We start from the raw sequence: 54,700 nt of genomic DNA, 5'->3' as shown, positions 1-54,700 counted from the left end.
TCCCGAACTCAGCAGTGAAACGATGCATCGCCGATGGTAGTGTGGGGTTTCCCCATGTGAGAGTAGGTCATCGTCAAGATTAAATTCCGAAACCCCTATCTGCGTATGCAGGTAGGGGTTTTGTTTTGCCCGCAGGAAAGTGCGAGCGGACATTACCGGTACTTGATCACAATCCCTTTGAGTTTCCGACCTTCGATGGTTTTTACGTCGCGAGCCCACAGTGGACCGTTGACATAGGCGCCCACCGGTTGGATATGGTCGTAGACCACCACCACGGCATCGCCGCCGAGCTTGGCGGACTCTTCGCGTAGTTTTTCTTCTACTTGAGTGATGGGAGGAGCAGGCTCGACGCTCGCGTCGATGACCACCTCACCCAATCGGACGTGAGGGCGAAGAGGCTCGGTGCGCAGCACTACGACCTCGCTGGCGAGCGTCGGTGCGGGATGCTCCACGCCCACATAGGCGGTGGTCTGGGCGTCGACGGTGGCGCACCCACTCAGCGCGAGCAGAGTGGCGGTGAGTCCTCCGGCCAGCAGTGACAGTTTGAAACGAGTAGACCAAGGCACATCATGGACAGGCATAGTTAGGTTCCTCCGAACAATCCGCCGCTGTACGAGGTAGCGTGTTGACGGTAGCAGACGGCCCGGCAGTTGCCAGAAGCCCAACCTTTCCAGGTTGGGCTTTTTTCATGCCTTGAGAAAGTGAGTTTCACTGATCCTTTTCGCAGTTCACCATCCACGACACACCAAACCGATCAGCCAACATGCCGAAGCGTGCTGCCCAGAACGTCGCTTCCAGTGGCATTTGAACGCTGCCGTCTTCCGACAATGCAGCGAAGACCCGTTCAGCCTCCGCAATGCTGTCGACATTCAGCGAAACCGAACAGCCACTCATTTCGTCAGTAGGGCGATCAGGTGTTGTGTCCGAGCCCATGATCGCCTGATCGCCCACCAGCAGGCGGGTGTGGATGATCAGGTTGTGGTAGTCCGCCGGAAAGTGCTCGCGCGCAGGGCTTTCGCCGAAGGTCATCATGACTTCGATCTGGCCTGGCAGGCTTTGGGCATAGAAGGTGAAGGCGGCTTTGCAGTCGCCGTTGAAGATCAGGTAGGGATTGATTTTCATGCTTTGCTCCCGGTAACGAAGAAGCGGAGGGAGGCTGAATTCACCTCCGGCTCCGCAGTGATTGGGCTCCCTTTAGCAAAGCGTTAGATGTCGTGATTGGCAGGAATCGTTTAGATGTTTTTTCTATTGAAGCGGCGTGGCTTATGGCTTCTAGCGCCTCAGTAGTGATCCCGGTTCCTCAAGCTACTGCCCGTGGAGCCGCGGGGCGTAGCAAACGTTCGATGGCTCCACTCACCAGACTCTCCAACAGCTCAACGCGCTCTCGCTCATCCAGCGAATGTTGCGCCAACCAGCCGGGTGCGCTGTTGAGTAAGTTTGCGATTGCATGTCCGGCGGCCAGCAAACCCTGTTCACTGAAGCGGGATCGGGCTCCGAGCATCAGCAGCAATTTGCGCTCGTATTGCTCGCGCAGCTGCCGAACCCGTTCCTGTTGCTCTTCATTCAGGCAGCCGCTGTCACGCTCTGCCAGGCGAAAATGCCAGGGCATCTCCTGATGCAGGTTCAAATGCGCTCGGATAAGGGCATGGAGTTTGTCTCGTTTTGCCGGCGCCTTTTGCTCGATCCGCCCCAAGGTTGCCAGCAGCTCTTCGTAGAACTCTTCGATCAGGTCGAGCAGCAAGTGCTGTTTGCTGGGGTAATGGTGATACAACGAGCCGGGAGCGAGCCCCAGGCAGGTCGCGAGCTCACGCATGCCGACCTGTCCGAAACCTTTGCAGGCGAACAGCTCCAGCACCTTGTCCCGGTACTCGGCAAAGCGCGAGCAACGCTCAGCCATAGGCATGGAAGCCACGCCCCGTTTTGCGCCCCAGGTAACCGGCGGCGACCATTTCCTTGAGCAGTGGAGCAGGGCGGTACTTGCTATCGTTGAAGCCGTCGTAGAAGGCTTCGAGGATCGCCAACACGGTGTCCAGGCCGATCAGGTCCGCCAACGCCAATGGCCCGATCGGCTGATTGCAGCCCAGGCGCATGCCGGCGTCGATGTCTTCGGCGCTGGCCAGGCCTTCCTGAAACACCAGGATCGCTTCGTTGATCATCGGTACCAGAATCCGGTTGACCACGAAACCCGGACGGTTGCCCGCGGTGATCGCGGTTTTGCCGAGAGTGGTCGCCATGTCCAGCGCCAGGGCGTGGGTGGCGTCGCTGGTTTGCAAACCGCGAATCACCTCGATCAGGCCCATCACCGGCACCGGGTTGAAGAAGTGCAGACCGATGAAGCGCTCAGGCTGGCTCACGCTGGCAGCGAGTTGGGTGATGGACAGCGAAGACGTGTTGGAGGCAATCACGCAATCGTCGCTGACCTGCGCGGCGATCTGTTGCAGCACGCGCAGTTTCAGCTCGAGGTTTTCGGTCGCCGCTTCGATCACCAGTTGCACGTTCTGCAGGTTGCTGTAGTCGGTGCTGGTGCGGATCTTGTCGAGAGCGGCAAGCTTTTGCTCTTGCGTCAGCGTTTCCTTGGCAACCTGTCGATCGAGGTTTTTACTGACTGTTGCGAGGGCCTTTTGCAGAGCGCTCTCGGAGATGTCGAGCAAGGTCACGTTAAAACCGGCCAAGGCGCAGACTTGCGCAATGCCATTGCCCATGGTGCCTGCGCCGATCACGCCAATGTTTTGCAGATTCATGTTCTGTCCTTCCGATCAAATCCCGCGATACCTTGGCCGCCGTAGTGGCCGAAGGCGTACTATTGGCCGCGAGTCTAGAGCCGGCAGGGCGGTTGTCCTATGCCGAAACTGTTCAACGGCACTGGTGTTTTTTGCCATTCGGGTGATGGGGAGAGAAGCGTTCACATGCGGGAAAAGGACTCGGTTTCTGCCTACTTCGTGCAGGCAATGATCCATGGGCTGGGCAACAATCCGCAACGTCAGAGGGCTGCGCTTGAACAGGCGGGCATCGATCCTGCGTTGTTGGAGCAGCCCACCGCACGTGTACCGGCGAGTGCGTTTGCCGCGTTGTGGTTGATTCAGATCCGCGAGCTCAACGATGAGTTCTTCGGGCTCGACTCTCATGGCATGCCGCCGGGCGGTTTCGCCCTGATCTGCCGGGCATTGATTCAGGAACCTGACCTGCACAAAGCCATGCGCCAGTGCCTGGCCAATTTCGCGCTATTCCTCCACGACTTTCGCGGCACGCTGACGGTGCGCGGAAAACGTGCGGTGATCAGCCTGCAGAACCACTCGCCAAACAGCGACGTCAGTCGTTTAGGCGAGGAGACGTTTCTGGTGTTGATGATCAGTCTGCTCTGCTGGCTCGGCGGCCGACGCATTCCTATCGATCGCGCAGACTTTCGCCATGAGCGTGTGTCGCTCAGCGACGACCGTTTGCTCTGGGGACCGAATCTGACCTTTGGCGCGGAGCGCACCGAAATCGAATTCGCCAGCCACTATCTGCGTCTGCCGGTGGTTCAGGATCTGGCATCGCTGAAAGTGTTTTTGCGCACTGCGCCTCAATGGCTGGTGATCCGTTTTCGTAATCAGCATGGCCTGGCGTCGCAGGTCCATCAGCGCCTGCGCAACAGCCATTACAGCCAATGGCCGACCTTGCAGGCCTTCGCCCTGGAACAGCACCTGAGCCCCAGCACCTTCCGCCGAAAGCTGGAGCGTGAAGGGTGTTCGTATCAGGAGATCAAGGACGAGGTGCGGCGTGGCGTTGCCTTCGAACAGCTGCGCCAGAGCCGAGCGAGCATCAGTGACATTGCCGAGCAGCTTGGCTTTCAGGAGCCGAGTGCGTTCCATCGGGCGTTCAAGAAGTGGACGGGAGAAAGTCCGGGACGGTATCGGGCGAGGTATCAGGGAGAACTCACGGAGTGACCCCTGTTCTTGATCGTTTCACCTCGTTACTCGACCAGGCGAGACGCGCCTTGCTGCTGGTCTGGGCAACGTCACGCGGACTGTTTCTGGGATTGGTGCTGGCGACGCTGATCGCCGGTGTGCTTCCAGCGCTGGCGGCCTGGTTAGGCCAGCGTATCGTCGATGCGGTCGTCACCGCCATGCAGTTGCAAGCACAACAGGGCAGTGCGCCGTTGTGGCCGGTCGTGCGTTACGTGCTGTTTGAAGCGGGCGTACTCGCGTTGCTGTCCGGGACTCAGCGGGCGCTGTCGGTCCAGCAATCGCTATTGCGGGTGCAGTTGGGGCAGAAGGTCAACACGATGATTCTGGAGAAGGCCCAGACGTTATCGCTTGTGCAGTTCGAGAATTCCGAGTTCTACGACAAGCTGGTTCGTGTGCGCCGCGAGGCTTCGACCCGGCCGTTGGCGCTGGTGATGAAGTCGTTGGGGCTGATTCAGAACCTGATCGTGTTGATCAGCTTCGGCGTGTTGCTGGTGCATTTTTCGCCTTGGGCGCTGGTGCTGCTGGTGGTCGGCGCGTTGCCGGTGTTCTTCGCCGAAGCGCATTTCTCCGGCGATGCTTTTCGGTTGTTCACCCGCCGCGCGCCGGAGAGTCGACAACAGAATTATATCGAAACGCTGCTCTCCCACGAGGGCTACATCAAAGAGGTCAAACTGTTCGGCTTCGCGCCGCTGTTGTTGAAGCGTTATCGCGAGACATTCGCGCGTCTCTATGCCGAAGACCGGCGCCTGACACTACGTCGGGATGGCTGGGGATTTGTCCTCGGTCTACTGGGCACCGGCGCGTTTTATCTGGCCTATGCCTGGGTCGTGGTCGATACCGTTCATGGCAATATCAGCCTCGGGCAGATGACCATGTACCTGGTGTTGTTCAAGCAGGGGCAGACGGCGGTGAGCAGCAGCTTGAGTGCTATCAGCGGTCTCTACGAAGATGGCCTTTACCTCTCCAGTCTCTATGAATACCTGGCCGAGCCTGTTGTGGCGGATACCGGCAACCTCACCGTGGGCGCGGTACCCGGCGATGGCCTGCGTTTCGAGAACGTCGGTTTCCGTTATCCGGGTGCCAGTCGCGCCACGCTGGAAGGCATCGATTTTCACCTTGTGCCTGGGCACAGTGTGGCGCTGGTGGGGGAGAACGGTTCGGGCAAGACCACGCTGATCAAATTACTGACGCGGCTGTACCGTCCTGATCAGGGCCGTATCCTGCTGGACGGCAGCGATCTGCAAGCGTGGGAAGAAGACACGCTACGACGGCGCATCGGGGTGATTTTTCAGGATTACATCCGCTACCAATTCTCCGTCGGCGAGAACATCGGCGTCGGTGACACGCTGGCGTTCAACGATGAAAAGCGCTGGCAGGAGGCTGCCGCCGAGGGCATGGCCGCACCCTTTATCGAAGGGCTGGATCGAGGGTATGCCACGCAATTGGGACGGTGGTTCGCCGGGGGGCAGGAGCTGTCCGGCGGGCAATGGCAGAAGATCGCGTTGTCGCGTGCCTACATGCGGCGCAACGCCGATATCCTGATTCTGGATGAGCCGACCTCGGCACTTGACCCGGCAGCGGAAGCAGCGGTGTTCGAGCACTTCAGTGAGCACACTGAAGGCCGGATGACGTTGCTGATCTCTCACCGGTTTTCCAGCGTGCGCAATGCCGACCACATCATCGTGCTGGACCAGGGAGCGATCCTTGAGCGGGGCGATCACGACAGTCTGGTGGCCGCGGGCGGGCGCTATGCGCAGTTGTTTGATTTGCAGGCCCGCGGTTACCGATAGCGCTCAAGACTCCCGAGAAACTCGATCCACTGCCGGCCCGGCCATCTGGGATGGTTTTGTCTTCATCAAACCGTCGAGTGCCTGGCGATACTGGGTGCCGCCCCGGCTCATGCTGTTGTTGTGCGTACCACCGGGCACCAATAACAGGTGCTTGGGTTCGTTGGCGGCATTGAACAACTGCTGGCTGAATCGCGATGGCATGAACGGGTCGGCCAAGCCATGAACCACCAGCAACGGCATGTTGATGTCGACGATCTTGTCGATGGAATCGAATTTCTGCGACAGCAACCAGCGCACCGGCAACCATTTCACTGGCAGGTTGCTGTCGGCCACTTGCGCCACGGCATCGCCCAGCGAGGTGAAGGTGGACTCGATCACCAGACCGCGCACCGGCACCGCGCCATGGTCCTTTTTCGCCTGTGCGGCCAAGTCTGCCGCCAGGTCGATAGCCACCGCGCCATCGAGGGAGTGGCCGTAGATCAGGCGCTTGTTGGCGTCCGGTTGCATCTGGGTGAAGCGCTCCCAGGCGGCTCGCGCGTCCTCGTAAACACTGGCTTCCGACGGCAGATCACCCTTGCTCTGGCCAAACCCGCGGTAGTCGATGGCCAGCACCGAATAGCCCATGGCGCGCAATTGCTCGATGCGGAACGCGTGGCCCGTCAGGTTCCAGCGCACGCCGTGCAGATAGAGGATCGACGGCGCATCGCGACGCGCGGCCGGCCACCACCAGGCATGCAAGCTTTGCCCGGCCTTGAAGCTGGCGGGCTTGATGTCGAATTCCTGAACGTCCTGCGGCAGACCGCGATACCAGCCAGCGTTGCCCGGTTCAATACGAAACAGCAGCTCGCGCTCTGTGTACTTGAGTACGCCGCAGCTCACCGGCAAGCCGACGATTAGCACGGCCATGCACAGCATCGGCAGCCAGCGTCGGCTTAAGCGGCTCATCACATTCGAAAACATTCGGCGGCGGTCCGGAAGATCAGCGGGAAAGCACGGTTTTTAACAGATGCGTGCCGGGGGCGGGAACAATTTCGACAGCCGTATGAAAACGGGCTGATCAGGTTGTGGCCGGAGCGCGCGCGATCCGTGCCGTATGACGTGTGGCTGGTGACCCACGCAGACCTGCGGCATACCGCCAGAGTCCGGGTAGTGATTGATGAGATTGTTGCGGTGTTTTCTGGCACTCGGGACTAAAGCTAAAGATCGCAGCCTCGTTTCACTCGACAGCTCCTACAGGGATTTGCGTACACCTGTAGGAGCTGTCGAGTGAAACGAGGCTGCGATCTCTTGATCTTTATGGCATTTCCGGCAGCTCTTGGGGCCGCAGGTCAAACACCAGCACTTCGGCATCCACGCCGTTGCTCAGGGCCAGTACCTGTTCATCGCGAACCCTCACACCATCACCTTCCTGCAAAGGCACGCCGTTGAGTTCAACACTGCCGCGGGCCACATGCACATAAGCATAGCGATTGGCGGCCAGCTCCAGCGTTGCGCTTTCCTTGCCGTCGATCAACGCGGCATACACCCGTGCATCCTGACGCACCTTCAGCGAACCCTTCTCCCCGTCGGGGGAGATGATCAGTTGCAGACGTCCGCGTTTCTTCTGCGTGCTGAAGTGCTCTTGCTGATAACGCGGTTTGGCACCGCTGACTTGCGGCACGATCCAGATTTGCAGGAAGTGCACCGGCCGGGTGGTCGAGTGGTTGTACTCACTGTGCGCCACACCGCTGCCGGCGCTCATCAACTGCACGTCACCGGGGCGGATCACCGAGCCGGTGCCCAGGGTGTCTTTGTGTTCCAAAGCACCTTCGAGCACATAAGAGAAAATCTCCATGTCGCGGTGCGGGTGCTGACCGAAACCTTTACCAGCGGCAACCCGGTCATCGTTGATCACCAGCAGGTCGGAAAAACCCTGCTCTTTCGGGTTGCGATAGTTGGCGAAGGAAAAGGTATGGAACGACTTCAACCAACCGTGATTGGCCGCGCCGCGATCGGAAGCTTTGCGAAGGGTCAGCATGATGAAATCTCCTGTGGGGACGTTGATTCGTCCGAGTGAGGAGAAGGTTAATGGTTAACGACTGATGCAATAAGTAGATGGAAATTGAAATACTGTCCCTTTGAGGTTGACAGTAATCGACTGGCGATCAGGTATTCTTCTCCGACGCTGATGCCACATTTGGCCATAATGCACAGCACTCTTCGGATGCCGGTGTTTGGCAGACGGACCTTCTTATGACTTCAGTGATTTGAACCCATGAAAACCGTGGCTATGGTGTTGTTCCCGGACTTTCTGCTGCTCGATATGGCCGGTCCCATGGAAGTGTTTTCCATCGCCAATCGCTATCTGGCAGCGGATGAGCATTATGTGTTGTCGACCATTGGCACCGAGCATGGCGCACTGCGTGCCTCCAACGGCGTCAGCGTCCAGGCCGATTTGCACATCGATCAGGCGGATCGGGCGTTTGACCTGTTGCTGGTGCCGGGCGGTCCGGGTGCCTACAACGAAAAACATCCACTGTTGTTGTGTTGGCTCAAAGCCGCGGTCAGTCGCGCCGAGCGTTATGGCTCGATCTGCACCGGTGCGTTTGTGCTGGGACATGCCGGTTTACTGGATGGTTATCGCGTCACCACCCACTGGCACTACACCGAACGCCTGATCAAGGGCTTTCCCAAGGCCACTGTCGAGACTGATCAGATTTACGTGCAGGACCGCAATCTCATTACGTCCGGCGGTGTCACCGCGGGTATTGACCTGGCGTTGTCGGTGGTGGCCGAAGACCATGGCAAGAAAGTCGCCCAGGACGTGGCCAAAGTGCTGCTGGTGGTGATGAAACGTCAGGGTGGCCAGGCGCAGTTCAGTCCGTTGATGGCTGCCGTCGCGCCCCATGAAACGCCGATGACCCGAGTACAAATCTATGTGCTTGAGCATCTTGACGAAGCCTTCAGCATTGAACGCATGGCCAGTCTCGCGAACATGAGTACACGGCACTTCGCCCGGATGTTTGCCCGGGAAGTGAACATGACACCCATGGAGTTTCTGCAAAGCGCGCGAATTGATTGCGCCAGGAATTTGCTGGAAACCAGCGACTTGCCGCTCAAGACCGTGGCTTTCAAAAGTGGCTTTGGCAGCGTGCGGCACATGCGTTTTCTGTTCAGTGAAAAGCTCGGTTTGACGCCGACCCAATACCGCGAACAGTTCAGCTAGAGCCTTCTTGTCCGTTATGCGCACCGTGATGGCTGTGACGCTCCCACCGTAGCAGTTGTACCGTCACTGATGCCTGCCAAGATACCCTGAACTCTTTGCAATGGAGGTGCGGGAGCCTGGAAGGCGGGTGCAAGGGATGTTGCTGCACTGTGAGCCGGGCCGGGTTTCAGCACGTGAATGTGCATGAACAGCCTCAGAGATTTGAACAGCGATGCGGTGCTGCGATTCGGCCCCTATGCATTCCACCTGCGGCAACGGCTGATCCTTGACGGTGATCGACCGCTGCGCATGGGCGGTCGGGCACTGGATATCCTCCAGGTGCTGGTCGAGCGCGCCGGCAACGTGGTCAGCAAGGACGAACTGATTGCTCATGTCTGGCCGACGTCCGTGGTCGAGGAAATCAACCTGCGCGTGCACATTGCGGCCCTGCGTCGGGCGCTTGGCGACGGGCAGAATGGCCAGCGCTACATCGTCAACATTCCCCAACGCGGTTATAGCTTTATCGCCTCGGTGCAGCCTGCGTCCGCGGGCACGCAGGTCTTGATCGAGACCGTTCAAAAACATCAGCACAACCTGCCTGCACGACTCACGCCGGTGACCGGCCGAGATTCGATGGTCGGCAGTCTCGTCCGGCAGTTGCCGGTTCGGCGTCTCATGACGCTGGTTGGCCCCGGCGGCATCGGCAAGACCACGGTGGCGTTGCGTGTCGCCGAACTGCTGTTGCAGCACTATGAAGATGGCGTGTGGTTGGTTGATTTCGCGGCGATCGATGATCCCACTCGAGTGATCGATCATCTGACCCAGACCCTTGAACGGGAGATCGGCACGACGCTGGACGGACTGGCAAACCGACACACGTTGCTGGTGCTCGACAACTGCGATCACCTGCTGGAACACTGCCGAACCCTGGTCGAGGATTTGCTGATGTCGGCGCCTCGGTTGTCCATTCTGGTGACCAGCCGCGAGCCTTTGCAGGCGGCAGAAGAAACGGTCCAGCGTCTGCCGTCTCTGACGGTGCCGCCCGTGTCGGCGTTGCACAGTGTCGCCGAAGCCATGGGGTATTCGGCGGTGCAGCTGTTCGTCAGTCGTGCCCGAACCCGTCAACAAGGGTTTGCCTTGCGCGAACAAGACCTCCAGGCGGTCCGTGAAATTTGTCGGCGGCTCGATGGGTTGCCACTGGCCATTGAACTGGCAGCGGCGCAGATCCACGCGCTGGCGTTGGTCGGTTTGCAAGCTCAGCTGGATAACTGTCTTCAGCTGCTGACCCACGGCCGGCGCACGGCGGTGCCCCGACATCAGACGCTCAAAGCTGCGCTGGACTGGAGCTATGAGCGGCTGAGCCTGCAGGAACAAACCGTGTTGCAGCGCCTGTCGGTGTTGAAAATGTCCTTCACCCTCGATGCCGCGATTGGCGTGTGCAGTTGCGTGGAGCTGAAGCCCAATCAACTGGCGGAACTGGTGAAGCGATTGGTCGCCAAATCGTTGCTCTCGATGGATCAGGTCAACGGCACCGCTCGTTATCGTTTACTCAACACCACGCGCACGTATGCCCTTGAGAAGCTCGAACACAGTGGCCATCTGCGGACGTTTGAGCGGCGCTATTCGCACTACATCAGCCGGGCGCGCTGGGTCTCAGGCGTGCAGTTGCCCATGGAGCTCATCGAGTAATCGACGGACTTTGCTCAGGTCCGGCGTAGAAAATCCCTCGGTGAACCGATGGTAGATCGGTGCCAGCAGCTCATGTGCTTGCTGATACAAGCCCTGACGCTGCCAAAGTTGCGCCAGCGAGGTGGCGCTTCGCAGTTCCCACGCCAGGGCGCCCTGATGTTTCGCCACGTTCAATGCCCTGATCAGCACGGCCTCCGCCGCTTCGGTTTTCAGTGGGCAATTCTCGGCCAGCAGCGCATCAGCCCGGGCCCGCAGAACTTCCGCCGTGCTCCAGCCGGCCGTACCGGTGTCGGCCCGTTGCAACAGGGCGTCATCGACGAAACCGCTATCCAGCGTGACCATGATGTCCTTGATCAGCCCCACGCCTGGCTGAAGAGGCAAGTGCGCCTCGGTGCGGTCGATCACCTGCGCATAGTGCCGGGCCCAGGTGTAGAACAGCAGCACCGAGTGTTTCTGTGCTTGTTCCAGCAGCAGGCGCAAGAGTTCACGAGCGGTACGGGTATCGCCGTTGTAGTGAGCGATCAGGCAACCGGCCAGCGCCAGGGTGTAGCAGATGGACGTGCCGTGGTTGATCTGGATCGCAATGTCCAGCGCTTGCCGGGCGGTGCGCCAGGCTTGTTCCGGTTGCCCCTGCAACCAGAGGATGCGCGCCAGAATCGTCAGGGCGGCGACGCTCTGATCGTAGTGCACGCCAAAACCGTAGGTGAAGCGGTTGAGGTGGCCGCTCTGGGCCATGCGCTGAAGGACCTGTTCGGCATTCACCCGCGCCTGCTGCTGGTCCCCGGCAAAGTGCAACGCCAGCACCCGCAAGCGATGCGTGCTGAGGGACAACACCGCATCGCCGTGCAGCCCCAGCCGATCGAATTGTCGGCTCTGTTCCAGGGCCATTTGATAGTTGGCGCTACAGAGGTTGACCGCCATATGCCCGGACACCGCCCGCAACTGACCGGCCAAATCGTTGCAATGTTTGGCCAGGGTTCTGGCGCTGACGAACGCCTCGACGGTTTCCGTCGTGCCGACCTGAGTGTGATAGCAGGCGCTGCCAAGGGCGAGATGCAGGGCTATTTTCAGCTGCGGGCAAGGATCGGCCGTTGCATCGAGCAGTGATAGCGCCTTGCGCACGTACAGGCCGTGCTCCTTGAGCAGCGACAGTTCCTGCCACAGCGGCGCGGAAGTTGCCGTCAGGCGGATCGCCAATGCCTGCGGTCCTTGTGCGTTCAAGCCCCAGTCGAGGGCCGAACGAATGTCTTCCAGATTGCGGGCATAACGCTCGATCCACGTGCTTGTCGGGATCAGCTCCCAGTCGTGCCGGGCTTGATTCATCAACGCCAGGCAGCGTTCGGAGTGACGTTTGCGGGTATCGGGCAGGTCGGCGGCCTGGTCGAGTTTTTCCAGGGCATAGCTGCGGGTGGTGTCGAGCAATCGGTAGAACACCTCTTCGTCACCCACTTCCACGTTCAGCAGCGATTTGGCCACCAGTTGCGTAATCGAGCCAAACACGGCCTGCGGTTCGATGTGTTCGCCGACGATCACCGCCGCCGCCGATTCCAGGGTGAATCCGCCTCTGAACACACCCAGTCGGCGCAGACAGGTTTGTTCGCAGGCACTCAGCAGCTCGAAGCTCCAGTCCAGCGTGGCACGCAGGGTTTGGTGTCGGCCCAGCGTGGTCTGACAACCCTGGGTGAGCAGGCGAAAACTGCCTTGGAGTTGGGTCAGCAATCCGCTTAATCCGAGGCCGCTGACTTGCGCGGCCGCCAATTCGATCGCCAGTGGAATACCGTCCAGACGCCGGCAGATTTCAATCGCCAGCGGCAGCTCGTCATCGGTCAGTTCGAAGCTGTCGTGGCTGGCCATCGCGCGTTCGACGAACAACTGCAGGGCGGAAAATGTAAGGGCCTGAGCGCGGTCTGGTACGGCGATGGGGGGAGGGCAGTCCAGCGACTCCAGGCGCTGAACACATTCACCTTCGGCCCGCAGGCTCTCACGGCTGGTGGCCAGGATGTGCACCTCTGGCGCGGCGCGCAGGATGCTCTCGCTCAGCAATGCGATGGCGTCGACCAGGTGTTCGCAGTTGTCGATCACCAGCAGCATCTGCCGGTCGCGCAAGAACGCGGCGAGGCCGCTCATCGGCTCTGCGTCGTGCAAGGACAGTTCGAGCAATGTCGCCAGGTGAACGGTGATCATCGACGGATCGTTGATCGGCGCCAGGTCCAGCAGACGAATGCCATCCCGGTAGCGCCCGATCAGTTGTTCGGCGACACGCAGGGCCACGGTGGTCTTGCCGATCCCGCCGGGGCCGACCAGGGTAATGAAACGCTGGCGTGACAGCTGGACCATCAGGTTGTCGACGAGGGACTGGCGACCGATCATGCGGGTTCGACGAACGGGCAGGTTGTGACCGCTCGGCGCGGGCGCTTCGCTCCCTGGAGGGTGCTCGATGTGCTCCAGCGAATAGGGCGCCACAAAGCTGTACCCGCGCTGCGCCACAGTGACGATGTAACGCTGGCCGGCCTGGCCGTCACCGAGGGCCTTGCGCAATGCGGCCATGTGCACCCGCAGGTTGATGTCTTCCACCACGCTTTTGGGCCAGACCCCGGCGATCAGGGTTTGTTTGCTGACCACCTTCCCGGCGTGTTCCAAAAGGATCAACAGAATGTCCATGGCACGCCGACCCAGGCGCAGGGGCTGGTCGGCCTCCATGACCAGACGTTGTCCGGGATAGATCCGGTAGGGGCCGAAATGGATGGCTTGTTCGGGGGGAAGGGTCAACGTGTCACTCCTGCTTGCCGCCGTCTGGTACGCGGTTTCCGAGCATATTCGTCAGGTTTTTACGGTAGCGCAATGCGCTGGCCGGATGACTCTGCAATGTCCGCCTGGACCGCTGGTTTGCGGCCCCTGTTCATGAGTTCCGTATTTATTGGGCGCGACGCTCTTGAAGGTATCGCTGAGCCTTTTGGCGCACCAGGGAAAATTAACAACGTTTAACTCGTCCTGCGTCTGGTCTACGCTCAAAACTCTCCCCTGTAGGAGCTGTCGAGTGAAACGAGGCTGCGATCTTTTGACTTTGATTCTTAAAAACAAGATCGAAAGATCGCAGCCTCGTTTCACTCGACAGCTCCTACAGGGATTAAACATGTCATGAGAACGTCGGAATGAGCAACGTGGTGGTGGTCTTTCACAGTGGCTATGCAAATGAATCGCCTGGGTAGCTCGCTCGGCGCCATGGCGCAGTCGAATGTCGAACAGTCCCCCGAATGCGCACCGCCCCCCGAAGACCGCTGCACCGCCGCGCATCTGGGCGAGCGAGTGGCGCGGCTGGCTGAACGCATGAGCCACTCACCGGTTTGATTCACCCCACCCCTCGCTAAGGAGATAACGCATGAGTACGTTCACGACCCGAGACGGCACCGAGATTTATTACAAGGACTGGGGCACCGGTCAGCCAATTGTCTTCAGCCATGGCTGGCCGTTGAACGCCGACAGCTGGGAATCGCAAATGATCTTCCTGGCCTCCAAAGGCTACCGGGTGATCGCCCATGATCGCCGCGGTCATGGCCGCTCCAGCCAGCCATGGACCGGCAACGACATGGACACCTACGCCGATGACCTGGCGCAGCTGATCGAGTTATTGGATCTGCAAAACGTCGTGCTGTTCGGCTTCTCCACCGGCGGCGGCGAAGTGGCGCGTTACATTGGTCGTCACGGCACCGGGCGCGTGGCCAAGGCCGGGCTGATTTCTTCGGTGCCGCCGCTGATGCTCAAGACTGAAGCCAACCCCGGAGGCCTGCCGATCGAAGTGTTTGACGGCATTCGCGAGGCATCCCTGGCCGACCGTTCTCAGCTTTACATCGACCTCGCTAGCGGTCCGTTCTTCGGTTTCAACAAACCGGACGCCAAGTCATCTCAGGGCATGATCGACTGGTTCTGGATGCAAGGCATGACCTCCGGCCATAAAAACGCTTATGACTGCATCAAGGCGTTCTCCGAAACCGACTTCACCGAAGACCTGAAGAAGTTCGACATACCGACGCTGGTGGTGCATGGCGATGCTGACCAGGTGGTGCCGATCGAAGCGGCGGGCATTGCGTCTGCAAAACTGGTGAAAGGATCTACGTTGAAGATCTACCCCGGCGCTCCTCATGGCTTGACGGATACCCACAAGGATCAGCTCAACACTGATCTGCTGGCGTTTTTGAAGGACTAAGCGTTAATCCCTGGCCCCACGATCCTATGCCATGGAAGCTCTGTAGCAGCTGTCGAGCCCCGGCGAGGCTGCGTTCGGCTGCGAAGCAGTCGTGAATTCAGCACCCTGGTGTTCCAGGTAGGCCGCGTTCTCGGATTTTGCGACTGCTTCGCAGCCGAACGCAGCCTCGCCCGGGCTCGACAGCTGCTACAGGAAATGTGTTAGCGGGTCTACGGCGCGTTAAGTTGAGCCGTGTAGGCGGGGCGTTGGGGCTGGGCGCGCACAGCGCGGCAACGCCACGCAAACGGAGTGATGCCTTCATTGCGAGTGAAGATGTGGCAGAAATGAGCCTGATCGCAGAAGCCGCATTCGAGACTGATTTGCGTCAGCGTCAGGTCGGTGCTCTGGATCAATTGCTTGGCGCGGGCGATGCGCTGGTTGCGAATCCAGTCTTGAGGTGAGAGCCCGGTGCTGCACTTGAACGCGCGGGAGAAATGACTGCGCGAAAGGGCACAGGCGCGGGCCAGTTCGGTCACTTCAACGGTTTCACCAAGGCGATCGAGGATCAGTTGCTTGGCCAGGTTTTCGCGCCAAGGGGTCAGGCCACCGGTGTTTTTCTTTCGCGTTTCAGTGGCCGTCGCGCGGGCGACGTTTTGCTGAGAATGGGCCATGACAAATGTCCGTGTCGGTGAGCTTCATTTTTGGCAGCAGGGCTCTGGCAGGCGAGTTAAACGTTGTTAATTCCGTCCGTGCAGGTGGCAACCAACGGCGCTAACTCAGCACATTGCTGCAATTTCTACGGGGGCGAGCCGTGCAAAATCGAGGTCATCTGGCGGCGTTGTGCGTGGCCGCTCTTCTGACTCGACCAAGGTGGTGGCATGAAACATTCTCTGGTTTGCGCGCTGGGGCTCGCGGTAGCGCTGGCGTCCGGCATTTCCTCGGCTCAGGCACCGGCGCAAGTCGGCACACAAGTGCCGGGTTACTACCGGTTGGCGGTGGGCGATTACGAGGTGACGGCGTTGTTCGACGGCTACAACGATCTGTCGCCCAAACTGCTCAAGGGCCTGACCCAAAGTCAGATCCGCGCGCTGCTGGCTCGCCGTTCGATTGAAACGCCGGGCGTACAAACCGCGTTCAACGCCTTTCTGATCAACACTGGCAAGCAGTTGATCCTCGTCGATACCGGCGCCGGCCAGTGCATTGGTGCTACAGCCGGGATGCTGTCAGACAATATGAAAGCCGCCGGTTATGAGCCTGCGCAGGTCGATACGATTTTGTTGACCCACCTGCATTTGGACCATGTCTGCGGACTGGTCGACGGCCAACAGAAACCGATTTTCGCCAACGCCACGGTCTTTGCTGCGAAGGCAGAAGCCGACTACTGGCTTGATCCCCAAGCCCTCGCCAAGGCGCCCGAGGGTGCCAAGCCGTACTTCAAAATCGCCCAGGACTCGACCGCGCCCTACGTCGCGGCGGGTCGCTTCAAGACGTTCGATGCCGGTCAGTCGCCCGTGCCGGGTATGGAGGCGGTTCTCGAGGCCGGTCACACGCCGGGCAGCACCACGTACCGCTTCACCTCGCAGGGGCAGAGCATTTTGTTCATGGGCGACCTGGTGCATAACCTCGCGGTGCAGTTCGAGCACCCTGAAGTGTCGATTGGCTTTGACGTCAACAGTCAGCAAGCGATCAAGAGTCGCGCCAAGGTTTTCAGCGATGCAGCGGCGAGCAAAGTCTGGGTAACGGCGGCGCATTTGCCGTTTCCGGGTATCGGCCATATCGCGGCAGAAGGCAAGCATTTCCAATGGATACCGGCGGAGTACGGTCCTTACAAACGCGCGGCCAACGTACCGCTGATCGAATGAAGTCCACCGCTTGGTACCTGGCTGAACACACGAGGGAATCTGCCTGTGAACCGTAATGATTTGCGCCGCGTCGACATGAACCTGTTAGTGATTTTCGAAGCGTTGATGTTCGAAAAAAACCTCACCCGTGTTGCTGAAAAATTGTTCATGGGGCAGCCGGCGGTGAGTGCGGCGCTGGGGCGGTTGCGGGATCTGTTCGACGATCCGCTGCTGTTGCGCAATGGTCGCGGGATGGAGCCGACGGGGCGCGCACTGGCGATCCTCAAGGAACTGCAACCGGCGATGGATGTGATTTCCGGGGCGGTGAGCCGAGCTAAGGAATTCGACCCCGCTACAAGCTGCGATGTGTTCCGCATTGGCCTGTCGGACGACGCCGAGTTCGGTTTGTTTCCGCCATTGTTGAGCCAGCTTCGGGAAGAGGCACCAGGGATCATCGTGGTTGTGCGGCGGGCGAATTATTTGCTGATGCCGGCGTTGCTGGCGTCCGGTGAGATTTCGGTAGGGGTGAGTTACACCACGGATCTGCCGGCCAACGCCAAGCGCAAGACGTTACGGGATATTCCGTGCAAGGTGCTGCGCGGTGATAAACGGGCGGGATCTCTGTCGCTGGATGAGTACTGTGAACGACCGCATGCGATGGTGTCGTTTTCGGGGGACTTGAGCGGCAACATTGATCTTGATCTCGCGAAGATCGGACGAAGTCGGCGGGTGGTGTTGGGCGTTCCGCAGTTCAGTGGGTTGCGGGCGTTGCTGGCCGGGACCGAGATGATCGCTACCGTGCCGGATTACGCAGCGTGCGCGCTGGTCGAGGGTTGTGCGTTGCGGGCCGAAGACCCGCCGTTTCCGATTGAAGCGGCGCAGCTTTCGATGGCCTGGAGCGGGGTGCATGACAACGATCCGGCGGAGCGATGGTTGCGGTCGCGGATCAGTGAGTTCATGTCGAGGCCTTTGCCGATTTCGGCTTGAACGTGGCGATCTCACAGCCGATTTAAGTTCCACTGTAGATCGGCGCACGGTCGCAAAAAGAGCACGTACATCCAATTTTTCCCCTCCTCGCACCGGCACTATCGAATGACGTTCCGGCACATCGCTGCCGGTGGTTTTTCATTAGTGCAGGTAGCCCATGAACGCTTCGCGATGGGATGAACGAGCCCAGGATCTCGGGCTGTTTTTTTTGCGGGTCAGCGGTGGTTTGTTTCTGCTGTGGGTGCACGGTTTGCCGAAGTTGCTTAACTACAGTACTCAACTGCAAACCATCGAAGACCCGTTTCACCTGGGCGCGAACGTCACGCTGATACTGGCGATTTTCGCCGAGGTGCTGTGTCCGTTACTGATCGTCGCCGGGGTGTTTGTGCGTTTGGCGTGCCTGCCGATTCTGTGTGTGCTGCTGATCGCGCTGTTGATTGTGCATCCGCAATGGAGCCTCGATGAAGGGCAGTTCGGCTGGCTGCTGATGATGTTGTTCACCAGCCTTCTTATCGCCGGGCCGGGACGGCTGGCGCTCAATGTCCGTTTCCCTGGAGCTTTGCGTTATGCCTGAATCCAATCGTTTCGAGGAAGTCGTGACACTGGTCATCAAGCACAGGGTCAAGGCGGGGTTTGAAGTGCCCTACGAAGCCTGGTTGCGCAACATTGTCAGCATTGCCGGGCAGCAGGAAGGGCACTTGGGCGTCGATGTGATTCGCGGCAAGAGTGCCGGTCTTGACCTGTACACCTGCGTGCTGCGCTTCTGCTCGACCGAATCGATGCAGCGCTGGCTCGATTCGCCGCAACGGCTGGGACTGGTCAACGAAGCCACGCCGATGCTCGCTGACGGCGACCAGACCGAGGTCAATCCGGTCAACGAATTCTGGTTCGCGCCGCAAGCCGACGCCGCTTCGCCGCCACCGCCGCGCTGGAAGCAGGCCGTGGTGACGTTGTTGGTGATTTTGCCGCACACCTTGTTGGTGCCGCTGATCTGGGGGCCGCTGCTGCAGCTCAATACCTTGCTGTCCAATTACGTGGTCGCGACGTTCCTGATCACGCTAACCATCGTCGTTTCGGTGGTGTACCTGTTCATGCCGATGGCGACGCGGTTGTTCGCGCCCTGGCTGTCCTCTTCCACTCAGCCCAAGGAAACGCGATGAACGCCGATCTGATTTTATTCAATGGCCAATTTCATACCGTTGACCGTGAAAACCCACGCGCCAGCGCTGTAGCGATCAGCGACGGTCGCTTTGTCGCAGTCGGCACCGACGCCGACGCCATGGCCCTGCGCGGTTCGGGCACACAGGTCATCGATCTCAAGGGTCGCTGCGTCATTCCCGGTCTCAACGACTCGCACTTGCACCTGATCCGTGGTGGCCTCAACTACAACCTCGAATTGCGCTGGGAAGGCGTCCCCTCACTGGCCGACGCGCTGCGCATGCTCAAGGATCAGGCCGACCGCACGCCGACGCCGCAATGGGTGCGTGTGGTCGGTGGCTGGAACGAATTCCAGTTCGCTGAAAAGCGCATGCCGACCCTCGAAGAACTCAATCAGGCCGCGCCGGATACACCGGTATTTGTCCTGCATTTGTACGACCGCGCTTTGCTCAACCGTGCCGCGTTGCGCGTGGCCGGTTACACCCGCAACACGCCGAACCCGCCGGGTGGCGAGATTGTGCGCGATGCCAACGGTGAACCGACCGGCATGCTGGTCGCCCGGCCCAACGCGATGATTCTCTACTCGACCCTGGCGAAGGGGCCGAAGTTGCCGCTGGAGTATCAGGTCAACTCCACCCGCCAATTCATGCGCGAGCTCAACCGTCTCGGCCTGACCAGCGCCATCGATGCCGGCGGCGGTTTCCAGAATTATCCGGACGATTATCAGGTGATCGAGCAGTTGGCCAAGGACCAGCAGCTGACCGTTCGCATCGCCTACAACCTGTTCACCCAGAAGCCCAAGGAAGAGCTGACCGATTTCAAAAACTGGACCAGCAGCGTGACCCTGCATCAGGGCGACGATTACCTGCGGCATAACGGCGCCGGGGAAATGCTGGTGTTTTCAGCGGCGGATTTCGAGGATTTCCTTGAGCCGCGTCCGGACTTGCCGCAAACCATGGAAGACGAGCTGGAGCCGGTGGTGCGCCACTTGGTCGAGCAGCGCTGGCCGTTCCGTTTGCACGCCACGTACAACGAATCCATCAGCCGCATGCTCGACGTGTTCGAGAAGGTCAATCGCGACATTCCGTTCAACGGTTTGCCGTGGTTTTTCGACCACGCCGAAACCATTACACCGCAGAACATTGAGCGGGTGAGGGCGCTGGGTGGCGGTATCGCGATTCAGGATCGCATGGCATTCCAGGGCGAATATTTCGTTGAGCGTTACGGCGCCAAAGCCGCCGAAGCGACCCCGCCGATCAAACGCATGCTGGCCGAAGGTATACCGATCGGCGCCGGCACCGATGCCACGCGAGTGTCCAGTTACAACCCCTGGACTTCGCTGTACTGGATGGTCAGCGGTCGCACGGTCGGTGGCCTGGAACTGCATGCCGAGGGCTTGTCTCGTCAAACCGCACTGGAGCTGTTCACCCACGGTAGCGCCTGGTTCTCTTCCGAGCAGGGCAAGAAAGGCATGATCAAGGTCGGCCAACTGGCTGACGTCGCAGCCTTGAGCGCGGATTTTTTCAGCGTCGACGAAGAAGCGATCAAGTGGATCGAGTCGGTGTTGACCGTGGTCGGCGGCAAGGTGGTGTACGCCGCCGGTGACTTCGAAAAACTCGGGCCGGCCAGCGTACCGGTGCTGCCGGACTGGTCGCCGGTGGTGAAAGTGCCGGGGCACTGGCGTCCGACCTCACCGATGCAGGCGCAGGTTCACCATTGCAGCGGGCCGTGCGGCGTGCATTCCCATAGCCATGAAAAGGCGCGGTTGTCGAATGCGCCGGTCAGCGATTTCGCGGGTTTCTGGGGCGCGTTTGGCTGCTCGTGCTTCGCGTTCTGACGATCAAAAAAAAAGCGCCGACCCTTCACGTCGTCGCCGCATGTAACACCCAACCACCGAGGAGTTTCACATGAGCAACGTTCCGTACAAACGCCTGAACAAAGATGACGCTGTTGTCCTGTTGGTCGACCACCAGACGGGCCTGATCTCGCTGGTTCAGGATTTCTCGCCGAATGAATTCAAGAACAACGTACTGGCCCTGGGCGATGTGGCCAAGTTCTTCAAGCTGCCGACCATCCTGACCACCAGCTTCGAAAACGGCCCGAACGGCCCGATGGTTCCCGAGTTGAAAGAGCAATTCCCGGACGCGCCGTATATCCCGCGTCCAGGCCAGATCAACGCCTGGGATAACGAAGATTTCGTCAAAGCCGTTAAAGCCACTGGCCGCAAGCAACTGATCATCGCCGGTGTAGTCACCGACGTTTGCGTGACGTTCCCGACGCTGTCGGCGCTGGCTGAAGGCTTTGAAGTGTTCGTGGTGACCGATGCCTCGGGTACTTTCAACGAAACCGTGCAACAAGCAGCCTGGGCGCGCATGGCGGCGGCCGGTGCTCAACTGGTGAATTGGTTCTCGGTGGCCTGCGAGCTGCAGGGCGACTGGCGCAACGACATGGAAGGCCTGGCGAACCTGCTGTCACCGCGCATTCCGAACTACCGCAATTTGATGAACAGCTACTCGGTGCTTTCTTCGAAGTAAGTTTGCGATCGCACAGAAAGATGCCCGCGAATGTGCGGGCATTTTTGCGTCTGGCGAATGAGCTTTTTGTAGCCGCTGTCGAGCTTGCGAGGCTGCTGCTACATGGACCGTGTGGCCCGTTACACCGGTTGGCGTTTCTGCAGCCAACTCAGGAATCCGCTTTTCCTGATCGGCACCGGTGTGGTCATCAACGCCAACCGACTGCTCTGCTGTCTGACCGCCTGCAGCTTGTTCAGCGCCCGACCCACTTCGACGCGTTGTTCCATGCAGTTACGGGTCAGAGATTTGTCGATCCGGTAAATGATGCACGAGGTCAATGTGGTGAAGGTCGCCTGCGAGGGCGTATCGGCGAGAATGCTTTGCTCGCCCATGACTTCGCTCGGCCCCATACGCCCGGCTTCGGTTTGCCCAGTGCCATTGGGCACGGTGGCGCTGACCACGCCGGTGGCGATCACCATCAAGCTGTCTGGCACTTCGCCCAATTCCAGTACCACCTGACCTGCCGCGTACTGCTGCGGGACCATCGACTGGGCGATCTGATCACGCTCATCCTCGCTCAAGGAACGGAAGATTTTCACTTCATCGAGCAACGCCCGTGCGCGGGTCGTCGGTTCAATCACGCCATCGAGTTGCCGGGAAATCCCCGCCGCTTCAAGGTGCCGATGCACCAGGTCGAACAGTTGATTGCGCACTTCGCTTTTTTTACCCAGCTCGGCGATAAACCCGCTGGCTACGTATTCGGACATGGTTTCGCCAGACTCTTTCAGCACTGCTTTCGGTGCCGGGTTGAGCAGCAAACTGCTGCTGCCCTGAAGCGTGCGGTCCAGTGCATCCAGCACCCGACGCGGGCGAATGTGGTTAGGCACCTTAATGCTGATCGACACACCGTGCAGGTTGTTCGGCCGACTGAGGTTGACGATTTTTGCCTTGGCCGCCACCGAGTTCGGCACCACTGCGGTACTGCCGGCACTGGTCAGCAGGTGGGTGGCGCGCCAGTCGATGTCGAGCACTTTGCCCTCGACGCCGTCGATCATGATCCAGTCATCCACCTGATACGGCTTGGTGGTGTTGAGCACGATCCCGGAAAACACGTCGCTCAAGGTACTTTGCAACGCCAGACCCACGACGATTGCCACGACGCCGGAAGTCGCCAACAAACCTTTCACTGGCAACTCCAGTACATAACCGGCCGCCGCGACGATGGCGATCAGAAACACCAGCGCGCCGATGACATCCTGCAGCAACCGACCGCTGTGACCGATGCGGCGCATCAGCACCAGACCGATGACTTCGGTGAGCACCCGTGCGGCGTACAGCCACCAGAGAATCCCCAGCGCCGTGGCGCCCGATTGCGCCACGCGATCCTCGGCGAACAGCGGCGCCTGCAACGGACTCACGCCGGCATTGATCGCGAGTGCGCTGAACATCACGAACAGTGTCAGACGCACACCGACCCGCGTGACGCGATGCTTGAACGGCGCGAGGTGCCAGAGCACGGCGTCGATCACCAGCATCAGGGCACTCCACGACAGCAGATGGGCAAGGAAAAAGGACATGGGGAAACTCCGGCTAAAGATTGCTTTCGATCGCGTAGCAGCTTCGCCACGCATTTCTGTGTGGCGAGGCGAGGGGGCTCAGTTCAGATGCGTCTTGAGTTCCAGTGCCGCCTGGCGAACCGCTGCTTTCACTTGCGGAATCTGGCTCAGTGGGTTGAGCAGACCGAAGTCGTGAATCATGCCGTTGTAGCGCACGGCCGTGACCGGCACCCCGGCCGCGTCGAGGTGGCGGGCATAGGCTTCGCCTTCGTCGCGCAACACGTCGAACTCGGCGGTTTGCACCAGGGCCGCTGGCAGACCTTTAAGCTGTTCGGCGCTGGCTTGCAACGGCGAGGCATGGATCTGCGCACGCTCGGCTGTGTCGGTGGTGTAGCTGTCCCAGAACCAGTTCATCATGCCCTTGGTCAGGAAGTGGCCTTCAGCAAATTGCCGGTACGACCCGGTGTCGAACTGTGCGTTGGTCACTGGCCACATCAACAGCTGGAAGCGCAGCGCCGGAGTTTTCTGTTCCTTGGCCATCAAGGCCACGACCGCCGCCATATTGCCGCCGACGCTGTTGCCGGCCACGGCCAGGCGTTTGCCATCGACGCCGATGTCCTTGCCATGCTCGGCCACCCAACGGGTCGCGGCGTAAGCCTGGTTGATCGCGGTCGGGTAGTGCGCTTCCGGCGACGGCGTGTAATCGACATACACCGCGACGGCACCGGAGCCGACCACCAGGTCGTGGATCAGACGCTGGTGAGTCGGGTAATCGCCCAACACCCAGCCGCCACCGTGGAAGAACATGAACACCGGCAATTCACCTTTGACCTTGGCCGGCCGCACGATTTTCAGGTTGATGGTTTGCCCATCGACCTTGATTGTACGGTCGTTGACGTCCACACCCGCCAGATCAACCTTCACTGAGTTTTGCGCGCCGGTCAGTACTGCACGGGCCTCTTTCGGGCTCAGTTGCTCAAGCGGCAGGCCACCGCCGGCAGCGAGGGCTTCGAGGAAGGCTTGCGTGTTGTGTTCGACACCCGGGCTGCCAGCGGCAAAGGCGTTGCCTACGGCCAGGGCGAGGAGGGAAGCGGTCAGGGTTTTTTTCACGATGTTCATGGTTAATTCCTTTTTAATTGTGTGTTCGGTTTGGGTTTAGAAGCAGCGGCTGTCGCTGCACCGTGGACACAGATTAATAAGGTGCCTAAAAAGGAAAAAGCGGCTATAAAATGTTTGACTGTCAACCAAGGCGTGACAATGAACCCGTTCGAAGATATGCGTATTTTTTGCCAGGTCATGGACTCCGGCAGCTTCACCGCGGCGGCCGATCAATTGGGCCTGTCCAAGCAGTTCGTCAGCCGGCGCTTGATGCAACTCGAAGAGCGTCTGGGTGTGCGTCTGCTCAATCGCTCCACGCGGCGACTGGACGTCACGCCACTGGGGCAGAGTTATTACGAGTCAGCCTCGCGCCTGCTCGGTGAAGTCGAGCAAGTGGAACAGGGCATCGCCGGCCAGACCACCGAGCCCCGCGGCACTATTCGTATCAGCGCGCCATTGTCGTTTGCGGTGGCGCATTTGGGCTGTTTGCTGCCGGTGTTTTTGCAGCGTTATCGCGATGTCACGGTGGAGGTCGACCTCAGTGATCGGCCGGTGGATTTGCTCAGTGAGGGTTATGACCTGGCGCTGCGCATCGGCATTCTGGAGGACTCGACGCTGATCGCCCGACGCATCGCTTCCATCCAGCGGGTGTACTGCGCCAGCCCGGTTTACCTGGCCGAGCGCGGCACGCCGCTCAAACCCGAAGACTTGCACAGCCATGACTGCCTGCCTTACGGCCACGGGCGTCAAGTGCAATGGCGTTTCGAAGGGCAGGGCAAGCCGTTGGTGGTCAATGTCACCGGGCGGATGCGGGTCAACAATGGTGAATTGCTCAGGGACGCGGCGATTGCCGGCATGGGGATTACTTACTTGCCGACCTTCATTGTCGGTTCAGCGTTGAAGGACGGCAGGCTGGTGCCGGTGCTGGATGAGTTTCGTCCGCAGCCGCTGACGTTATCGGCGGTGTATCCGCAGCACCGCCAGAGTTCACGGCCGGTGCAGGCGCTGATCGAGTTTTTGCGGGAGCGGCTGGACCAGGCTGAGGGTGGGTTGTAAGGAGGTCGGCCCGTCCCCCGTGGGGCATCGACTCCACAGACCTCACTACCGCGTCCCCTGAACGTGCTGACACCCCCGGGTTACAAGATTTGAACAAAGACTCAATGGGGTTTTTCAAAACCCTGATCTAAACTCGTGCCGGTCAATCAAGACCCCAGTCTGGAGCGCGCAATGGAAATGCCGACAAAAGAAAAAGCCATCGCCAGCAACCGCGATGCGTGGAATGACTCTGCCCGACACCACAAAGACACTCCCGAATGGCAGGCCCGTTTGACGGCTGTGGGTGACAGGGATTTTTGCTGCTTGGACGACACCCTCCGAGGTTTGCTGGAACAAGTGGGTGTCGACGGCAAAGACGTGGTGCAACTGGGCTGCAACAACGGCCGCGAAAGCCTTTCGTTGTTTGCGCTGGGTGCCCGCAGCGTTGTAGGCGTCGACCAGTCCGAGGCTTTCCTCGATCAGGCGCGGGAACTGGCGTCACGCTCGCCCCATGCGCCGGAGTTCATCGAGGCAGACATCCATCACTTGCCGACTGAACTTCATGGCCGCTTCGACGTGGCCCTGATCACCATCGGCGTGTTGAACTGGATGCCGGACATCGGCGAATTCTTCCGCCACGTCGCGCAAACCCTCAAGCCCGGTGGCAGCCTGGTGGTGTACGAAACCCATCCCTTCCTCGAAATGTTCGACCCCGAGTCAGCCGATCCGTATCGGCCGGACAGCTCGTACTTTCGCAGTGAGCCTTTCGTGCAGGACCAGCCGATCGTGTACGAAGGCAAAGTCGACCAGCAGGCGGCTCCGTCCTACTGGTTCGTCCACACCCTGGGCGCCATCTTCACTGGCGCCATCGACGCCGGATTGCAGATCAGCCACTTCAAGGAGTACCCGCACTCCAACCGCGAGGAGCTCTATGATCGGTATGAGCAGCAAATGGCGCAGCTGCCGTTGTGTTTTACGTGGGTGGCGCAGAAGCGAGCAGTCTAGTCAAAAGAGTCTCTCAGAGCGTCGAGTGATTGACCGAATGACCCGGTTGCGCGCAGAGATCAATGCCAAGGGCGTGAATGACCTTTAAAACCGTATCGAAACGTGGTTTTGCACCTGGCGCGAAGGCCTTGTACAGGCTTTCGCGGCCCATACCCGAATCCTTGGCTATCTGTGTCATTCCACGCGCTTTCACCACATAGCCGATAGCGCGAAGAAATTCTTCGTTGTCGCCGTCAGCGAGCACTTGCGAAAGGTACTCGCTGATGGCTTCGTCACTGTCCAGCAGAGCCGCCATATCGAAAGTAGTCAAAGTCTGGCTCATGTTTAAACCTCTTTCGCCAATTTTTTCGCCCGCCTGATGTCGGCGGTTTGCGAAGATTTGTCACCACCCGCCAACAGCACAATGACGACGCTATTTCGCATAGTGAAGTAGACCCGATAGCCTGCACCGACGTCCACGCGCATTTCGGAAACACCATCACCCACCGGTTTGATATCGCCCAGATTACCCGCAGAGGCACGATCAATGCGACGAGCGATGGCTAACTTCGCCTGCAAGTCACGAACTGATGCATGCCATGTCGCGAAGATCATAGTTTGTTGAATAAGATAATTCATTGCTCAAATGTATCCATATGGATACGAATGAGCAGTCAGGCAATTCCTTGGTTGTGTATGTTTTTTCCCTGAAATGTGTGGTCCATGAGCTGTCTGAGCGGACCTATTCGCGGTGCTGCTGCCGTCCGCTATCCTTGCTCCACGCACATCGAACGGTTTTCCCCATGCTTTCGGTCCAAGGCGTCTTCAAAAGCTACGCCACTCCCCAGGGCCCACTACCGGTTCTGCAAGGTGTCGACCTCACCTTGAAACCCGGCAGCAGCCTGGCGTTGATGGGGGAGTCGGGCAGTGGCAAAAGCACCTTGCTGCACCTGATTGCCGGGCTGGACAAGGTGGATCGCGGCAGCATCCGCAGCGGCGAACATCGGCTGGAGCTGATGAGCGAAGGGCAACTGGCGAACTGGCGGCGGACCGAAATCGGCCTGGTGTTTCAGCAGTTCAACCTGATCGGCAGTTTGCGCGTGGAGGACAACCTGGCCTTTCAGGCGCGACTGGCGGGGCGCCATGATCCGCGCTGGCAGGCGCATCTGGTGCAACGTCTGGGCTTGGGTGATTTGTTACAGCGTTATCCGGAACAGCTGTCCGGCGGTCAACAGCAACGGGTCGCGCTGGGCCGTGCCTTGGCGTCGCAGCCGAAATTGCTGCTGGCCGACGAACCTACCGGCAGCCTCGATGAAGCCACCAGCGATGAGGTCTTGAAGTTGTTGCTGGAGTTGCTCGACGACAGTCCAACCACCTTGTTGATGGTCACCCACAGCCCACGGGTTGCCGCGCGGCTGGCCGAAAAAGTGGTGCTCCACGGTGGTCGTCTGGCTGGCTTGGACGAGCGCTGAGGTGCGGGTCTTTCGCGAGACGCTGCGGGCGCTGCTCAGTCATTGGCGGCAGCATCCGGTGCAGTTTTTCAGTGTGCTGACCGGCCTCTGGCTCGCCACCAGCCTGCTGACCGGCGTGCAGGCGCTGAACAGCCAGGCGCGTGAAAGCTATGCCCGGGCCAGTCAGTTGATCGGCGGCGAACCCCAGGCCAGCCTCAGCGCGCCCAGTGGTGCGACCTTCTCCCAGCACGTGTTTGTCGACCTGCGCCGTGCGGGTTGGCCGGTGTCGCCGGTCCTGCAAGGTCGGGTGACGCTCAAGGGTCATGAAGACCAGCGCTTGCAGCTGATGGGGATCGAGCCGGTGTCGCTGCCCGCCGGTTCCTCGGTGGCCGGGCAGGCGTTGGCGATTGAGCAGATTGTCGAGTTTTTCAGCCCGCCGGGCAGTACCTGGATCTCGCCGCAGACGTTGCAGGCACTGGGTCTGCACGAGGGCGAGCGTCCGCTGACTTTGAGTGGTCAGGCATTGCCGCCGCTGCATGCCCAATCCGATATGGCCCCCGGTGTGTTGTTGGTGGATATCGGCTTCGCCCAGCAGATTCTCGGCCTGCCGGATCAGCTGTCACGCCTGCTGCTGCCGAAGGATTTCACCGCGACCTTGCCTGAGCAATTCAAGGGGCAACTGCAGCTCAAAACCAGCGGCGAAGAGAACAATTTGTCGCGTCTGACCGAAAGCTTTCACTTGAACCTCGATGCGCTGGGTTTTCTGTCATTCGTGGTCGGCCTGTTCATCGTCCACGCCGCGATCGGCCTGGCGCTGGAGCAACGCCGTGGCTTGCTCAGAACCCTGCGCGCCTGCGGCGTCAGTGCACGGATGTTGATTGCCTGTCTGGCGGTTGAACTGGGTGGTCTGGCGTTGATCGGCGGACTGGTCGGCGTCGCCAGCGGCTACCTGCTGGCCAGCGTGCTGTTGCCGGACGTCGCCGCCAGCCTGCGCGGGTTGTACGGCGCCGAAGTGGCGGGGCAGTTGAGCCTCAGTCCGTGGTGGTGGCTCAGCGGCGTCGGCCTGAGTCTTTTGGGCGCGTTGTTGGCGGGGGCCAACAGTTTGTTGCGGGCCGCGCGCCTGCCTTTGCTGGCCCTGGCCGACCCGCAAGCCTGGCATCAGGCTCACGCGCGCTGGTTGCGGCGCCAGGGTTGGGTCGCCGCGATTGCTGCGGTGATCGCGCTGCTGGCGTTGATCTTTGGCGACAGCCTGAGCAGTGGCTTCGTGTTGATGGGGGCACTGTTGATCGGCGCTGCGCTGGCGTTGCCGGTGGTGCTCAACTGGGTGTTGAATCGGGTGCTGCATCGCAGTCGTTCGGTGCTCGGCCAATGGTTTCTCGCCGACTGCCGTCAGCAACTGCCGGCGCTGAGTCTGGCGTTGATGGCGCTGTTGTTGGCACTGGCGGCGAACATTGGAGCGGGCAGCATGACGGCCGGTTTTCGTCAGACCTTCAGCGATTGGCTCGAACAACGCCTGACTGCCGAACTGTACGTTAACCCGCGAAATCCGGCCCAGGCCAGAGAGCTGCAAACCTGGCTCAAGCAGCAACCTGGGCTCACGGCGGTGCTGCCCAACTGGCAAGTGTCGATCCAGTTGCAAGGCTGGCCAGCGGACGTCTTCGGCGTGATCGATCACCCGACGTATCGCCAGCATTGGCCGTTGCTGGAAGCCTTGGGCGACAACCCTTGGGACCGACTGGCCAAGGACGACGCACTGATGCTCAGCGAACAACTGGCCCGTCGGCTGAAGGTGCGCCTTGGCGATCACCTGACGATTTCCACACCGAACGGCACATGGTCGCCACGGATCGTCGGCATCTACGCCGATTACGGCAATCCCAAGGGGCACATTCTGGTCAACGTCAACCATCTGCTGCGCGGCTGGCCGCAGCTGACCCCCAGCCGTTTCAACCTGCGCATCGACCCGACGTTGATCCCTGCCTTCCAGACCTCGCTGCAAACGCGCTTCACGCTGGAGGACAGCCGCATCGTTGACCAGGCCCGGCTCAAGGGTTGGTCCACGCAAGTGTTCGAACGCACCTTTGCCGCGACCGCCGCGCTCAACAGCCTGACCCTCTGTGTCGCGGGCGTGGCGCTGTTCATCAGTCTGTTGACGCAAAGTCAGAGTCGCCTCGGGCAACTCGCCCCCCTGTGGGCGCTTGGCGTGACTCGTCGGCAACTGATGCTGCTCAATCTCGGGCAGACCTGGTTGCTGGCAGTGCTGACCCTGGTGCTGGCGTTGCCGTTGGGGATCGCGCTGGCGTGGTGCCTGGACACGGTGATCAACGTCCAGGCCTTCGGCTGGCGCTTGCCGCTGCGGGTGTTTCCGCTGCAGCTGTTGCAGTTGATGGGGTTGGCGCTGTTGGCGACTTTGTTGGCGTCGGCGTGGCCGCTGTACTCGCTGTACCGCACGCAACCGGCGGATCTGCTGAGGACGTTTGCTCATGAAGATTAAGGTCGGCGTGTTGCTATTGGCGTTATTGAGCGGGTGCGATAACTCGGCGCCTGTTGAAAAAGGCTTCGCGGGGCTGGGTCATCAGGCCGCCGCGTTTACGCCGGTGGTGCCCGGTCGAGTGTTCAGCTTTCCGGCGGATCACGGTCCTCATGACGGTTTTCGCATCGAATGGTGGTACGTCACCGCCAACCTCAAGGACGATCAGGGGCGCGAGTTCGGCGCGCAGTGGACATTGTTTCGCAGCGCCTTGAAAGCGACGCCCGAAGTGGCAGGCTGGGGTAATCAAATCATCTGGCTTGGCCACGCGGCGGTGACCTCGGCGACAGTGCATCACGCCGCCGAGCGTTACGCCCGTGGGGGCGTTGGTCAGGCTGGCGTGAGCCTGGCGCCGTTCAACGCGTGGATCGATGATTGGCGTTTCAGCAGTCAGGGCTCCGACCCTATGGCGGAGCTTCAACTCAGCGCCCGGGACAAGGATTTTGGCTATCAACTGCGGCTGACCTCCACACGTCCCTTGGTGCTTCAGGGCGACAAAGGCTTCAGTCAGAAATCCGAACAAGGGCAGGCGTCGTATTACTACAGTCAGCCGTTTTTTCGGGCCAATGGCACGCTGGAAATCGATGGCAAAACGTATCAAGTCAACGGCCCGGCCTGGCTCGACCGCGAATGGAGCAGCCAGCCCCTGACCGCCAACCAGACGGGCTGGGACTGGTTTTCCCTGCACCTGGACAGCGGCGAGCAGGTGATGCTCTACCGCATGCGACAGAAGGACGGCGCGCCTTACCTCACCGGCACCTGGATCGACGCTGAGGGCCAAACGCAGCTATTGCACGCCGCCGACATCAGCCTCACACCGCAAGACACCGCCAACGTCGCCGGACGTTCGATGCCGGTGCGCTGGTCGATCAAAATCCCCGACAAACACCTCGACATCACGATCAACGCGCTCAACCCCAATGCGTGGATGGCTTTGCGCATTCCCTATTGGGAAGGGCCGGTGCAATTGAGCGGCAGCCATGGTGGGCAGGGTTATCTGGAAATGACCGGGTATTAAGTCGGAACTCCCGGCAGAGCGATGGCCCGTCGCCCAAGAGGTTGACGATCCCGAGGCTTGAGGAGTTCTCCAAGAAACTGCGAACACTCCCGGATCAGCGTCTATGCTCATCTGCACAGAGGGCGCTGGACGGTGGTTCAGCGCTCTTTGCTGCCTCCAATTCACAGGGAATGTACCGCTTATGAAACTTCACGCACTGACTAAAGCCATCACCCTCGCTACCTTGTTGTCTGCCGCCAGCCTAAGCGCCATGGCTGCGGACATTCCGCTGTCTGCCGTTGTTGAGGCGGATCAGGTCACCACCAAAGTTGTCTCGGTCGATGCTGCCAAACATCAGGTCGTACTGGAGGGGCCGGAAGGTCGTCAGGTCCATGTGCAATTGACCGACAAGGCCAAAAACCTCGGCAACTTGAAAGTCGGCGACCAAGTCGACGTCACGGTTACCAGCTCTGTCGCCGCCTACCTCGACACCGATGTCGACAAAGGCCTGCCAGGCACCGTCGAACGCACTGGCGAAGTCCGCGCAGCCCCCGGCAGCGACAACCCGGGCGGCGAAGCCTACCGTCAGGTGCAGGTCCAACTGAAAATCACCAAAATCGACGTGAAGAAAAACCAGGTAACCTTCGAAAACCCCGCCGGCCAGTCCAAGACTGTTGACGTCGTAAGACCAGAAGTTCAAGCGAAATTGAAAGACCTGAAAGTTGGACAGAGTGTCGTTGTCACCTATACCGACATATTGACAGTGACCAGCAAGCACTGAAGTTGAGTATTAGCTCTATATGTTGATTGTTCTTGTACATCTTTTCTGTATAAGAACAATCAGTTTTAATGGTCTAACTGGTGAGTTTGCTGATCTGTAAAATAGTATTTGGGCCGACATTTAATCGATAGTTGTTTCGATAAATTTCATGTTCATATACGCGGACATATTCGAGAACTTCAATTAAAATACTTCCCGTTCGCCCAGTGTCAGGGCTCTTTACCGGTGCATGGATTGCCAGGCCATTACACTGGGCGAACACCTTATCGACGTGCGATACACACCTGAAGCAATACGTTAAGATTCGTGGCATTTTGCAGCTCAAGGAAGAAAACGGCTGCCGCCGTTCTGACACGGATGAAACCACTCTCCCTCTACCACCCGGTGCTCTACTGGCTCCGCGTGTGGCAAAAAAGACTGTTCCGCCAACTGGCCTGGCACTTCTCCCGCAAGCAATACACTGTTTCGCTGAACACCGTCTCCCGATTGCCATTTCGCTACCTCAAGCACACCTCCAAACTGATCCGCAAACTCGGCAACTCCGATCTTGCTCTGCAACACAACAAAGTCATCAACCTGAAACTGGCCGTCGCTTCGATGAATGGCGTCGTCATCGGCCCTGGCGAGTATTTTTCATTCTGCCGCCTCGTGGGTCGACCCACCCGCAAACGCGGTTATGTCGAAGGCATGGAGCTGTCATTTGGTGAAGCCCGCAGCGGCATCGGCGGCGGGATCTGCCAACTGAGCAACCTGATTCACTGGATGGCGATTCACTCGCCATTGGTCGTGGTTGAGCGGTCGAACCACAGCTTCGATCCCTTTCCTGACGAAGGGCGGGTACTGCCATTCGGCTCCGGGGCCGCGATCTTTTACAACTACATTGACCTGGTGCTGCATAACCCAACCGATCGTTATTTTCAATTGAAGCTCAATGTCGCCGAGCAACAGTTGGAAGGGGAGTTGTTGTGCGATCAGGCGAGAGAGTTTCGGTATCACGTTTATCAACTTGGGCATCGGTTTGTGCGAGACGGTGGACGAGTTTTTCGGGAGAACGAGATATGGCGGGAGGTCAGGAGCAAGGGGCAGGAGAGTCAGGTGTTGAAGAGTGAGCGGCTTTATAAGAATCGGGTGGTGGTTAAGTATGAGGTTGAGGAAAGGTTGCTGACTTGAAGTGCATAAAAAAACGGATGATCGTTAGATCGCCCGTTTTTTTGGGGGCGTCGGGTGGAAAAATTTTCATGGTGAAGCTCTTGAATCAACGGAACCGCAAAGCGGTAGTTGCATGCCTTGATCGTGTTCGGTCTGTCAAAACTGCTCGCTGAGATTGCAGCGGCAGTATTGCAACAATATTGACGGTTCAGTTTCGGAAATAAAGCTCATCCAGTTGTCGTCTCCGAATTAGCAGGTATTCCTCCCAGACCTTGGGGAAATCCTCATCCTTGGCGAATGGGAACGTCAGATAAATATGCTTGCCTGTCACGCTTATATACTGGCGCGCGCGTTTGAAGGCAGGTTGTTCGTACATCGAAATGCTTTCATCGTAACCGTCGTGGCGGTGAGAGATCGTTACCCGATGTGGAGCGATCATGCCTCGCGCAAAGTCAATCACCCAGCCGTGATCCAGTCCCGTGGTCAAATAACCGTAAACGCCGTCGCTTGAAAGGCGGATACACGATTTAGCCTGAGAGCCGTCGTCGTCATTCACGACGACGATCTTGTCTTTGAAGTATTGGATGCTGCTCTGATCCGGTCCTTGCAAAACCAGATTCCAGCCTTCGGCTGACATTCTGAATTCGCCTTGGTTTTCAAATTCCGCTATCCAGCCGTTTGAAAGGGTGATCCTGTGTTTGTTCACATGGTGTCCTAATCGTGAATATCCCAAGCCGCTAAGTGTAAACCATCTATATTTTCAGGCTTTTATGTGGCCACACCACGATCTGACCCCGGTTTGCAAAATAGTAACTCGTCTAACTCACGATTTCTGCAGCGTTTAACGAACTCCAGCGCGGCAGTTAGGTCGGTTAGGTACAAATCATAAGAAGCTCTATCTATCTGATAGTACTCATCATAGTCCACCATGCGATTGCTTACGGGTATTGAAACGTAAGATTTTCCTGATGACTCTTCGATACCAATCGTGAAACGCTCATCTGTATTTGTTTTTGTGTCGTTGAATATCATCTTCAAAGGAGCTCCGCTCACTATTTATGGCTGTCTCAAAGCTAAACGGGGGAGTTGTTTAAGTTTAAAAATAAGTCCTCCATTTCTAGGCATATTTAACTACAGCGCTTCAGGCCTCTTTTCTCCAGTCGGAGAAAGTAATGGCTGTCCCCTTTTTTAAGTTTTTTGAGGAGTGGCGCGTCGTTCATGCTGTTTTTATAGGTCCATAAAACTGTCGCGCTCATTATAATATTTTATGGCTTTTAGTATTTCTTCATTTGTAGCAGATATTTTTTTCTTCAGTGCGTTGAACGTAACATCTTCCAAAAGCTCATCGGTAAACCAAAACTCGAAATTGTTTTGAGTAATGCTCTCTGGAAAAATCTCTTCGTCGTCATCGGTGATCTCCGAGTATTCATCAATCACACAGTCGGTTTCCAGGGTAGCTTGGTTCGATGGTCCTTTGCCATAAACGCAATAGGTAAGGTTTTTTTCTGTATTTTTAAAACATCGATTAGGTCAGTAAGCTTGATAGTTTTATTGTATTTCATCGTTAATGCTCCCAGCCAAAAGGGGAACCACTTTTTTCTAATGCACTGCCCAAAACGATGGGCAAGAGACACCAAGCAATCGACCGTTCTGGCTTAAGCATTCAATTTAATAAAGCTGTCATTCTCGAAGTAGAAAATAAATGCTTTGTAAGCCATATCCAAATCATACGAGGCGTTCTGCTCTCGTAGGTCTTTAATGATGGATGATAGGTCGTCGCAAAGTAACACAAACCTGTAATTGATTTTTGACATGTCTACTGGATTGTCATCCACATCATAATCTTCGAAATTATCCGGATTTTCGATAATCGCTTCGCAATTCAGACCCCATTCTTTCTTACTTTTTGGTAAATAAAGTGCGTCTTCCCAATCTAGGTTCGCAGTATCAGAAAGAACATCAGAAAATTTTATCTTTTTCATTCGGTTCACCATTTGTTTTCGACCGCCTCGTCAAAGCTCCCCTTTGTTTTCTGACTGAATGTTTTTCCACTGACTGTCCTCACTTAATATCGACACACGCTGAGCGAGCCAACTTTTGCGCTCAACGTTAGGACAAATGCCTCTTCAGACGTGAACCGTGACGTTTCCAGAAAATCCAGAAACCACTCCACATCCAGCGCCGTGAATATCGCAAGCCACTCAGGTCTTTTCGCTTCGCTAACCGGTATTGCTGTCCCACCCAGACCATGACCCTTGCCTTCAAAAAGCAAGAAATAAGCATCGTCGTAGCAGTAGCCGATCAACTTTGGCCAATCAGAACTATGGGGCTGCAGCGGTACAAGATCCTTTTCCGCAATCACGTAGTAACCGCGGACTTTGTGAGGCTGTGGGGCAGGGCGGCTGTCAGAAAGCCAGATCAGGCATTGGGTTGCCTTGTCGGCGTCATCCATCCAGGCCGATTCTTTCTTGTCTAACTCAGTCATTGTCCCCGCCGCGTCTGCGCGATAAAACATCAGCCAACCGTCTCGACCTTCGTTGACGATTAAATAGGTGTGCCCATGACCTTCGACGGTTAGCGACCAACAGCCGAAGTAGGCTCGTTGATCCGAGTAATCAGTGATGGTGAACCCGGCACGTTGAACAGCGTTTTGCAGATCGGGGTAAGGCATGTGGTGGACTCCTGTCCGGGGTGAAAGCGCTGGTTGAAGGACCAATAGGGGGCACCAACGTTTCTCTGGGGCAGTGGCTGGAGAGAACCAAAAGGAACCGAAAGGGAACAAATTTAATTTCGTGATTGCGTGGAAAATAAATCTGTCCCCTTTGTTTCTAACCCGCGCGCCCCCTAGCTGACACTTGTGGATGGCAACTCCGGGATTAGCTGCAGAGTAATGTCTTTACACTTCAACTTGGTCAACCCCGCGGCTAGTGACTACTCGCCAGCGACACATGAGCCCGACACCCAGACTCATTGCCCTATATAAAGTTGCTCCGGCTGGTTTTATTTTTAAGATAAGTACCAAGTAAGAAACTCAAAGAAGCCGCTCCATTTTAGCTGCTGTTTTCCAGCTAAAAAATCATCTCGGTTAGCAAGGCTAAAATCTAAAACCTCCCCGCTATTTTTGTCATATAGATAGCACCCTTCACCTTGAACACTTGTGAGGCAAATGAAATTTTCTGGTAGCTCCCATACCTCATGAATAAAGTTGGTGATAACTTCTATCTCATTGCTTGGGGCGGCGATGTCACATAGCTCTTCATCCGAAGAGTTACTTCTGAAAAAAGTTATCGTGTAATTTAAAAAAAACTCTGATAGTTCACTATCTAAACTTATATTCAGTGCTGTTAGTGCTTCGGTAACGGAGCGTTTATCTGTCCGATGGATATCACCAGGTTGCTTTTCAATAAGTTGGATCAGCTCATTCGGGATCATTTCGCGGTCTCTGCTGCTCGGTCTTTCCAATATTGTGGGACTTCTTTCTTAAAGAGTTCCCTATCTACAGGCGCATCTGGGTGTTGGCTATGTCCGTAAGGGTGTACTGCTTCTCAACCAAAAGGGGACAGATTTATTTTCGTGATTGCGTGGAAAATAAATCTGTCCCCTATTTTGCCTATTTTGGAGCCTGACCAGGTAGTAACCACAGAAAGTTGGCGCCGTAAGGATCAGCACGGTCGCGAGCGTGTAAGCGACTCACCCATACATGTACAAAAGGTCGTCGATCAGCTCAAGCTCCTGCTGCGTGTACTGGACCTTGTTGTACCGTCTAATGTCCTCAAGCACTCCTCTGATTGGAACTTGCCGCGAAGGATCCTGAACAATTTCGATCAGACGGTCGTAATCGGGATCTCTTCCCTTGAGGTATTTTTCAATCAGTTCTTTGAGCGCTACGCGCGCCTCTAGATCGGTTAGCACTGTTACTTCTCCGGCAAGATAGTGACTTCCAAAAGGGGACAGATTTATTTTCGTGATTGCGTGGAAAATAAATCTGTCCCCTATTTTGGTTCTGTAAATTTCACATTGAAACGTTTGCTTTGAAGTACGACATGAAGTCTTGTCCGTTGGAGAAAGCTTTTTGAATTTTCAAACTTTGTTCTTTTAGTTCTAAACTAGGTTTCGACCAATGTTCGGCTGGCAGCGGCGTAGACCATTCAGTAATACTTTCCGGCATAGCCTTCATACTGTATTTATGATCCCGCTCTGCTATCCAGTACGGGATCTTCCACCAAGAAACAATGTGTGTGAGCACCCACCAATATTTTCCAATTAAACTTCTTTCCCCAGCATTGACTTCTTCTTGCATGCCGGCGCGTTCTTTTTCGAAAGTATGTAGGCCTTCATGGACTGCTTTTGCCGGGCAATGCTCAACGCCATTTTCCATGTAGCTTCGTATGGCCTCCCACTGTCCTAGCCCATGAAACGGAGACGGAACAGTATCGTTAAGGTAGTAGGCTATTCCATTGGCTTTATCTTCTATGGCGATTCCAAGGGTAAAGGTTTTAAGGACTCCAACCCCGGTTGTGCCTGTTCCTGCTGATAGCCAAGCTATTGTTTCTTCCCAAGGGCGAATTGTCGGTGTGTCTGATCTTTCAGGAAAGTAGCAAACTTCACGTCGTTGACGATTAAACCGAGCGGGCCTTGTTTTGGATTTTTTAAGGGTCGTGCCTGCTACTACGTAAATCGCAATTAAAGCGGTGATTCCCGTTAATCCAAGTGCTAGATAAAAAACATAATCAAATATGACTTCTGCTCTAGACCAGAAGGTCACTCCGTAGGGGTTTCCCCACGCTGTTGTACCCGCTATAAACGGCGCAAATATAAAAAAGAAAAACGCAATGAACATGGTGTTGGCTATCATGATCCGCGCTTGAAACGCTTTTCCGGAATTACTGGTTCCGATGTCAAGATAGGTGTCATTGACTTCGATAAATTTTCCGCCTAAATCCACCGGCAATTGACCTGTGGGGACTGGCAGTGGCGAAAGAAAAAGTGCGTCTCCTGTGGGCATTACCCTCGTGGCTCCAGCTTTTGGACGCTGGCTATTTATGTCGAGATCACCGTGTTTTCTCTTGGAGAACATCAAGTTTTACCAGTGGTGGCAGCGGTTTCCGGAAGGCTTAAAATGTCGCTTGATACTATGACCTAAGGTGCATCTGCTTTTTGCGCTCGAAACGTGATCACTTCCGACAAAAAAATAAATCACTCCCCTTTTTTCCGTCCCCTTTCCCCCTTTTTCCACAAAGTCTCCCGCACGGGGTAGTCGACTGTATTCATGTATCGTGGACACGGCTGATCAGTTCCATTCAATCATTTGTTGATTCTTCTGCCTTGGTTTCGTTTAGGTTGGCCTTAAAGTACGTCATGAAATCCTGTCCTTGAGTAAAGGCTTTTTCGATCTTCATGCTTTGCTCTTTCAGAGCGGCGCTTGGTTTGGCCCATTGTTCCGAAGGAAAAGGTTTGGACCACTCAGCAATGGATTCAGGTAGAGATTTCATGCTGAAACGGTGGTCCCATTCCGCTACCCAGTACGGAAAACGCCACCAAGTGATCAGGTGTGTCAGGTACCACCAACCAACTCCTAAAGCGGAACGTTCGTTGTGCTGGTATTCCTCGTGCATGTCCTGTCGTTCTTGATCGAAAGTGTGGCGACCCTCGTATGGTGCTTTACCAGGGCAAAACTCCGGTCCTTTTTCCATGTAGGCACGTATGGCTTCCCATTTGCCTAGTCCATGAACAGGAGTCACGACCTCCTGTGTAAGAAAGTGCACCGTATCGGCCTTGGGATTATCTATGGCCATGCCAAAGGTGTAGCTACTGATTACGCCTACTCCGGTGAATCCGGTGCTGACTGAGATCCACGCAACCGTGTCTTCCCAAGGCTGGATCACGGGTTCGTCGGAGCCCTTCGGGAAGTAACAGACCTCTCGGCGTTGACGGTTAAATCGGATGGGTCGGGCGCGGGCTTTGCTTCTTGTGGTGCTGATAATCGCGTACAGGCCAATCAGCGCTGCTCCCCCTCCACACCAGAGCGCTAGTGATATTCCAAACTCAAAAAAATCGTTGAAGTAAAACAAAAATTTTCTGCCGAATGGATTTATGAATGCTGCGAAGCCCATCAAGGTTGGGAGAACAAATAGACAAACGATAACTACGACTGTAGGGAGTGATACAGCTAATCGTGCTTGGAAAGACTTGGTGAGATTGCTGCTACCCAAGTCCAGATAGGTGTCGTTGACTTCAACAAAACTTCCGCCGAGATCCATTGGGATTTGCCCGGTAGGAACAGGTAGAGGTGAAAGGAACAATGCTTCGCCTGTGGGGAAGCGACGAGTTTCCCCAGCGACGGGGCGCTGCTGTCGAATATCGAGCTCGTCGTACTGCGGAGAGGTAGGTGTCATGCAGGATAACCATAAAGTGCATCTCCGGCATGAGGTAGTCGATTACATTTATGCATCAAGGACGCGGCTCATCGTTTCCATTCAATTATTTATCGATTCTTCTGTCTTGATTTCATTTAGGTTCGCCTTGAAGTACGTCATGAAATCTTGTCCCTGAGCAAAAGCCTTTTCGATCTTGGCGCTTTGCTCTTTCAACGCTTGGCTCGGCTTGGCCCACTGCTCAGTCGGTAGAGATTTTGACCACTCAGCAATGGAATCAGGTAGAGATTTCATGCTGAAACGATGGTCCCATTCAGCAACCCAGTACGGAAAGCGCCATAAAGTGATTACATGAGTGAAATACCACCAGCCAACACCTAACGCGGAGCGCTCGTTGTGTTGGTACTCCTCAAGCATATCTCCGTGCTCTTTATCAAATGTATGGCGGCCTTCGTACGGTGCTTTACCGGGGCAGTGTTGTGGCCCTCTTTCCATGTAAACACGTATCGCCTCCCATTTACCCAAACCATGAACTGGAGTCATTACTCCCTGGTTCACAAAATGAACGGTATCAGTTTTAGGGTCATCAAATGCCATGCCAAAGGTATAAGTACTCATGACGCCGACCCCAGTTACACCAGTACTGACAGAAAGCCAGGACACCATTTCTTCCCAAGGTTGGATGACCGGCTCGTCAGACCCATTAGCAAAAAAACAGACTTCGCGACGTTGCCTATTGAAGCGTATCGGGCGGGTACGGACTTTGGCTAGAGTAGTGCTGATGACAACATAGAGTCCCAGAGCTGTGGCTCCTGCTGCTCCCCAAGCTCCGATTGCAGCACCAGTGGGGAAAAACTCTATGAAAATATGTGTAAATGTTCTGCCATAGGGATCACCAAAACTCATTAGCCCGGCGATGAAGGGGCCGATTATTAAACTCACAATCAGTATGAGCATGCTGCTTGCGATCATAACCCTGGTTTGGAATGCCTTATTGACGTTACTGCTACCTACGTCTAGGTAAGTGTCGTTGATATCAAGAAAGCTTCCCCCCAAATCCATTGGGATCTGGCCGGTAGGGACGGGTAGTGGCGAGAAAAACACTGCTTCACCAGTAGTAAAACGTCGAGATTCACCAGCGACGGGGCGCTGATGCTTGAGATGAAGTTCGTCGTTATTTGTTGATTTGGATGACATGTAATTCAACCGAAAAGTGGTGAGTCGGGCACCTACAGGAAGTCGCTGTTGACCAATAGCCACGGGGCATCGGTTTTGCGCGACTTTAAAACAGAGACAGCCGAAAATAGCTTGCCATTTTGCGCGTTCAACGTCGTAGTTTCGAAGCGTTTCTCTCGGAAGGATTTATCGCCAGCAACGGGGTGATAGCGTAGGACGATAGCCAAACCATGTTGGGCGTTGGCTTCATGTTGGAAAATGTCCATGCCTAACTTAAGCGGTTCATCCGGAGCACTGAGCAAGTTGAATTGATAAAGCAGCGGCTCGCTCCATGCCTCCCAATCATTTCGTTGGTGGTTTGTCAGCCAGTAAGCGCTCACGCCAAACTCTACATCATTTAGTTCACGAGCAGTGATTCCTGGTATGCGCAGTACCGCCATAGCCTTGTTGTTTATAGTCTGCAACGCAACCTGCGGTGATGCCGTTATGTCGGCAAGCAGCAGGCGCTCCTCAGTCAGACTGCGGTTGGCGCTCTGCGTACCCCAAGGGCCTTTTTGCAACCAAGTATCCAAATCTGTTTTGTTGTTTCGGTTATACAGCCATTCTCCGCCCAATTGCAGGCCGGTAAGCACCAGGCCAATCAAATTTGCTTTGGCAGCAATGCTCAACAGTTGGCCACCCGCTTTGACCCAAACCAGCGCACGTGCCTGATTTACGGTGGTAAACGCCTCATAAATGGATTGGCCACTCCTGGCGAAGGCCCATCCATTGAGCGCAAGTTGTCCAGAGTCTCCTGCTAATGTCATGCTGGCGCCTGTCAACTTGGCACCATTCCCTGAACGTAACGCCTCTGTCCATTTGGCAGCCGATCCTTTTTCACCATACATACCTGTTCCTGCGGCAACTGCACTGAATATGTAGGCAAATGGGCTCAATGCCCCGGTGATTTTTCCTAGCTTAGCGGCCAATTTAATTTTGCCGGCGGCGCTTGTGTAATTTTTGATAGCTACTGAAAGACTTGTTATGGCAATGCCCTGTGCAGCAGCCAAACCGCCTCCAACCGTAGAAAAGAGGGCGTTAAAGAAAGATAGGGTATCTGCGCTATCCCACACTAATTTAGAACGTACTTCGATAAATACTTGGTAGAAATTTATCGTTTGCATGACAAATGCGGCCGAAGCAAACACATCGCCACCCACTGATTTGAAAACTTCTCCAGTCAAACCTTTATACGGTCGCTTGAGCCGATAGTCATCGGCCATCCGCTCAAACTCAAGCACCTGTGCATTGTTAAGCCCTTTGATTTTGAAGGCAGCCTTACCCGGCCCATCACCAACAGGACTCATGGCCTGAGCTACCCGCCCTTCAAGTGGAGCGACAGTTTGTTGAATGGCTTTGCGGCGAGATACCAAGGTTTTGTAACCGCCTTTTGGTGACCGGCCTTTACGTTCATCAGCCAGGGTTTGCCGAATCTGTTTTTTCAGCGAAGTCATTTGCTGGCGCAGATCTGTCAGTTTGGCCATATCAGCTTTGAACGCGGCAATTTGATTTGCAGAGGCAAACTCCAACGTAATACCCCCCTTACCAAAGGCACGCAGAACATCTATCCAGGCCGAGCCAGGAATTCGGCGCAATACTTTTGCTGGATCTAGCGGCTGGCCACTGCGTAGCGCTTGCATGGCCTCATCCAGCGCTCCTGCAAGGCGCAATTGCTTTGCCGGCTCATACGCCGTGTCGCGCAACTGACCGAGCACAATGCCGTTTTCACTCAATTGCATTGCTGCTGCGAGATTCTGAGTGAGCAAATTGCCAAATTTTCCGCTGAGTGCCTGGGCACCCTGATAGTCGTCCTTGACCATATAGGTATCGCGCAGGGACTTGATGAAAGATGTGACCTTGGCGTGCATGTCCTTCTGATCAGTCAAGCTCAATGTGAAGAAGGTTGGTACGGTAAAACCCGGCTGTTTTTCCATCAGATCGGCAAGCTTTTCAGTCGCTTTATCTGTCCGGCAAATGTCTCTCATACAGGCATATTCAGTAGCGAGAGTTGTGTCGAGTTGATCGCCAAATTTGGGGTCGAAATACCAGGCTGAGCGTTGGAAGCGTTCTTCACTGATCAGATTCGCGCGATCGTCACTGATCAGATCTAGACGTTTGTTCCAACGACTGAGTTGGGCGCGTTGCTGTTTCAGAAAAGCTTCCATTGCGGGCCGATCGATCAGATCGTTAATGCCCTGTTGTCCCATTTTCGCGCCGTCGAGCGCGTCATCCGCGTTGTCTTCGATGGTCTCGATCAGGTCTTCGTACTTGGAATGCAAAGGTCCAAGACTCGTACGCATACGCGACTTTGAAGCTGCAATAGCCCCACGATGCGTACCGGCACCGGAATATTGGGTTTGATTTTTAACGTTGACGTAATCGACGATCGATTGCCGCTGGTCCTCGCTTGTTTCGTCCTTGAGTTTGGCAAAACGAGGGTCGCCTTGGGCGGCATTCAGTATGGTTTCGCCGGTTACGGTGTACAACGATTCGATGTAGCAACCAAACACATACTTCTTTTGATTGGCTTCAGCGTCACTCCAGTTACTGATCCAGCCAGTGACCAAATCCTGATGCTCGGCGAGATCGCGCAGCACGCCCAAGTCATCCTGTAAGACCAAGTACAGATGGTCACGCTCATTTTCTGCCTTGACTTGCTTTTTGAGCGCGCCCAACTGAGTTTTCTTGAAGTGCGACGCTTGCTCCCAGAGATAGTCCTGGCTTTCCTCAGGCTTGGCTCCCGTAACCGCCGGCCCTTTACTCGGCTGCTCCGCAACCTCCGCAATCCATTTTTCCGCCTGACTTGGCGTCAACAGATTAGCCGCGCCTTTCTCCGGATCAGTCTTGGTCAGGTCCACTGCCTGCATGAAGTATTCACGCTCGGACTTGTGTTTGATGACCTGCGCGCATTTGGCGGCGGTCCATTGCACTTCGGAGTAGTTGACGTAGAGTTTGCTCAAACGCGGGAAGACCAGCACGGCTTCGCCCACGTTGCTTTCGCGTTTGTTGGCGGTGATTTCGCCTTTTTCCCACAGCAGTTGGGTCACGATGCCGTTCTGGATTCGGTATTCGTGCATGACGGCTTGAGGTTTCTTGTCGACGATGACGTAGAGCCAGCCGTCGCGGATCAAGCGAATGCCCAGTGGGCGGGAAGTGGTTTTGTACGGCATCGCCAGTGCGCTGGATGGGTCGAGGCGTTCGACCAGGCCGTAACGGAGAGGGATGAGCTGGATTTTGGCCTTCATCAGCGAGCAGCCGCCCAAGGCACACTTGCCGTCGTCCCGGCTTTTTGCAACGTTGTTCGGGCTTTTGCCGGTCGATGTGGGCGTTGTCATCCTTGGCTCCTTAGCAGGGTTTCAGCCCGTTCCTGGGCAATATCAGCGACCTGTTCGAGTCGCTGCGCGGGCGTTTGTTCCGATGGCGTTTTAAGTATCGCATCCAGGTCCGGATGTTCTTCCAGCGCTCGCTCACCGAGAAACCCGTGAATGTTGGCGTAGAGGGTGATGTCGAGTTCGGTGTTGAAGCCTCGATCATACGAGGTCAAGGCCAATGCATGCAGGTGTTCCCAGCGCTGCAACGGCATCGATTGTGCCTGATAGGACGGAAAGTATTCGTGCATGTGTTGGTCGAGGCGCAGGACGATGCTGCGGAAATTCACTTCATCCAGTTGGCTGAGTTGTTCGTCGCTCAAGCGGTAGCGTTTGCTGTGGCTGGGCTCGGGAGCTTTGCCCGGTCGCTGGTTGATGTGCCAGCAGCCCAGAGCCGCGTCGGCGGTGACGATCTGCGAGCACGGGCCGAACAGGGTAGGGTCCTTGATGCTCTCGGCGTGGCTGAGCAATGCGTGGGCCACGGCAGGGTCGGCGACGCGCAGCAGGACTTCTTCACCCTGAGGGTGCATGACGCTGGTCAGCCAGCGGAAGTGCTCGACCATTTGTGCCCAGGGTTGATCGCTGAACACCAGGTAGCCCCACTCCTGGCGGGGCTCAGCCAGAAACTTCGCGAGAATGGGATTGTTCTGGGTGTTTATCTGGACAAGGCACGGCGAAACGTCGCCCAATTCAGCCCACGGGGTGCCGAGGTAGAGTGGCTCGAAAACCGGATTATCCGACCATTGATAAAGGTGCTGGGGCAGTTTCTCGACGCTGACACCATCCAGTAGCAAACCGACGGTGCCACTCCACGGCAGGCCTTGAGGCAACCCATTTTCCAGCGGCCACTCGGACTTAAGCATTTTGCGCCTCCAGTTTGGCCTTCTCGCAGATCGCGCAGATTGGCTTCTTCTGCATCAACGCTTGCCGCTGAGCGGGCACCAACAATTGGCCGGCCTTATCCGCATCCGCCTGCTTCAACGGCCCCGGCAACAATGGCGCCGCCCCCGTCCCACTACCCGGCCCGCCGCCGGAGTTCATGTTGATCACCGGGCCGCTCAGGGTGACGCCGCTGCCGTCAATCTTGATGAAGCTGCCACCGCCCTTGAGGGTCAGTTCGCTGCCGGCTTCGAGAACGACTTTCATGCCGCTGCTCAGGTGGATTTCCTGGCCGGCTTCGATGAACTGGCCAGTGCCGACTTTGATGTGCTGGTTGACGCCCACGGTGAGATGGTCGTTGGCGCGGGTTTCGACTTTACGGTCGGCGTAGACGGTGTGGTGTTCTTCGGCCTTGAATTCGCTGTAGCTGTTTTGCTCGACGGTGTCGTGGCGTTCGTTGCCGACGCGGATTTTCTGGTCGTGCTCGACGTTTTCGTCCCAGTCGCGCTGGGCGTGCAGGAAGATTTGCTCCTGGCCCTTTTTGTCTTCGATGCGCAGTTCGTTGTAACCGCCGCCACCGGGGGAGCTCAGGGTTTTGAAGGTGCTGCGGGTTTTGTTCGCCGGCAGGGCGTATGGGACGACGTTTTCCTTGTGGTACAGGCAACCGCTGATTAGCGGTTGGTCGGGGTCGCCCTCGAGGAAGGTGACGAGCACTTCCATGCCGATGCGCGGGATGGCGATGCCGCCGTAGTGGGCGCCGGCCCAGGCGGAGGAGACGCGCAGCCAGCAGCTGGTCTTGTCGTCGGCCTGGCCTTCGCGGTCCCAGTGGAATTGCACTTTGACGCGACCGTATTGGTCGCAGTGGATCTCTTCACCCTTGGGCCCGGTGACCACGGCGCTTTGGCTGCCGAGGATGCGCGGTTTCTTTTGCGTCAGCGGCGGGCGGTTCGGCACGTCCCATGGGGTGGCCTGGAAGCGGTTGCGGTAGCCCTGGTGGAAATCGTCTTTCAGGTTGGTGGTGTCGCTGGTGACCGACTCTTCCAGCACTTGTGGCTGTTTGCCTTCGTGGAGGATTTCGGTGAGCAGCCACAGGTCGTTCCATTTGGCTTTCGGGTGTTGGGTCAGGGCCAGGAAGTGGCCGCTAACCAGCAACGGCTGATCGCTTTTGCCCTCGGCGAGCTGGAAGTCGCTGCGGTGACGTTCGAGGGCGCGTTTGGCCAGGTGCTTGCCGCGTTCGCGGTCGATGAAGCGACCGGGGTAGTCGTAGTCTTCGAGGTCGGGCAGGGCGTCGCCCCGGTTCTCGCTTTCCAGGGTCAGGCGCGGTTTTTCGAAGTCGTAGTCGCGGCGGGTGGTGCGGCTGGTGCGGGTTTCCAGGCGCAGGTCGAAGCGCTTGATCACCGGGTCGTTGGCGACCATGCCAGAGTCTTGCTGGTAGGCCACGGGCGCGAGTTTCGGGAACACCGTCTGGTCATCGCCGAATACCAGCTTGTGGGCCGTGGCGCTGTGCTGGAAGTGGTAGTGGATACCTTCTTCCTCGCACAGACGCTGGATGAACTGCAGGTCCGATTCATCGTACTGAACGCAGTAAATGCGCTCGGGATAAATCGCCCCGACTTTGAATTCATAGGCGTTGCTTTGGATGCCGTGCTCTTCGAGGACGCTGCCGATGATTTTCGGCACGTTAAGGTTCTGGAAGATGCGTTGGTTGATGCGGTGCGCCAAGTAAGACAGTTGCGGGCGCAGGGTCACCGCGTAGCGGGTCAGGCGTTTGCCGGAATCACCTTGGGCGGCGCGGTAGATCTGGCCATGAATGCCGCTGCCGTCGGGCGAGAGCTGCAAAAAGGCCGGTTTGTGCAGCAGGGTCTCGAGGTCCAGGGACGGCTGTTCACTGACCAGCTCCACCTCAAACACAAAAGGCTGGCTGATGGCTTCCCGACCTTGCAGGGAAAGAACCTGGAAGTCGTTGGAAAGACCTTCGATGGTCAGGGCAAAGTGAGTTTGATTGGCCGGCGCGAACATCCCTTGTTCCTCGTGCAGTGCAGCGGCGTAAACCGATACCTGAAACAGGAATCAGCAGACGCAAAATTCTGGAAGGGCGGAAACAACATCGACCAGCAGAGCTGGCCGATGCTTGAAACGGTCGGCCAGACTTAGCCAGCGACCGGGGAACGCCAGTCATCGGAACCCGAAGTACCGGATACTTCGTGGGTCCAGGTGATTTTGCGGTAGGTGAAATGCACGTCTTCCAGGTGGGTGAAGTGCGAGTTCGCCGGATCTTGGCAGTTGTGCATGTAGTCCTTGATGTCCACGATGATCGCGTCTTCAAGTTTGGTGGTGTAGTAGTGCTCTTGTGTGCCTTGAGCCGAGGTGCGGTACCACTTGATTTCGATAGTGGTCATGCGCTCGCCCGAAGTCAGGGCAGCCAGCAGCAGTGGGGAAGCCTTGTCGAACACTTTGGTGATGACAACTGGCTTGTGAACGCGCTGACCAGTAGGTTGGCCGGACTGCGGGTCACGCGGGATGATCACTTCGTGCTGGAAACCCTGAACCATGACCTGGTCTTCGTGACCTTCCTGGTAGGTGTTGCCAACCGAGTCGGCAGTGAACGCGCCGGCAGTGATCAGACCTTGTTTCTCGCCAGTGACGGACATGTACGCTGGTGTAGCCATGGATGTGCTCCTTGCTAAAAGTTAAGGGTGCCCGGGAGGCGGTATCGCCCGGTGGGTGCCTGACTGTTATCAAGGTCCGTGCCAGAAGCGGTTAAGGCTATATAAATCAGGCGGTTGAGAGGTTTTTTAGATCTCGCGGAGAAGGTTCGGCAGCGATCGCCGGTGAATGTGCGCAAGAAGTTGCGCAGTACTGCGCAACTTCTTGCGCACTTGGCTGGAGCGCCTGACGGGCCGGGCGATCAGCGTCGCGGGAAGGGCTTTCGCAGCGTTGAGTGCGCAACTTCTTGCGCATCAAGGCGGTTAGCCATCATTCGGTGACCCATCGTCTGATTTGCCGAAAACCGGTAGCAGAACCGCTAGGGTGACAGGTGCAACGAATGCTGCAGCCTGGAGGTCAAACTCAGCGCCGAGATGAATGAACAACTGCGAACTCAAGGAGAACGACATGAAAATCCTGATGGTTCTAACGTCACACGATCAATTGGGTGACACGGGTAAGAAAACCGGCTTTTGGCTGGAGGAATTCGCCGCACCGTACTTTGCCTTTAAAGACGCCGGCGCTCAGTTGACCCTGGCCTCGCCCAAGGGTGGTCAACCACCGCTGGACCCAAAAAGCGACGAGCCGGACGCGCAAACTGCGGCCACCGAGCGCTTTCGCAAAGACCCCGCCGCCCAGTCAGCATTGGCATCTACCGCTCTGCTAAGCAGCGCGAGGGCTGAAGATTACGATGCGATTTTCTACCCGGGCGGCCATGGCCCGCTGTGGGATTTGGCCGAAGACAAAATTTCGATTGCTCTGATCGAGGCGTTTTCCCAGGCGGGCAAACCGGTCGCGGCCGTCTGCCACGCGCCGGGTGTGTTGCGTCACGTCAAGGGCGCGGACGGCCAGCCGCTGGTCAAAGGCAAGCGCGTGACGGGGTTTACCAATTCTGAAGAGGAGGCAGTGCAACTGACGAAGGTCGTGCCGTTTTTGGTGGAGGACATGCTTAAGGAGAAGGGTGGTGTCTATTCCAAAGGTGCTGACTGGGCGAGTTATGTGCTCACTGATGGTTTGCTGATTACCGGTCAGAATCCGGCTTCCTCTGAAGCGGCGGCACAAGAACTGTTGGCGAAGCTCCGCTAAGTCTGACGTGTAGCAGCTGGCGCAGCCTGCGTTCGGCTGCGCAGCAGTCGTAAAACCGGCAAACACGGTTTGTCTGAAAGACCGCGGCGGCGGATACAACGACCGCTTCGCAGCCGAACGCAGGCTGCGCCAGCTGCTACAGGTTCGTGCCACGCCTCAGACAGCGAGGCTCAATGCGCGAAACATTCCTCGATCGAGCGCCGCTGCGTCTCGGCATACAACGCCAACTCATCGATCGTCGATCGACCCAGCGCCTTCTCAAACACCTGCCGGTTCGATTGCACGCCATAGTGGGTTTGCGCCGCATCCCCCAGGTTCGACTGAAAAATCCCCGCAGCGCTGACTGGCAGGAAATCTTCGTACACCAACGGTTCAACCTGCAAATACCCGCCGCTGAGCAGATCTTCCAGCGACCACGATTTCAACTCGTCGGCCCCCATACCTTTTTCCGTGACGAAGTAGCGAAAGTACGCCAGTTCCTGTTGGCGCATACCTTCAACGGTGTCAGGGAATTCTGCAAAGTGCTGCGCCATCAGCGCGTTGTAACGTGTGGCATTGGCCTCATTGGGGAAGTCTTTCAATTCATCCCGGGCAGCGTTGAGCAAACGGTCGTAAAGCGCCCGGCCTTTGGGCGTGAGCGCCGCGCCGCGTTGCTCGATCTCGCCAAAACGAGCGCTGTGGCTGCCGTGAGTCTGGGGTTGATCGGTGAAGGCGACAGGCTCGTCCAGCGCCTTGAAACTGGTCTGGCGCAGCAGGATCGGGCACTGACGGCGGGGCGGGCCTTCGATTACCGCTTTGGGGGTGATGCCGTGGGCAGGCATTTGCGCCTGGACGATGTCGATGTCCAGGGTGCGCGGCGTCAGGTGGTTGATATGCGGGCCGGTGAACGCCACCACGTCGGCGATCAGACGATGCTGGGCGCTGAGTTTGCGGTACTGCTCGGCGGTCACGGTGGCGGTGTGGTGCCAACGGAACGTTTCCAGCGCCTGCTCGACGAAGTCCTGGGCCTCCTGTTCGGTGAGGCCTCCCCGGGTTTCGGCGCGATCGATGAGGGTCAGCGCGGTGGGCGTGAAGATCGAACGCTTATCCAGCACCGATTGGGCGAACGCTCGCAGTTCCAGGTCCTCGATCAGTTCCAGGCGCAGCAGGGAGGTGAACACCCTGAACGGGCTGACCTGCAACGCCGCCTCATGCACCGCGCGAAAAGCCGTGGAGTGCACCGGCACGCCGGCCGGGGTCAGGTCGTAATAACCCACCGGCTGCATGCCCATCACCGCAAACAGCCGGGCGAGGGTGGCCAGTTCATCGGCGGTGCCGACACGGATCGCGCCATGCCGCTCCAGGTCCAGGCGCTGGATTTCACCGGTGCTATTCAACTGTCGGGCGATCTGTGGATCGCTGTCCAGTACGTGGTGGTTGGTCTGTTCCACCAGTTCCATCAGCGCGCCGTACAGCGGCACTTCTTCGCGGTACATGTCGGACATCGCTTTGGAAAAGCGTTGGCGGATCAGGTCAGGGCTGACGAAGTTCGGGTGACTCATGAAAGAATTCCTGATGCGGTGATGTAGAGGATGCGGGAAAAGATCGCAGCCTTGCGCGGCGCCGACAAACGAAGAATCTTACGAACTTCATTCTGCAAAGGACTGCTGGTTGTAGCAGCTTGTAGCAGCTGCCGAGCCTGCGAGGCTGCGTTCGGCTGCGGAGCAGTCGCAAACCCTGTATGCACGTTCCTTCTGACACACCGCAGTGGCTGATTTCACGACTGCTTCGCAGCCGAACGCAGCCTCGCAGGCTCGGCAGCTGCTACAGGGGCGCGGTGTCTGGCAGCTGCTACACAGGAAGTTCAGAACGCAGCGATGCCAAAAATTCCCGATACAGCCGCGCCGTGTTCGTCGGTTGTTCCACCATCGGCATATGGCCGGTGTGGTCCCAGACTTCCACTCGCAGATCGGCGATGCCTTTGCTCCAGATCGCCACGCTGCTGACATCGATCAAGCGGTCCTTGTGGCCCCACAGCAACAGCGCCTGGCACTTGATGTCGGGCAGTTTTGGCTCCATCGGCGGGCTGGCGCGCAAGTCCCTGAACATTTCTTCCAGCTCCTCGCGTTGCTGTTCATAGCGCTGAGCGATGGCGTCCAGCACCACCTTGGGTACCCACGGCGGTTCGGCCATGGTCATGGCATAGAAGCGCTGGAATTCTTCCCGTGAATGAATCAGGAACGGGTTGTGGCCCTTGGCCAAATGCCGCTCCAGGTCGCTGGCTTCGGGGGCGGTGACACCCGCGGGGTCGATCAGAGCCAACGAAACAATGCGATCCGGGTACGTGGCCGCCAGCCACGCTGCCATGTAGCCGCCCATCGAGTTGCCGATCACGTGGACTTTCTCGACGCCGCAGACATCGAGCAACTGGATCATCCGCTTGGCCTGCAAGGGAATGTCGTAGCCGCCGCCCGCCTTGAAGCCGGTTTCGCCATGGCCGGCGATGTCGGGGATGATCACCCGATAGTTGCCGACAAAGTGCCGGGCAAAGCGCAGCCAGATGTTCTTGTCGGCGCTGTAGCCATGGAGCATCAGCACGCTGCTGGACGCTTCGTACGGCCCGCCTTGCCAGGTCGAGACGGTCATTTCGGCGATAGGCACGACAATTTTGTGCAGTCCATACAGCTTGGCCTCTATCGACATGTTCAAGGCATAGAGCCAATGACCGATGGCCGGGTAACTCAACCAGCTCCAGGCCACGAAAACTGCGATTGCGACAACCAACAAAAGCATCAGGCATCTTCCTTTTACGTGATCAGGACAGAATGTGATCAGCGGGTTTCAGCGCCCTGGTCAACCGGTGATAGCTGAAACTGAACCCCGGAAACATCGCAATCACATGACCGCTCTTGCTTTGATACCAACTGTGGCAGCCCCCGGACTTCCATACCGTGCGTTCCATCTCCCGGTGGATCATTTCAGTGTAGGTACGTTCTGCTTCGGGGCGTACTTCGATGCTGCGCAAACCGTGTTCTTTTAACGTGCGGATGCAATCCAGAATGTAGTTCATCTGAGACTCGATGATGAACAGCGCCGAGGTGTGGCCGATGCCCGTGTTGGGACCGGTGACGATAAACAGGTTGGGGAAGTCCGGCAGGCTGGTGCCGAGATAGGCCCGCGGGTACCGGGCCCAGAAATCTTTGAGTTGTGTGCCGTTTTTGCCGGTGACCGGGTAAGAAATCACCCCGTCGGTGGCGTCGTAACCGGTGGACCAGACGATCAGGTCCAGGTCGATGTGTTGGCCGTCCCGGGTGACGATGCCGGTTTCATCGATGGCGGCGATGCCTTGCTCGCGGCTGTGCAGGCTCACGTTACTGCGGCCCAGCGCCGGGTACAGGGTGCTTGAGATGATCACCCGTTTGCAGCCGATGACGTAGTCGGGTGTCAGTTTTTGCCGTAATTGGGGGTCGGGCACTTGCCGTTTGAGAAAGCGCAGGGCGTGTTGCTGGACCAAGCGGATCGCTGGTTTCGAATACTTGAAGGCAATCACCCGGGTTTCAAACTGCCAGTAGATCATCCAGCGCAACAGTTTGTAGGCCGGTTTGAGCCCCAGTAACCAACGCTGGAATGGCCCAAAGGCACGGTCGGCACGAGGCAATACCCAGTGAGGCGTGCGCTGGAACACATGCAAATGCTCGACATCCGGGGCAATGGTTGGAATTGTCTCGCAGGCCGAAGTGCTCCACCACGTACTGGGTGTAGTGGTGCAGTTCGGTCTGTTCGGCGAACATTTGCGTCCAGCGGTAGGGCGCGAAGGGCAGCGAATAGAGCGGCGAGGGCACGTCGACCGCGGCACCAGGGTAGGTGTTTTGGCACCGGTACCGCCGAAAAAGTCCCGGCGTTCCAGCAGGCGGAAATCGTCGATGCCTGCCTTGAGCAAATTGATCGCCGCGCACTGGCCGCCAAATCCGCTGCCGATGATCAACACTTGAAAGGTCTGCATGGGCCTAATACCGATCAGTTAAGGAACGACACAATCCGTAGCAGCTGGCGAAGCCTGCGTTCGGCTGCGCAGCAGTCGTAAAACCTGAGTTTGCAGTCTTCCTGAAACACCGCATCGTCTGATTTCACGACTGCTGCGCAGCCGAACGCAGGCTTCGCCAGCTGCTACGGATCGCGTTTTGGCTAACTGATCGGCATTATGCATGGGCCTCCTTTTTTATCGTTATTGATCGAACCCTCCTTTCATGTATAGCCAAACATTGGGCGCTCGCCTCATGGCTATGCCTTGGTATTCAGACCGCCAGCCGGTGATGGCTATTTGCCGTTGCCCTGATAGACTCTCACCACACTTGAAACCCTTGTGTTTTCAGGTTCCGTGCAGTGGCGCAGAGGCCTCTATGGAAAAAACGGGAGGAAAAGGACTTTCACTGGCCAGGAGGCTCTATACATCGCGAACCCTGGGTCTGGCTTTGGGGCTGTTGCTCGTGAGCGCAGCGATGTATCCACTCAACCCTGCACCGTGGGTCTGGGTGGTGATGCTGCTCAACGCCGTAGTCTGGCCGCACCTGGCTTATCAATGGGCGCGCCGCGCGCCAGTGCCTTATCACGCCGAACACCGCAACCTGCTGGTGGACGCCTTTCTCGGCGGCTTTTGGGTCGCCGCCATGCATTTCAATCCGCTGCCCGGTGCGACGACCCTGGCCATGATGGCGATGAACAATGTGGCCATTGGCGGCTTACGTTTCCTGTTGGCGGGAACCGTGGCGCAGATTCTCGGGATGGGCGTCGGACTGCTGATTTTCTCCCCCGCCTTCATCCCGAAAACCAGCCAACTGCAGATGTATGCCTGTTTGCCCTTGATGTGTTTGTATCCGCTGGCATTGGGCTGGATCTGCTTCCGCCAGGCCCACACCCTCGGCCGACAAAAGCGTGAACTGCTGGCCCTGAGCCGCACCGACAGCCTCACCGGCCTGCTGAACCACGGCGCCTGGAAGGATCAACTGGAGGTCGAATTCCAGCGTTGCAAACGTCAGCAGCAGGGCGGGGCGATTGCGCTGATCGACATCGACCATTTCAAATCTATCAACGACACCTACGGCCACGTTGCCGGGGACATCGTGCTGCGTCAGTTGAGCAAAATGCTCAAGCAGAACCTGCGCGCGGCGGATGTTGCCGGGCGCTACGGTGGCGACGAGTTCTGCGTGATCCTCCCGGACCTTCCGCTCACGAGCGCTGCAGCCGCCATGGATGCCCTGCGTGATCGCTTCGTCACCTTGGGCTACGAGCAGAGCCCGGCGCTGACAGTCAGCCTGAGCATCGGCCTGGCCGCCTTCAACCCGGCACACACCGACGCGACCCAGTGGCTCAACGACGCCGACCTGGCGCTCTACGAAGCCAAAGCCACCGGCCGCAACCGCGTCATCTGTTGCGGCGATGGCAGATCGCATCACGAAATACTTGATTCGGTGTGAAACGTGATCGTTCCCACGCTCCTGCGTGGGAATGCAGCCATGGACGCTCCGCGTCCGCTCTTGGCGTTTCAAGTGTCGCATTCGGTCTAGAGCCTTGCGCCGTAGTCAGGTAGGGTGTTTTTCACCCCCGACACGAAACAAGGATCGATTCATGACGTTCAACCGCCCTCGCTCCCTGCTGGCCACCAGCCTTGGCCTGACCCTCGCCCTCGGCGTTTTCGCTCCCGCAGTTTCCGCCGAACCGCACAAACAAGTCCTCGCCGATTCCGAACAGTACAAGGACGAAGCCCTGAAGTTACTCGAACGTTTGGTGAACATCGACTCCGGTTCCGGCTATGAACCGGGCCTGACGAAAGTCAGTGACATCGCCATCGACGAACTGAAAAAACTCGGCGCGACCATCGAACGGGTGCCCAATACCCCGGACAAAAGCAGCCATGTGATCGCGACCCTGAAAGGCACCGGCAAGGCAAAGATCTTGCTGATGGCGCACATGGACACCGTCTTCAAGGAAGGTTCGGCCGCCGAGCGTCCGTTCCACATCAAGGACGGCCGCGCCTACGGGCCGGGCGTGATGGATGACAAGGGCGGCATCGTTGCCGGGATCTACGCGCTCAAAGTCCTGAAAAACCTCGACTTCAAGAACTACGCGCAAATCACCTTCCTGCTCGACGCCAGCGAAGAAACCGGCTCGGACATCGCCACCGACCTGATCAAGAAAACCGCCAAGGCCCACGACGTCACCC

Annotated in this window: 48 protein-coding genes and 3 pseudogenes (1 of these 51 cut by a window edge); 23 read left to right on the top strand and 28 right to left on the bottom strand. The window is 57.4% G+C overall.

What is annotated here, in order from left to right; translation table 11 throughout:
* Window positions 1–152: 152 nt before the first annotated feature.
* From CKW16_RS24370 to CKW16_RS24355, 4 genes are all read right to left on the bottom strand, one after another.
* Window positions 153–581 (bottom strand): hypothetical protein, encoded by a 429-nt coding sequence (locus CKW16_RS24370; RefSeq protein WP_095131376.1) that lies wholly within the window; start codon window positions 579–581, stop codon window positions 153–155.
* Between the two features lie 127 nt (window positions 582–708).
* Window positions 709–1,122 carry a VOC family protein gene (locus CKW16_RS24365; protein ID WP_095131374.1) on the bottom strand — a complete coding sequence of 138 codons (414 nt, stop codon included), beginning with the start codon at window positions 1,120–1,122 and terminating at the stop codon, window positions 709–711.
* Between the two features lie 178 nt (window positions 1,123–1,300).
* Window positions 1,301–1,903: a TetR/AcrR family transcriptional regulator gene (locus CKW16_RS24360; protein WP_095131372.1), complete on the bottom strand. Its 603-nt coding sequence runs from the start codon at window positions 1,901–1,903 to the stop codon at window positions 1,301–1,303.
* Window positions 1,890–2,741: a 3-hydroxybutyryl-CoA dehydrogenase gene (locus tag CKW16_RS24355; protein WP_095131370.1), complete on the bottom strand. Its 852-nt coding sequence runs from the start codon at window positions 2,739–2,741 to the stop codon at window positions 1,890–1,892. Before CKW16_RS24355 ends, CKW16_RS24360 begins: the two co-directional genes overlap by 14 nt.
* A gap of 165 nt (window positions 2,742–2,906) precedes the next feature.
* Between CKW16_RS24355 and CKW16_RS24350 the strand changes: the two genes are divergently transcribed.
* The gene (locus CKW16_RS24350) at window positions 2,907–3,926 is read left to right on the top strand and encodes an AraC family transcriptional regulator (RefSeq protein ID WP_095131368.1); all 1,020 of its coding nucleotides are present in this window, start codon (window positions 2,907–2,909) and stop codon (window positions 3,924–3,926) included.
* Complete coding sequence (locus tag CKW16_RS24345) at window positions 3,923–5,737, top strand: ABC transporter ATP-binding protein (protein ID WP_095131366.1); 1,815 nt, start codon at window positions 3,923–3,925, stop codon at window positions 5,735–5,737. The genes CKW16_RS24350 and CKW16_RS24345 overlap by 4 nt, the downstream gene beginning before the upstream one ends.
* Before the next feature lie 3 nt (window positions 5,738–5,740).
* On the opposite strand, the gene CKW16_RS24340 is transcribed toward CKW16_RS24345, so the two are convergent.
* Window positions 5,741–6,697 (bottom strand): alpha/beta hydrolase, encoded by a 957-nt coding sequence (locus CKW16_RS24340; RefSeq protein WP_095131364.1) that lies wholly within the window; start codon window positions 6,695–6,697, stop codon window positions 5,741–5,743.
* An 87-nt stretch (window positions 6,698–6,784) separates the two neighbouring features.
* Here CKW16_RS24340 and CKW16_RS24335 point away from each other — a divergent pair.
* Window positions 6,785–6,931, top strand: a pseudogene (locus tag CKW16_RS24335) (LysR family transcriptional regulator); the annotation flags it as partial.
* A 100-nt stretch (window positions 6,932–7,031) separates the two neighbouring features.
* On the opposite strand, the gene CKW16_RS24330 reads toward CKW16_RS24335, so the two are convergent.
* Window positions 7,032–7,754 (bottom strand): pirin family protein, encoded by a 723-nt coding sequence (locus tag CKW16_RS24330; protein WP_095131362.1) that lies wholly within the window; start codon window positions 7,752–7,754, stop codon window positions 7,032–7,034.
* Window positions 7,755–7,991: 237 nt separating this feature from the next.
* Between CKW16_RS24330 and CKW16_RS24325 the strand changes: the two genes are divergently transcribed.
* A complete protein-coding gene (locus CKW16_RS24325; RefSeq protein ID WP_095131360.1) occupies window positions 7,992–8,942 on the top strand; it encodes a GlxA family transcriptional regulator in 951 nt (316 codons plus the stop codon).
* Between the two features lie 183 nt (window positions 8,943–9,125).
* Window positions 9,126–10,610 carry a winged helix-turn-helix domain-containing protein gene (locus CKW16_RS24320; protein ID WP_095131358.1) on the top strand — a complete coding sequence of 495 codons (1,485 nt, stop codon included), beginning with the start codon at window positions 9,126–9,128 and terminating at the stop codon, window positions 10,608–10,610.
* Here the strand turns inward: CKW16_RS24320 and CKW16_RS24315 are convergent.
* Window positions 10,575–13,379 (bottom strand): winged helix-turn-helix domain-containing protein, encoded by a 2,805-nt coding sequence (locus CKW16_RS24315; RefSeq protein ID WP_095131356.1) that lies wholly within the window; start codon window positions 13,377–13,379, stop codon window positions 10,575–10,577. The genes CKW16_RS24320 and CKW16_RS24315 overlap by 36 nt on opposite strands.
* Window positions 13,380–13,799: 420 nt before the next feature.
* Between CKW16_RS24315 and CKW16_RS24310 the strand changes: the two are divergent.
* A pseudogene (locus CKW16_RS24310) lies at window positions 13,800–13,958 on the top strand (NADPH-dependent FMN reductase); the annotation flags it as partial.
* A gap of 31 nt (window positions 13,959–13,989) precedes the next feature.
* A complete protein-coding gene (locus tag CKW16_RS24305; protein ID WP_095131354.1) occupies window positions 13,990–14,814 on the top strand; it encodes an alpha/beta fold hydrolase in 825 nt (274 codons plus the stop codon).
* Window positions 14,815–15,023: 209 nt separating this feature from the next.
* Here the strand turns inward: CKW16_RS24305 and CKW16_RS24300 are convergent, their stop codons facing one another.
* Window positions 15,024–15,464 carry a helix-turn-helix domain-containing protein gene (locus CKW16_RS24300; RefSeq protein WP_095131352.1) on the bottom strand — a complete coding sequence of 147 codons (441 nt, stop codon included), beginning with the start codon at window positions 15,462–15,464 and terminating at the stop codon, window positions 15,024–15,026.
* Window positions 15,465–15,671: 207 nt separating this feature from the next.
* Here CKW16_RS24300 and CKW16_RS24295 point away from each other — a divergent pair, with 207 nt between their 5' ends.
* From CKW16_RS24295 to ycaC, 6 genes are all read left to right on the top strand, one after another.
* Complete coding sequence (locus CKW16_RS24295) at window positions 15,672–16,655, top strand: MBL fold metallo-hydrolase (RefSeq protein WP_095131350.1); 984 nt, start codon at window positions 15,672–15,674, stop codon at window positions 16,653–16,655.
* 45 nt (window positions 16,656–16,700) lie between these two features.
* A complete protein-coding gene (locus CKW16_RS24290) occupies window positions 16,701–17,621 on the top strand; it encodes a LysR family transcriptional regulator (protein ID WP_095131348.1) in 921 nt (306 codons plus the stop codon).
* 157 nt (window positions 17,622–17,778) lie between these two features.
* Window positions 17,779–18,195, top strand: a complete 417-nt coding sequence (locus CKW16_RS24285; protein WP_095131346.1) for a DoxX family protein — start codon at window positions 17,779–17,781, stop codon at window positions 18,193–18,195.
* A complete protein-coding gene (locus CKW16_RS24280) occupies window positions 18,188–18,781 on the top strand; it encodes an antibiotic biosynthesis monooxygenase (RefSeq protein ID WP_095131344.1) in 594 nt (197 codons plus the stop codon). The genes CKW16_RS24285 and CKW16_RS24280 overlap by 8 nt, the downstream gene beginning before the upstream one ends.
* Complete coding sequence (locus CKW16_RS24275; RefSeq protein WP_095131342.1) at window positions 18,778–20,616, top strand: amidohydrolase; 1,839 nt, start codon at window positions 18,778–18,780, stop codon at window positions 20,614–20,616. The genes CKW16_RS24280 and CKW16_RS24275 overlap by 4 nt, the downstream gene beginning before the upstream one ends.
* A 70-nt stretch (window positions 20,617–20,686) precedes the next feature.
* Window positions 20,687–21,313 (top strand): isochorismate family cysteine hydrolase YcaC, encoded by a 627-nt coding sequence (ycaC, locus tag CKW16_RS24270; RefSeq protein ID WP_045061273.1) that lies wholly within the window; start codon window positions 20,687–20,689, stop codon window positions 21,311–21,313.
* 119 nt (window positions 21,314–21,432) lie between these two features.
* Here ycaC and CKW16_RS24265 read toward each other — a convergent pair whose 3' ends face one another.
* Both CKW16_RS24265 and CKW16_RS24260 read right to left on the bottom strand, forming a co-directional pair.
* Window positions 21,433–22,869, bottom strand: a complete 1,437-nt coding sequence (locus CKW16_RS24265; RefSeq protein WP_095131340.1) for a mechanosensitive ion channel family protein — start codon at window positions 22,867–22,869, stop codon at window positions 21,433–21,435.
* A 78-nt stretch (window positions 22,870–22,947) separates the two neighbouring features.
* The gene (locus tag CKW16_RS24260) at window positions 22,948–23,967 is read right to left on the bottom strand and encodes an alpha/beta hydrolase (protein WP_095131338.1); all 1,020 of its coding nucleotides are present in this window, start codon (window positions 23,965–23,967) and stop codon (window positions 22,948–22,950) included.
* A 138-nt stretch (window positions 23,968–24,105) separates the two neighbouring features.
* Here CKW16_RS24260 and CKW16_RS24255 point away from each other — a divergent pair, with 138 nt between their 5' ends.
* Complete coding sequence (locus tag CKW16_RS24255; RefSeq protein WP_095131336.1) at window positions 24,106–25,002, top strand: LysR family transcriptional regulator; 897 nt, start codon at window positions 24,106–24,108, stop codon at window positions 25,000–25,002.
* Between the two features lie 171 nt (window positions 25,003–25,173).
* Window positions 25,174–25,986, top strand: coding sequence for a bifunctional 2-polyprenyl-6-hydroxyphenol methylase/3-demethylubiquinol 3-O-methyltransferase UbiG (locus CKW16_RS24250; protein ID WP_095131334.1), 813 nt, complete (start codon window positions 25,174–25,176; stop codon window positions 25,984–25,986).
* Between the two features lie 13 nt (window positions 25,987–25,999).
* Here CKW16_RS24250 and CKW16_RS24245 read toward each other — a convergent pair whose 3' ends face one another.
* Window positions 26,000–26,308, bottom strand: coding sequence for an addiction module antidote protein (locus tag CKW16_RS24245; RefSeq protein ID WP_008153842.1), 309 nt, complete (start codon window positions 26,306–26,308; stop codon window positions 26,000–26,002).
* Between the two features lie 2 nt (window positions 26,309–26,310).
* Window positions 26,311–26,604 (bottom strand): type II toxin-antitoxin system RelE/ParE family toxin, encoded by a 294-nt coding sequence (locus CKW16_RS24240; protein WP_095131332.1) that lies wholly within the window; start codon window positions 26,602–26,604, stop codon window positions 26,311–26,313.
* Window positions 26,605–26,768: 164 nt separating this feature from the next.
* On the opposite strand from CKW16_RS24240, the gene CKW16_RS24235 reads away from it, so the two are divergent.
* The 5 genes from CKW16_RS24235 to CKW16_RS24215 all read left to right on the top strand — a co-directional run bounded on the left by CKW16_RS24235 (window position 26,769) and on the right by CKW16_RS24215 (window position 32,894).
* On the top strand, window positions 26,769–27,437 hold the full coding sequence (locus CKW16_RS24235; RefSeq protein WP_095131330.1) for an ABC transporter ATP-binding protein: 669 nt from the start codon (window positions 26,769–26,771) through the stop codon (window positions 27,435–27,437).
* A 1-nt stretch (window position 27,438) separates the two neighbouring features.
* On the top strand, window positions 27,439–29,910 hold the full coding sequence (locus tag CKW16_RS24230; protein WP_095131328.1) for an FtsX-like permease family protein: 2,472 nt from the start codon (window positions 27,439–27,441) through the stop codon (window positions 29,908–29,910).
* Complete coding sequence (locus CKW16_RS24225; RefSeq protein WP_095131326.1) at window positions 29,900–30,964, top strand: lipocalin-like domain-containing protein; 1,065 nt, start codon at window positions 29,900–29,902, stop codon at window positions 30,962–30,964. Before CKW16_RS24230 ends, CKW16_RS24225 begins: the two co-directional genes overlap by 11 nt.
* Window positions 30,965–31,145: 181 nt before the next feature.
* Complete coding sequence (locus tag CKW16_RS24220) at window positions 31,146–31,724, top strand: hypothetical protein (protein ID WP_095131324.1); 579 nt, start codon at window positions 31,146–31,148, stop codon at window positions 31,722–31,724.
* Window positions 31,725–32,081: 357 nt separating this feature from the next.
* Entirely contained in the window at window positions 32,082–32,894 is an 813-nt protein-coding gene (locus CKW16_RS24215) for a VanW family protein (protein WP_095131310.1), read from the top strand.
* Between the two features lie 187 nt (window positions 32,895–33,081).
* Here the strand turns inward: CKW16_RS24215 and CKW16_RS24210 are convergent, their stop codons facing one another.
* The 13 genes from CKW16_RS24210 to CKW16_RS24145 form a co-directional block, all read right to left on the bottom strand.
* Window positions 33,082–33,579: a hypothetical protein gene (locus CKW16_RS24210; RefSeq protein ID WP_095131308.1), complete on the bottom strand. Its 498-nt coding sequence runs from the start codon at window positions 33,577–33,579 to the stop codon at window positions 33,082–33,084.
* A gap of 521 nt (window positions 33,580–34,100) precedes the next feature.
* The gene (locus CKW16_RS32700; protein ID WP_256580540.1) at window positions 34,101–34,310 is read right to left on the bottom strand and encodes a hypothetical protein; all 210 of its coding nucleotides are present in this window, start codon (window positions 34,308–34,310) and stop codon (window positions 34,101–34,103) included.
* Window positions 34,311–34,528: 218 nt separating this feature from the next.
* Window positions 34,529–34,855, bottom strand: a complete 327-nt coding sequence (locus CKW16_RS24195; protein WP_256580539.1) for a hypothetical protein — start codon at window positions 34,853–34,855, stop codon at window positions 34,529–34,531.
* An 83-nt stretch (window positions 34,856–34,938) separates the two neighbouring features.
* Window positions 34,939–35,544 carry a hypothetical protein gene (locus tag CKW16_RS24190; protein WP_095131302.1) on the bottom strand — a complete coding sequence of 202 codons (606 nt, stop codon included), beginning with the start codon at window positions 35,542–35,544 and terminating at the stop codon, window positions 34,939–34,941.
* Between the two features lie 335 nt (window positions 35,545–35,879).
* Complete coding sequence (locus CKW16_RS24185; protein ID WP_095131300.1) at window positions 35,880–36,305, bottom strand: hypothetical protein; 426 nt, start codon at window positions 36,303–36,305, stop codon at window positions 35,880–35,882.
* Between the two features lie 258 nt (window positions 36,306–36,563).
* Window positions 36,564–36,785 carry a hypothetical protein gene (locus CKW16_RS24180; protein WP_095131298.1) on the bottom strand — a complete coding sequence of 74 codons (222 nt, stop codon included), beginning with the start codon at window positions 36,783–36,785 and terminating at the stop codon, window positions 36,564–36,566.
* Window positions 36,786–36,885: 100 nt separating this feature from the next.
* Window positions 36,886–37,950 (bottom strand): hypothetical protein, encoded by a 1,065-nt coding sequence (locus tag CKW16_RS24175; RefSeq protein ID WP_095131296.1) that lies wholly within the window; start codon window positions 37,948–37,950, stop codon window positions 36,886–36,888.
* 223 nt (window positions 37,951–38,173) lie between these two features.
* The gene (locus CKW16_RS24170; protein WP_371918052.1) at window positions 38,174–39,268 is read right to left on the bottom strand and encodes a DUF6708 domain-containing protein; all 1,095 of its coding nucleotides are present in this window, start codon (window positions 39,266–39,268) and stop codon (window positions 38,174–38,176) included.
* Between the two features lie 81 nt (window positions 39,269–39,349).
* Complete coding sequence (locus CKW16_RS24165) at window positions 39,350–40,444, bottom strand: DUF6708 domain-containing protein (RefSeq protein ID WP_371918051.1); 1,095 nt, start codon at window positions 40,442–40,444, stop codon at window positions 39,350–39,352.
* A gap of 32 nt (window positions 40,445–40,476) precedes the next feature.
* Window positions 40,477–43,797 (bottom strand): toxin VasX, encoded by a 3,321-nt coding sequence (locus tag CKW16_RS24160; protein WP_095131292.1) that lies wholly within the window; start codon window positions 43,795–43,797, stop codon window positions 40,477–40,479.
* Window positions 43,794–44,693: a DUF4123 domain-containing protein gene (locus CKW16_RS24155; RefSeq protein ID WP_095131290.1), complete on the bottom strand. Its 900-nt coding sequence runs from the start codon at window positions 44,691–44,693 to the stop codon at window positions 43,794–43,796. Before CKW16_RS24155 ends, CKW16_RS24160 begins: the two co-directional genes overlap by 4 nt.
* On the bottom strand, window positions 44,686–46,728 hold the full coding sequence (gene tssI, locus CKW16_RS24150) for a type VI secretion system tip protein TssI/VgrG (protein ID WP_095131288.1): 2,043 nt from the start codon (window positions 46,726–46,728) through the stop codon (window positions 44,686–44,688). Before tssI ends, CKW16_RS24155 begins: the two co-directional genes overlap by 8 nt.
* A gap of 131 nt (window positions 46,729–46,859) precedes the next feature.
* Entirely contained in the window at window positions 46,860–47,378 is a 519-nt protein-coding gene (locus tag CKW16_RS24145; protein ID WP_095131286.1) for an Hcp family type VI secretion system effector, read from the bottom strand.
* Between the two features lie 445 nt (window positions 47,379–47,823).
* Between CKW16_RS24145 and CKW16_RS24140 the strand changes: the two genes are divergently transcribed.
* Entirely contained in the window at window positions 47,824–48,501 is a 678-nt protein-coding gene (locus CKW16_RS24140) for a type 1 glutamine amidotransferase domain-containing protein (protein WP_095131380.1), read from the top strand.
* A gap of 170 nt (window positions 48,502–48,671) precedes the next feature.
* On the opposite strand, the gene CKW16_RS24135 is transcribed toward CKW16_RS24140, so the two are convergent.
* From CKW16_RS24135 to CKW16_RS24125, 3 genes and pseudogenes are all read right to left on the bottom strand, one after another.
* Entirely contained in the window at window positions 48,672–50,042 is a 1,371-nt protein-coding gene (locus CKW16_RS24135) for a VOC family protein (protein ID WP_095131284.1), read from the bottom strand.
* Window positions 50,043–50,331: 289 nt separating this feature from the next.
* On the bottom strand, window positions 50,332–51,273 hold the full coding sequence (locus CKW16_RS24130; protein WP_095131282.1) for an alpha/beta fold hydrolase: 942 nt from the start codon (window positions 51,271–51,273) through the stop codon (window positions 50,332–50,334).
* Between the two features lie 22 nt (window positions 51,274–51,295).
* Window positions 51,296–52,483: pseudogene (locus tag CKW16_RS24125) on the bottom strand (flavin-containing monooxygenase).
* A gap of 397 nt (window positions 52,484–52,880) precedes the next feature.
* Between CKW16_RS24125 and CKW16_RS24120 the strand changes: the two are divergent.
* On the top strand, window positions 52,881–53,954 hold the full coding sequence (locus CKW16_RS24120; RefSeq protein WP_095131280.1) for a diguanylate cyclase: 1,074 nt from the start codon (window positions 52,881–52,883) through the stop codon (window positions 53,952–53,954).
* Window positions 53,955–54,105: 151 nt separating this feature from the next.
* Window positions 54,106–54,700 carry the 5' end (the start) of a M20/M25/M40 family metallo-hydrolase gene (locus tag CKW16_RS24115; protein ID WP_095131278.1) on the top strand. It continues 647 nt past the right edge of the window, so only the first 595 of its 1,242 coding nucleotides appear in the window; it begins with the start codon at window positions 54,106–54,108; its stop codon lies beyond the right edge, outside the window.

Origin of the sequence: Pseudomonas sp. Irchel s3h14, assembly GCF_900187425.1 — a bacterium.
GTDB lineage: Bacteria > Pseudomonadota > Gammaproteobacteria > Pseudomonadales > Pseudomonadaceae > Aquipseudomonas.
The sequence above is the reverse complement of the archived record's forward strand: the minus strand, read 5'-3'. Positions and strand labels throughout refer to the sequence as shown.

Bases quoted from the DNA above. Each gene is read 5' to 3' on its own strand.
- CKW16_RS24305 (WP_095131354.1), top strand. From the start codon at position 13,990: ATGAGTACGTTCACGACCCGAGACGGCACCGAGATTTATTACAAGGAC.
- CKW16_RS24185 (WP_095131300.1), bottom strand. From the start codon at position 36,305: ATGATCCCGAATGAGCTGATCCAACTTATTGAAAAGCAACCTGGTGAT.
- CKW16_RS24295 (WP_095131350.1), top strand. From the start codon at position 15,672: ATGAAACATTCTCTGGTTTGCGCGCTGGGGCTCGCGGTAGCGCTGGCG.
- CKW16_RS24255 (WP_095131336.1), top strand. From the start codon at position 24,106: ATGAACCCGTTCGAAGATATGCGTATTTTTTGCCAGGTCATGGACTCC.
- CKW16_RS24370 (WP_095131376.1), bottom strand. From the start codon at position 581: ATGCCTGTCCATGATGTGCCTTGGTCTACTCGTTTCAAACTGTCACTG.
- CKW16_RS24300 (WP_095131352.1), bottom strand. From the start codon at position 15,464: ATGGCCCATTCTCAGCAAAACGTCGCCCGCGCGACGGCCACTGAAACG.
- CKW16_RS24165 (WP_371918051.1), bottom strand. From the start codon at position 40,444: ATGTCATCCAAATCAACAAATAACGACGAACTTCATCTCAAGCATCAG.
- CKW16_RS24260 (WP_095131338.1), bottom strand. From the start codon at position 23,967: ATGAACATCGTGAAAAAAACCCTGACCGCTTCCCTCCTCGCCCTGGCC.
- CKW16_RS24365 (WP_095131374.1), bottom strand. From the start codon at position 1,122: ATGAAAATCAATCCCTACCTGATCTTCAACGGCGACTGCAAAGCCGCC.
- CKW16_RS24175 (WP_095131296.1), bottom strand. From the start codon at position 37,950: ATGTTCTCCAAGAGAAAACACGGTGATCTCGACATAAATAGCCAGCGT.
- CKW16_RS24250 (WP_095131334.1), top strand. From the start codon at position 25,174: ATGGAAATGCCGACAAAAGAAAAAGCCATCGCCAGCAACCGCGATGCG.
- CKW16_RS24235 (WP_095131330.1), top strand. From the start codon at position 26,769: ATGCTTTCGGTCCAAGGCGTCTTCAAAAGCTACGCCACTCCCCAGGGC.
- CKW16_RS24190 (WP_095131302.1), bottom strand. From the start codon at position 35,544: ATGCCTTACCCCGATCTGCAAAACGCTGTTCAACGTGCCGGGTTCACC.
- CKW16_RS24325 (WP_095131360.1), top strand. From the start codon at position 7,992: ATGAAAACCGTGGCTATGGTGTTGTTCCCGGACTTTCTGCTGCTCGAT.
- CKW16_RS24135 (WP_095131284.1), bottom strand. From the start codon at position 50,042: ATGAGTCACCCGAACTTCGTCAGCCCTGACCTGATCCGCCAACGCTTT.
- CKW16_RS24330 (WP_095131362.1), bottom strand. From the start codon at position 7,754: ATGCTGACCCTTCGCAAAGCTTCCGATCGCGGCGCGGCCAATCACGGT.
- tssI (WP_095131288.1), bottom strand. From the start codon at position 46,728: ATGTTCGCGCCGGCCAATCAAACTCACTTTGCCCTGACCATCGAAGGT.
- ycaC (WP_045061273.1), top strand. From the start codon at position 20,687: ATGAGCAACGTTCCGTACAAACGCCTGAACAAAGATGACGCTGTTGTC.
- CKW16_RS24225 (WP_095131326.1), top strand. From the start codon at position 29,900: ATGAAGATTAAGGTCGGCGTGTTGCTATTGGCGTTATTGAGCGGGTGC.
- CKW16_RS24145 (WP_095131286.1), bottom strand. From the start codon at position 47,378: ATGGCTACACCAGCGTACATGTCCGTCACTGGCGAGAAACAAGGTCTG.
- CKW16_RS24355 (WP_095131370.1), bottom strand. From the start codon at position 2,741: ATGAATCTGCAAAACATTGGCGTGATCGGCGCAGGCACCATGGGCAAT.
- CKW16_RS24320 (WP_095131358.1), top strand. From the start codon at position 9,126: ATGAACAGCCTCAGAGATTTGAACAGCGATGCGGTGCTGCGATTCGGC.
- CKW16_RS24140 (WP_095131380.1), top strand. From the start codon at position 47,824: ATGAAAATCCTGATGGTTCTAACGTCACACGATCAATTGGGTGACACG.
- CKW16_RS24120 (WP_095131280.1), top strand. From the start codon at position 52,881: ATGGAAAAAACGGGAGGAAAAGGACTTTCACTGGCCAGGAGGCTCTAT.
- CKW16_RS24220 (WP_095131324.1), top strand. From the start codon at position 31,146: ATGAAACTTCACGCACTGACTAAAGCCATCACCCTCGCTACCTTGTTG.
- CKW16_RS24170 (WP_371918052.1), bottom strand. From the start codon at position 39,268: ATGACACCTACCTCTCCGCAGTACGACGAGCTCGATATTCGACAGCAG.
- CKW16_RS24195 (WP_256580539.1), bottom strand. From the start codon at position 34,855: ATGAAAAAGATAAAATTTTCTGATGTTCTTTCTGATACTGCGAACCTA.
- CKW16_RS24285 (WP_095131346.1), top strand. From the start codon at position 17,779: ATGAACGCTTCGCGATGGGATGAACGAGCCCAGGATCTCGGGCTGTTT.
- CKW16_RS24155 (WP_095131290.1), bottom strand. From the start codon at position 44,693: ATGCTTAAGTCCGAGTGGCCGCTGGAAAATGGGTTGCCTCAAGGCCTG.
- CKW16_RS24265 (WP_095131340.1), bottom strand. From the start codon at position 22,869: ATGTCCTTTTTCCTTGCCCATCTGCTGTCGTGGAGTGCCCTGATGCTG.
- CKW16_RS24280 (WP_095131344.1), top strand. From the start codon at position 18,188: ATGCCTGAATCCAATCGTTTCGAGGAAGTCGTGACACTGGTCATCAAG.
- CKW16_RS24130 (WP_095131282.1), bottom strand. From the start codon at position 51,273: ATGCTTTTGTTGGTTGTCGCAATCGCAGTTTTCGTGGCCTGGAGCTGG.
- CKW16_RS24275 (WP_095131342.1), top strand. From the start codon at position 18,778: ATGAACGCCGATCTGATTTTATTCAATGGCCAATTTCATACCGTTGAC.
- CKW16_RS24160 (WP_095131292.1), bottom strand. From the start codon at position 43,797: ATGACAACGCCCACATCGACCGGCAAAAGCCCGAACAACGTTGCAAAA.
- CKW16_RS24240 (WP_095131332.1), bottom strand. From the start codon at position 26,604: ATGAATTATCTTATTCAACAAACTATGATCTTCGCGACATGGCATGCA.
- CKW16_RS24245 (WP_008153842.1), bottom strand. From the start codon at position 26,308: ATGAGCCAGACTTTGACTACTTTCGATATGGCGGCTCTGCTGGACAGT.
- CKW16_RS24350 (WP_095131368.1), top strand. From the start codon at position 2,907: ATGCGGGAAAAGGACTCGGTTTCTGCCTACTTCGTGCAGGCAATGATC.
- CKW16_RS24360 (WP_095131372.1), bottom strand. From the start codon at position 1,903: ATGCCTATGGCTGAGCGTTGCTCGCGCTTTGCCGAGTACCGGGACAAG.
- CKW16_RS24340 (WP_095131364.1), bottom strand. From the start codon at position 6,697: ATGTTTTCGAATGTGATGAGCCGCTTAAGCCGACGCTGGCTGCCGATG.
- CKW16_RS24215 (WP_095131310.1), top strand. From the start codon at position 32,082: ATGAAACCACTCTCCCTCTACCACCCGGTGCTCTACTGGCTCCGCGTG.